Raw genomic sequence first — 57,671 nt, 5'->3', positions numbered from 1 at the left:
AGTCGCCAAGGTTGCCCTGCAGCAACTGCCCGGTCCATTTGACGAACTGCACCGGCAGCGGCCGGTCGAGCCCGAGGCTCGCGTGGATCCGCGCGATGTCCGCACTAGTGCCGTTGTCACCGACCAGCGCCGCAGCCGGATCGCCCGGCGTCAGGCGCAGAATCATGAACACGATAAGGGCGACAATGACCAGCACTGGCACGGTCGACAGTACGCGCCGGAAAAGAAAGAAAGCCATGTCGGTTACGCTCCAAAGCCGGTTGACCGATGGATGGGCTCGCGTTGCCCTGCGAGAAGGCGGGCAGCCGGCGAACAGCCAGCCGCCGACACGGGTTAGCTCTTGCGAATGTTCCAGAACACGTTGACCGGAGCCGGGACGACGCCGCTGACGACGCCCTTGCGGATCACCGAATAGAAATCGAAGTCGCCCAACGGCGCGAGGATCCCGCTCTGGTACGTTTCCAGCTGGATCGCCGCGGCGATCTTCTTGCGCTGCGCAGGATCGCTGGCGACAAGGTAATCGTTCTTGAGCTGCTCGATCTTGTCGTCAGTCGCCCAGCCGAACCAGCCCTTTTCCCCATTGCCCGTCAGCGGCGTGAAGAACAATGGATTCATCGTGTCGCCGGGCGCCCACCCGGTAATGAACAGGTTCCAGCCACCCTTGTCGGCCGGCGCCTTGCTGGTACGGCGCGTCACGAGCGTAGACCAGTCCATTGCCTGCAGGTCGACATTGAAGCCGGCCTGCTTCAACAGTTGTGCCATGACCGGCGGAAACTTGTTGAGTACTGCGTAATCAGACGGATACATCAATACCACCGGCTTGCCATCGTAGCCCGCTTCCTTCAGCAGATTGCGGGCCGCCGCGAACTGGGGCTTGCCAGTGAAATAGGCAGTCTCGGTCGACGCCAACGGCGAATCGCATGGGTAAATCGAGGAACACGTCCGGTACAGATCCTTGTTCACCAGTTGGGCGCGCATCAACGCTTCCTGGTTGATCGCCATGATCGCCGCCTGGGCAATCTTCGGGTTGTTGAACGGCGGCACGAGATGATTCAGGTGCAGGTCGAAGAGCCCGGCGGGAGTCGGCTTCACCAGCTCGAGCTTGGGATTGCTCTTGAACGCGGCGTACTGCTCGGCGGGCATCCATTCGATCATGTCCACTTCACCGTTCGCAATCGCATTGGCCTGCGTCTGTGCGTCCTTGAGCACGATCCATTCGACCCTGTCGACATAGACATGCTTACCGCCTGCGGTACCGGAAGCCGGCTCCGGTCGCGGCACATAGTTCGGGTTCTTGATGTACACAATCTTCGCGCCCGGGCGATACTCGTCCTGCTTGAAGATGTAGGGGCCGGACCCGGTGTAGTCCGAGATCTGCTGGTCCGCCGGCGTATCGGCGACCCGCTTCGGCATGATGAACGCGGCGCTGCCCGACGGCTTGCCGAGCGCGTCGAGGACCATCGGAAAGGGTTGTTTGAAGGTCATGCGGAAGGACTTGGCGTCGATCGCATCGAACGACTGCAGCGCCGTGAACATTCTTTCACCGAACACATCGCGCTTGCCCCAGCGCGTGATCGACGCGATAACGTCGGCTGAGGTGACCGGCTTGCCGTCGCTGAACGCAAGCCCCTTGCGCAGCGTGAACGTCCAGGTCTTGCCGTCCGGCGAGGTCGTATACGTGTCCACCATCTCCGGTTGCACCACGCCCTTGGCGTCCACGCCGAACAGCGTGTCGTAGATCATGTAGCCGTGGTCGCGCGTGATAAATGCCGTAGTCCAGATCGGATCGAGAATCTTCAGATCGGCTTGCGGCACGATTCGTAACACCTTGGATGCATCCTGCGCACACACCATCGTCGCAGCGCTGGCAATCAGCGCCCCAGCCACGCATCGAGCAAACATTCGCTTCAACATGCTGCACCTCATTAGAAATGACACAAAATGATTCCGGCTGCGCGCTTGCGTCGGATGAGCGGCCGTGTCCGTTCAGATGCTCCAATCCCGGATATGGCGCTTGAGACAGCTTGATCTCCGATTCAACCGTGCTACATTAATTGCAACTTGCAACAATTGAAATTTACGCATTTATAGGCACGAAGCATGCCATCATGCGGCAAATCCAGTAGGTATCGGCAAGTGGGCGTTTGTCACACCGACACGAGCACGCCGCAGTGCGCAGGACTTGTGCAAGTGAGCGCGAGGACGGTGCATCACGCAGTGCAAAATGGTTGTCGCACCGATTCCGGGCGCGGCAGCGGCGCTTCTCGTCGGGGCCCGAGTCTTTGCGCGTTATTTAAGCTACGGCTCAAGCTGATACTTTCCACACACTCGAAAGGAACACTTCGATGAACTATCCGAGGATCGCTGTCGGCGCATTAGGCGGCACGATATGCATGACCGCCGACAATGCCGACGCTGGCGCGTTGCCACGTCTTTCCGCGCAACAATTGGTGACTGCAGTCCCCGGTTTGGCTGATATCGCGCAGATTGACGCCGAGACGCTTTTGCAATTACCCAGCCCTTCGCTGAACCTTGCGCATGTGCTGGACAGTCTGGTGTGGGCAGAGCGCATGGTGGCTGCCGGCGCCGCCGGGATCGTCCTGACCCAGGGGACCGACACGCTCGAGGAAACCGCCTTCCTGCTGGATCTTCTGTGGACGCATCCGCAGCCGCTGGTGGTCACAGGCGCGATGCGCACGCCGCTGGCCGCGGGTGCGGATGGGCCCGCCAACATTCTTGCCGCAGTGGCCTGCGCAGCGTACGGCGCCAGTCGCGGGCGCGGTGTAGCCGTGGTCATGAACAACACGATCCACGAGGCGCGCTGGGTGCGCAAAGCGAACTCGATGTCGGTCGAAACCTTCGAGTCGCCGGTCGTAGGGCCGGCAGGCATGGTGCTCGAGGGGACGCCCCAGTACTTCCGTCCACCGTCCAAACGCTATTCGCAGCGGTTTGCAAAGCCCGACCTGTCGGTCCGGGTGGCACTCGTTGAAACCTGTCTGGGCGAGACGGGCGAGATGCTCGACGCGGTCGCCCAGGCGGGGTATCACGGGATCGTGATCGCGGCCTACGGCGCAGGACATGTTTCGGATGGCGAAGCACAGCGCATCGAGGCGCTGGTGCCGCGGCTGCCGATCGTCGTCTCCAGCCGCACAGGATCGGGATCGACGGCTGCGCGTACTTATGGCTTTTCTGGTTCCGAAATCGACCTGTCCCGCCGCGGCGCATTGTTTTCCGGGTGGCTCGGGCCGCGCAAGGCACGCCTGCTTCTCTGGCTGCTGCTCGCCACGGGCGCGCCGCGCAACGCGTGCGCCACCGCGTTCGAATTCTGGAAGCGCGTCGACGATTCCGACTAGACGGTGTGATGCAACCGCGTTGGTACGGCACCTCAATTCTGGAGGCGGCTCTCACACCGAGTCAGAATCCCACATATCTTGCAATGGCCTTTCGCCGTCGACCGCCCGCGCTTCGCCCCGCGGCGGTGCGTCGCCGATTTTGTTGTGCCTGATGCACCTTTCCTGCGCGTATCTGCACACTTCCCGACCATGGAAGTGAGCTCACTTCCACCTGGAAATACCCAATTCGCACTTGTACATAGGGTTTTCGCACGATGGCACGCTTTGTGCGAATCGAATCAATGTGGATATTTCAATTGTTGAATTTTGCAACTATATTTCGCCGGCGACCGACGAAACCAGCAACTGAGTGTCCCTAGTCAGGCGCTTCACAAACGTCAAGCAACCGTGTACCGCCGAAGCGCGGAGCGGGCACGTAAGCGAAGTGCGCAGTGATTCAAGTTCAGCACGAGGACCAGCATGCCAGTACAACTAGCGTTGCGAAACATTCGAAAATCATTTTCCAGCAAGCAGGGCTCGGTTGATGTGCTGGGCGGACTGTCGTTCGACATCAATGAACGGGATTTCGTCAGCATCATCGGCCCGTCGGGCTGCGGGAAGACGACCGTGTTCAACGTGATCGCCGGCCTCCTGGAACCCGACAGCGGCGAGATCGTCTATCGAGGTCAAGCGGTCACCGGCTTGCGCGGCAAAGTCGGTTACATGATGCAGCGTGACCTGCTGTTGCCGTGGCGTACCGTATTGCAGAACGTCCTGATCGGGCCCGAGTTGTCCCGCATGCCGGCTGCGCAAGCGCGCGAAATGGCGATGGAATACCTGAACACCTACGGCCTTGCGGGTTTCGAAAACGCCTATCCCCGCATGCTGTCCGGTGGCATGCGCCAGCGTGTCGCGCTGATCCGTACCTTGATCAACGATCCCGACATCATCCTGCTCGATGAGCCGTTTTCAGCGCTCGACTATCAGACCCGGCTGTATCTGGAAGGCGTGCTGATGGAAGCGGTCGAGACGTTCCACAAGACGGTCGTACTGGTCACGCACGACATCGACGAAGCAGTCGCGCTGTCGAAGCGTGTGGTCGTGCTAGGCGGCCGGCCTTCGCAAGTCAAAAAGGTCTATGACATCGAGATCGGCGCGCGTTCGCCAATCGGCGCACGCAGCGATCCGAACTTTTCCGGCTACTTTCACGCGCTGTGCGCGGAACTCGATATCCAGACCGAGGTAAAGGCAGCATGAACCAATCCGCATCCATCAATAACGCGAAAGTCGCTGCGACACGCAGTCAGACGCGTTCGGGCCCCGTGCTGAACACCGGCTGGGGTCGCACGGTCCTGCAACTCGTCGCGGTGATTGCCTTCTTTGCAATATGGGAAGGCGCTGCGCGGCTTGGCTGGGTATCGAACTTCCTGGTCGGCTCGCCGACAAAAATCTACGATGCTCTAGCTCGTTCCGCTGAATCAGGCGACCTTTTCGTCGATATCGGCTACACCATGTTCGAAGCCATGCTCGGCTTTCTGTTCGGCACGGCGGTCGGCTCGGTCTGCGGCCTCGCACTGTGGTATTCGCCGTTCGTCGCGCGACTGATCGAGCCGTTCATCGTCGCGATCAATAGCGTTCCGAAGATCGCTTTCGCGCCGATTGTGATTCTCTGGTTCGGCACCGGGCTCGTTTCGAAAGTTGCGCTGGCGATTTCGCTGACGGCGATCGTCGCGCTGATAGCCGCGTACGAGGCCGCGAAAGAGGCCGATCCTGATCTTCAGGCACTCCTCGTCACGCTTGGCGCGAACAAAAACGATGTGTTCCTGAAAGTCGTCATTCCGTTCACGCTGCCTTACGTGATCTCGACATTCCGCATCAACATCGGCTTTGGTCTGGTGGGCGCAGTAGTGGGTGAATTCATTTCGTCAGAGAAAGGGCTTGGCCACATGATCTTTACCGCCTCAAGTCTTTACGACCTGAACACCGTGTGGGCCGGCCTCTTCGTGCTGATGGCGATTGGCTTCGTGTTGTATTTCCTGATCGACCTGGTCGAACGCAAGCTGCTGCCGTGGCGACAGGTATCGAATGCACCGACGCTACGGGTTTGACGCCGTCGTCACGCAAGGTCGAATTGTTTGCTTTTCGCCCTTCAATCTAACCTTTCTCTGGATCTGAAAATGGCAATCCCTGCAAGAAAAATGCTGGCTGCTCTGACAACAGCAGTCGCTGTTTCGGCCGTTAGCATCGCAACGCCCGCCTTGGCCGCCAACAAAAAAGCGGTTATTTCGCAGGCTTTTCAGTCGATGCTGTATCTGCCACTTTACGTCGCTATCGACGGCGGCTTCTTCACCAAGGAAGGGCTGGATGTGACAAAGCAGACTGCCGGCAGTCCGAGCGCGGCGCTGTCGGCCGTGTTGTCCGGAAGTGCGGACTTCTCGCTGCACGGTCCCGAATGGACCGCGGTGGCCGCCGAAAAAGGCGCGGATGTCGATGTGATCGCCAACGTTGTAAACGGTGCTGCGGTGTGGATCGTCACGTCGCCGGACAGCAAATTCACCGGCATCAAGGACGTGAAGGGCCAGACGGTCGTGTCAGGTCAGATGCCCACTACCAGCACGTCGCTGTTCTTCAAGTTGCTAAAAGAGAACGGCATGTCGCCAGCCGACGTAAAACTATCCCAGGTACCGCTCGGCTCCGAGATCGGCCCACTGGTTGCCGGCCAGTCCAAAGTTGCGGTGATGTATGAACCCGGCCTTGATCAGGCCGTTGCCAGAGGCATGAAGGTGGTGCTCGGCTTTCCGAAGTTGTATGGAGAATACGCATTCTCATCGATCTCTGCGAAAAGGAGCGTGGACCCCGATGTAGCGGCACGGTTCGTGAAAGGTATGGAACAGGCACTCGTCTTCATGCAGAACGATCCCACGGAAACTCTGGCGATCGCCCGCCGCGAGTTTCCAAGCCTCGATCCGGAGATCGTGAACGCTGCGGTAAAACGCATGCTGAACGAAGGCGTGTATCCCAAGAACGTCGACATCACCCCCAAAGCGCTGACGGTTGCAATGGATACACAGATCTCGCTCGGCAACTTGAAGCAGCAGCCGAATTACAGCACCTTCATCGTGCAGAACTACATTCATCAAGCACTTGCCGCGAAATGAGCCATTCTTCCCCCTCCCCCACCATCCGCGAAATCCGCGACGCGATCCGCGCGGGAACGCGCACCATCGATCAGACTGTGCAACAGGCATTTGATGCGGCGCAACGACTGCAGCCTGAGTTGCAAGCGTTCATCCATCTGCCGGCGTCGCCGATAGTCAATCGTGCCGCTCCCCACGCGCCGCTCGCGGGCGTCCCTGTCGGCATCAAAGACCTGATCGACACAGCCGATATGCCCACCGCGTACGGGTCGCAAGCCTATGAAGGGCGCAGGCCCGACAAGGACGCATGGGTGGTCGCGCGTTTGCGCGAAGCCGGTGCCACGGTACTCGGTAAAACGGTCACCACCGAGTTCGCCTGGCGTCAGCCTGGCGCTACGACCAACCCGTGGAATAGCGATCACACGCCAGGCGGTTCATCGAGCGGCTCGGCTGCCGCCGTTGCGGCAGGCATCGTGCCGCTCGCGCTCGGCACGCAGACGTTCGGATCCGTCATCCGTCCCGCCGCGTATTGCGGTGTGGTCGGGGTAAAGCCCAGTTACGGCACGATTGCGCGGACCGGCGTCTTGCCGTTATCAGGGTCGCTCGATCACCTTGGCGTTTTCACCACCAATGTCGCTGATGCAGTTCATGCGCTGTCCATTCTGGCGGGTATCGATGCGAACGATCCACACACCTCGCACAGCGGTCGCCAAGGGAAATATCCAGCCAATGCGGAAAAGCGGCCGCCACGCATCGGCGTGTTGCGCGAGCAGATCGGTGGACCGATCGACAAAGCACAGCAACACGTTCTGAATCAACTTGCCTTACGTTTGCGTGCCGATGGCGCTGAAATCGTCGGCGCCGACTTGCCTGCCGAACTGGCCGACGCTGCACGGCATGCTTCGATCCTGGTCGCAGTTGAAGCAGCGCTGATACACGGCGAACTCTTAGACCGTTCGCCGGCTCTTGTCAGCGCACCGATCACGGCTCTGGTCGAGGAAGGCCGGGCTTTGTCCGCGACTGACTATGCGAAAGCAAAGGCATTGCAGGTACAGATGGCGCTGCGCTTCGACCGGTGGCTCACCGAAACAGCGGGACTGGACGCGCTGCTGGTAGCGCCCGCATCGGGCGAGGCGCCCCGCGGGCTCGACTATACGGGCGATGCGGCGTTCTGCACGCCCTGGACCTTCCTCGGCGTGCCGGCGGTGACGTTACCGGTTGGCTTCGGTCCGGAGGGGCTCCCGCTTGGCGCGCAACTGGTCGGCGCGAGTCAGCACGATGCCGCGTTGCTGTCGCTTGCCGAGTGGGTGGAAGGTAGAACCGGCTGGGACATCGCAGTGGCTTCTCGCTGATGCCGGCTTCGTTGTGTACAGGAAGTATCACGTGATCATGCGAACCCGTAGCGGCTCAGCGGGTAGCGATGGTCGATTGATGGTTTGAGGAAATATGTCAGCAGAATTTTTAAATCCTGTGCGGGGTATCCGCGGGATGGCGGTCACACCCCATGCGCTGGCGTCGCAAAGCGCGCTCGCAATCCTGCGCGACGGAGGCAATGCCGTCGAGGCGATGATTGCCGCCGCGGCGACCATCGCAGCGGTGTATCCGCATATGAACAGTATCGGCGGCGACGGCTTCTGGTTGATTTCGCGGCCGGGCGAAGAGCCAGTCGGCATCGAGGCGTGTGGAGCGGCGGCATCGGCGGCGACGATCGACGCTTATCGCGCACGCGGCCTGCAAACCATTCCGTTTCGCGGACCGCTGGCGGCGAATACGGTAGCCGGCACCGTGTCGGGTTGGGCGTTGGCGCATCGTTGGTCCACTGACAACCTCGGCGGCAAGCTCCCGGTCGCACGCCTGCTGGAAGATGCGATCGCCTACGCGGGGGGCGGTATTCCCGTCACGCGCAGTCAGTCCGAATGCGTCACGCTCAAGCGGCAGGAACTCGAATCGGTCGCGGGGTTCGCCAAGACGTTTCTGACGGGCGATAACCCGCTGGGCGTGCCCGCGGTCGGCGACCGTTTTGTGCAGCCCCGCCTCGCCGCGACGCTCGAGCGCCTCGCCCACGCGGGTCTCGACGACTTCTACCGGGGCGACCTCGCACGCAGCATCGCGGCCGATCTGCATGCCCTCGAAAGTCCGCTGTCGCTCGCCGACCTTGAACAGCATCGCGCAAGGCTGCGTACGCCGCTCGCGCTCACGCATTCGCTCGGCACGATCTACAACATGCCGCCGCCCACACAAGGGCTTGTATCGCTGCAGATTCTCGGTGTGCTTGACCGTGTCTTGCGCGACGATATGGATCCGCTCGGGCCGGAATACGTCCACGCGTGCGTGGAGGCGACCAAGCTCGCATTCGCCATCCGCGACAAGCACATCACCGACCCGGATTACATGGACATCGATCCGCAGACGCTGCTTGCGCCACCTGTGCTCGACGCGATGGCCGAGCAGATTTCGATGTCTGCGGCGGCTCCGTGGGGTCGCGGTCTCGGACCGGCCGACACAGTGTGGCTCGGCGTAATCGACGCCGATGGCGTGGCCGTCAGCTTCATCCAGAGCATTTACCACGAATTCGGCAGCGGCCTCGTGCTTGCAGATTCAGGCATCAACTGGCAAAACCGCGGCTGTAGCTTTTCGCTCGATCCCTCTGCGCGCAATCCACTTACGCCGGGACGACGGCCGTTTCACACGCTGAACCCGGCACTCGCGCGCTTCGCTGACGGACGCACGATGGTGTACGGGAACATGGGCGGCGACGGCCAGCCGCAATCGCAAAGCGCCGTGTTTTCGCGGATCGCGCACTTCGGCTGGAATCCCCAAGCCGCTATCGATGCGCCCCGCTGGCTGCTGGGCCGCACTTGGGGGCGATCCAATGAATCACTCAAGCTTGAGGCGCGGTTTCCCATCGGCACGTTCAATGCGCTGCGCCGTCTCGGCCATGACGTCGAACAGATGCTGCCATACGACGAAGCAATGGGCCACGCCGGCGCGATCGTCCGATACGGCAACGGATGTCTGGAGGCAGGCTATGACCCGCGCAGCGACGGGGCCGCGGCTGGCTGGTAGGCGCATCTGGTAAACAGCGGGCGGCCGCGCCGCCCGCACCCTTTTTAAAACAACGACCCGCGAGCGGTAGCGTCGACGGCAAGGACGGCGCACGTCTGTCCGTCTGTCAAGACGTCAAGCCAAAACGGAGAAACACATTGAACACCCCCACGCAATCACTGAAAGGCGCTGCCTCGCCCGCCGCGCAAACGGCCGCGTACACCCGCTGGATCCAGCTCGGACTCGGTCTTGTTTGCATGATGACGATTTCGAGTCCGCAATATGTATGGACGCTGATGACGAAGCCACTCATGGCCAAGTACGGCATCGCGCTGCCGGCGCTGCAGGTCACATTCTCGCTGCTCGTGCTACTACAGGCGTTTTTTTCGCCATTCCAGGGCGCGCTGATTGATCGTTTCGGGCCGCGCAGGCTGATCTCGATCGGTACGTTGCTGGCAGGCCTGAGCTGGGTGCTCGCTTCGTATGCGCATAGTACGTCGATGCTGTACCTCACGTATGGCTGCGTCGGGGGTCTCGGTACCGGGATCGTCTACGTCGGCGTGGTGGGATTCGTGGTTCGCTGGTTTCCCGATCGACGCGGCTTCGCCGCCGGTGTAGCGGCCGCAGGCTACGGCATGGGCGCAATTGTCACTACCTTTCCAATCTCGGCATCGCTCGCAACGCACGGCGTCGAATCCACGCTGTGGCTGTACGGCATCATCTTCGCAGTGGTCGGCCTTCTCGCCTCGCAAGGCCTGCGGGTACCGCCTGCGGCGGACGGTATCGCCTCGGCAGTTTCCCGGACAGCGGCCGCGATGCGCGACTACCGCCCGTCCGAGATGCTCAGGACACCACTGTTCTGGCTGATGTTCGTGATGATGACGATGATGTCTACTTCGGGCCTCATGGTCACGTCGCAAATGGCAAGCTTCGCCGCTGACTTCGGCGTCAGCAAGGTACTGGTCTTCGGGCTCGCCGCGTTGCCGCTGGCACTGACGATCGACCGTTTCACGAACGGTCTGACCCGTCCGCTGTTCGGCTGGATATCGGATCGGCTGGGGCGCGAAAACACGATGTGTTTCGCGTTCGCGCTGGAAGGTGTGGCGATGGCGCTCTGGTTGCTGACGCGCGATAACGCGGTTCTGTTCGTGCTGCTGTCCGGCGTGGTGTTCTTTGGCTGGGGCGAAATTTTTTCGCTGTTCCCTTCGACCCTGACCGACACGTTTGGTACCCGTTATGCCACCACGAATTACGGCTGGCTTTACATCTCGTTCGGGATTGGCTCGATCTTCGGCGGCCCGCTGGCCGCACTGCTGCATCAGCAAACCGGTAGCTGGGTGCCGGTGTTCGGCTGCGCGATTGCGCTCGATCTGAGCACCGCCGCGCTTGCCATGTTCATGTTGAAGCCGGCGCGCGCGCGTTTTGTCAGGGCACGCGGATAACAAGTCTATTTGCCCGCACGCATGATCAGCGATTTCTATCGATTGCCCGGGTCACTTTCGATTATCTCCACTCAGATCCACGCACCTATACTCAATTTCAACCAGCACGGAACAGGCGCCTGCGGCGTGGCAGATGACTGTTCATACAGCGAATCAGGAGAACAGGCATGAGCAGAGCACCTGCAGCAGTCGTGGCATACGCCCAGCCGAAGACATCGGTTCGCTGGAAGATTTTTCTCATCATGTTGCTGCTGGTCACGGTCAACTACATCGATCGTGCATCCCTGTCCGTCGCGATGCCGATGATCGCAAGCGAGTTCACGCTTACGCCGGTCATGCAAGGTCTCATTATGAGTTCCTTCTTCTGGTCGTACACGCTGATGCAGATTCCAGGCGGCATGGCAGTCGACCGCTTCAAGCCGCGGCTGGTCCTCGCGCTGTGCACTTTGCTCTGGGGCGCCTTCCAGGGCCTTGGCGCGTTGACGACCAATGCGATGTCCCTGCTCGCTACGAGACTCGGACTCGGCGTCGCAGAAGCGCCTGTTGCCTCGGCAGGAGGTGCGCTCAACGCAATGTGGCTCACGCAGCATGAGCGGGTGCGCGGCGCATCACTGATGGATGGTGGCTCGCCGCTCGGCGCGGCGCTCGGATCGGTACTGATCACCTGGCTGATCGTAGTCGCACACTCATGGCGCGCGGCGTTCGCGATCGCCGGCGTCGGCACGGTCTTGTGCGGCATAGGCGCCTGGTACTACATCAAGAATCAACCGCGCGAACATGCCGGGGTCAATGAAGCCGAAGCGGAACACATCGAGCAGGCCCGGCGCAAGGAAGATGAAAAGGAAGCGAAAAACCTGTCAGGCAATTCGTTCGATTTCTTCAGGTATCGCTCAGTGTTGCTGATGTTCGTCGGCTTCATGTGTTGCACGACGCTTTACTACGGCCTGTTGACCTGGATGCCCACTTATCTTCAGAAAGTGCAGGGCTTCAATATTCAACAGATGGGCGGCGCCAGCTTCGTGATCTTCTTTTCCGGCTTCATCGGCGAACTGTTCGGTGCCTACGTCGCCGACAAGTGGCTCGCCAGCGGCGCCGCACCGAACCGCGTCATGCGCACGATCTTCGGCATCGCCGGCGTGGTTGCCACGATTGCAGTGTTTTCAGTGGCACATGCAACGAGCCCCACGATGGTCGTGATCCTGCTGTCCATCACGCTCTTCTTTCTGCGCTGGGGCGGTCTGTACTGGTCGATCCCCGCGATGCTCGCCTCGCGCAACAAGGTAGGCACGCTCGGCGGGCTGCTCAACTTCGGCGGAAATATCGGCGGCATGGTGATCCCGATTGCGATCGGCGCGATCGTTCAGTTCACGGGCTCCTATTTCCTTGCGCTGATGTGTTTCGCCGCAATGGGCGTCGGCCTGCTGCTCTGTTCGATCGGAATCGATTATGAAACGAAGATTCCGGTCTGAGCGATCGTCGCGCCCCGCATGAACAACGTTGCTACTGAGATTGGAAAATGGGAATAGCAAAAGTCGAAGACATCATTGGGCAAACCGTCCGGCGCGACATTGGCCGCATGAAGCGGTTCGTTGAAGGTCAGCTGGAAGCGGCCGCTCGTTCGATCATGGGTACACCGAACGCCCACGTCGGTATCGTGACGGGGTTCTTCATACGCAATGCCGTCCCGCCCTCGCCGGAGACGGACGGTCTGGGCGGCATGGCCCATCTGGCCGCCGCACTGTCGAACTTCGGCATACCGGTGACGGTGATCTCGGACGCGCCATGCTGCAAGGCCGTCTGGGCAGTCACCACGGAATTGCCGAAAGACGTGGCGTTCGAGATCACCGCGGTGAGCACGGCATCGGTCAAGTCGCTGAGAGCGCGGCTAAGCGAGGCTGAACGTCCGATCACGCATCTGATCGCGATCGAGCGGGTGTCGCCCGCGAGCGACGGCAAGCCGCACCGCGAGTACGGCGCGGACATGTCTGACGATACTGCGCCGCTGCACCTTCTGTTCGAGGATCCAGAGTGGACGCGTCCGTGGGTCACGATCGGCATCGGCGACGGCGGCAATGAAATCGGCATGGGCGTGCTGCCTGAGGACATCGTCCACGACGACATTCCCAACGGCCCGTTGATCAGCGCAGCCATTCCCGCGGACTATCTGATTGTTTCCAGCGTCTCGAACTGGGGCGGCTGGGGATTGGTATCCGCGATGGCGATGGTCGCGCCCCGCGACGCAGCGGCGCGACTGCTCGCCGATTTCACGCCGGAGCGCGACCGGGCGTATCTCGCGGCGGCGGTCGACGTCGGGCAGGCGGTTGACGATAGCCGCATCGACCGTCCCGCGACGCCCAAGATGAGCGTCGACCGGCTGTCGTGGGAACAGCATGCGCAAGTGCTGAGCCAGCTCAGAGCGCACGTAGACGGATACCTCGCAGCGCCGTCGCACTCGTGAGCGCGACGCCCTTTTCCTCTCTTGACGCACCAACCATGTCCGACCTTTCGAGTACCACGCTCAGACGCGCGCCGTCGTGGGCCGTCAGCTTGCCAGAAGAATTGCAGACACCGTGTTTCATCGTATCCGAGCGCGGCATCGTCGATAACCTCTATGCAACCGCCCTTGCATGTGGAGGGGTGGAACGGCTCATGCCGCATGTCAAGACGCATCGCGCCGGATGGGTCGTCGAGAGGCTGATTCGCGAAGGCGTCACCGCGTTCAAGGCGGCTACCGTGGCGGAAGTGGCGATGGTGCTCAGGGCCGGCGCGAAACACGTCGTCTGGGCGTATCCGACCGTGAACCACGCTCATATTCGTACCTTGCTCGCGCTGGCGCACGCTCATCCGGACGCACGGGTCGAGGCGCTCGTCGACTCGGCGGCAGGCGCGGCCGCGTGGCGTCGCGCAACGAATGGGGCGCCGTTGACCAATCTCACGCTGCTCATCGATCTGGATGCCGGCATGGGCAGAACTGGCGCGCCGATCGTAGCGGCGACGCTGCAATTGGCCCGTGAGCTGGCCGCGCTCGGCTGCTTTGGAGGATGGCATGTCTACGACGGCCATATCCATGATCTCGACATTGCCACGCGCCGCACGCGGGTGGCCGCCATCGTGGAGAAAGTGACGGCATTGACGCGCGCAGCCGATGCAGACGGACTGCCGACGAGGCTCATCGCCGGGGGCAGCTATACGTTCAATCTGTGGCCGCGCACGCTCGCCCACTTCGTGTCCCCGGGCAGCTGGACCTATTCGAGCGCTCAACACGACCTGGAGTTGTCCGCACTCGGCTGGACGCCGAGCGCCTATGTCCTGGCAACGGTGATTTCACGCAACAGCACAACCGCCACACTCGATGCGGGGTCGAAGGCTATCTCGCCCGACAAGCCGCTCGCCGAGCGCTTTCGCTGGGACGGCAAGATCGTCATGATGAGCGAAGAACACGTCGTGGTCGAAAACACCGATCTGGCTGTCGGCGACCGGGTGATGTTATTGCCGCGTCACGCTTGCACGTCTGCTTATCTCTACCCCAGCGCGATGGTGCTTAACACCGAAGGGGCGTGGGAAGTGCGTGAGCAACTCGGGAGCCGTCGATAGGCCGGGCGCACGCTAGAAACCGTAAAGCCTTGCAGGATTTTCGACGAGGATTCGATGCCGCGTCGATTCATCCGGTATCCACAGCGTCAGATCGTCCAGCAAGCGGGCGGCGTCCGGCTTGTTGTCGGCCGCTTGCGTCGGATGAGGCCAGTCCGATCCCCACAGCATCCTGTCCGCGGCAAGCTGGGCAAACCTGAGCGCGACCATGCCGGCGTCGGCGTAGACCGGCGCCCCGCTGCGCGACACGAGATACGGTCCGCTCAATTTGACCCAGGTACGGCCGTTGGTCAGCAGCGCCTCGACCATCCGGAACGCGGCATGCTCCGCGCCGCCCGGTTGCGGGATCTGTCCCATATGATCGATCACGAGCGGCGATGACAGATTCGCCAGCAACTGCCGATGCGCGAGTAGCTGCGCAGCGGTGGCATTGACCTGAATGTGCCAGCCGAGCGGTGCGATCCGCTTCGAGAGCGGCTCCATCATCGATACCGTGACGCCGACCAGATATTCGAGGTTAAAGCGCAGCCCGCGTACGCCAATCTCGTGAAGACCGGCCAACTCACCATCCGTCACGCTGACGGGCACGGTCGCAATACCGCGCGCGCTCTTGCCGAACTGCGCCAGGGCATCGAGCAGGCAACGGTTGTCGGTTCCATACGTAGACGGTTGAACGACGACATGTCGCTCGACGCCCAGCTTCTGCTGCAGCGCGCGATAGTCGGCGACCGTTGCATCAGGCGGCTGCAATTGCGCTGACGGATCGACTGGATACCGCGCATCGTAGATGTGGTGATGACTATCGGTCGCCTTCGCCGGAACCGGGAAGTGCGGCTGCCCGATGCCGCCGGCGCGTGCCGGTTCCTCGGGAAAAGCAGCTTCGCCGGATGAGGCCGGCGTGGTCGCAAGGCGAGTCGTCCAGTTGCTGCGGCGCGGGTCTTTGCTGCCTTGGGGTATATAACGGTGGCCTTGCTTCTTTTGCTTCAAGCGGCATCTCCTTTAGCCGGCGGGTCAATTGGAGCTACGGACGGTCCTGCTGAAAAGTGCCCAACGACGCACTACGTTCCAGTGCAACGAAAGGAGGGATCAGTATACGAACGCAATTTTTCCGGGAGATAATCAAAGTTAGCGACGCCATCTGATAGAAACCTTCGATCATGCGCATTTCTCTTCAGCAAATTGAAACCTTTTATTGGGTGGCGCGGTTAGGCGGATTTCATGCGGCAGCGCGTCATCAGCATCTCACGCAACCGACCATTTCGGCACGCATCCAGGAGTTCGAAGAGCATCTCGGCGTGCAGCTCTTCACACGCAGCCGGAACCGCTCCGAACTCACGCTCGCAGGACGCGACGCGCTCACCAATGCGGAACAGGTGCTGAAGCTCGCCGAAAAGCTCGAACAGATTGCGAAGCGTACCGACCCCATGTACGGCCTTCTCCGTCTCGGCGCGATCGAGTCCATCGCCCACGCGGGGCTTGCAGATCTACTGACGCAACTCAAGACGCGATATCCGCACATGAAGATCGAGCTAACGATCGATCTGGGTGTCGCACTCGGACGCAAGCTCGGCGCGCACGAACTGGACATAGCGATACTGAACGATTCCACCGATGCGCCCCACGTGGTCGAGACCGCTATCGGCTACACTGATCTGCATTGGGTTGCGTCGCCGCAACTCGTGCCCAGCTGCAATGTCGCGCCTCACGATCTTGCGTCGGTACCGATCATCACCGTCTCGCAACCGTCATCGAACCATTCGCTTGTAATGAACTGGTTCCGCAGCGCCGGTTGCCATCCGGACAACATCAGCTCATGCAACTCCCTGTCGATGATGTCGCGGCTGGTCGCGGCCGGACATGCGGCGGCCGTGTTGTCGCCCGCGATCATGCGCGCGGAGATCGATGCCGGGCTGATTCACGTGCTGAACACTGAACGGCCGATCACTCAGCAAGGTTTTTTTGTCGCCTGTCAGGAAGAGTGTCTTGGTGGCGCGGATACCATCGTCGAGATAGCGAAAGAGGTGCTTACACGCAGTCGCGTGCTGATACCGGGGTAGTCGGCGCGAGGGCGCCGTGAAGGGTTCAACGCACCGGCAACCATGAATCAATCGGAGTACACAGCCATGAACGCATCACCGGTGGCAGTATCACGCACCTATGCGATGCCAGAGCGAAGCGATCGCCTCGATTTCTACATACGCGACCAGGCGTCGCGCCCCGCGATTGAAGAGCCGCACAAGCACGAATATTTTCAGATTCAGATCAACCTCGGCGGAGACACCGAACAGCACATCGGCGGAGTGCGCAGGCCATTTCCTGCGGGTGCGGTGGCCTTTATCCTGCCGCATCGCTTGCATCTGATACCGCACCCCGAGCATTCGCGCTTCATTGTCATCAATTTTACGCAAGCGTTTCTACACGCCAATACGGACGGAATCGCGGATCCCCTTGACCTCGAAGATGTGTCGATCACGCAGGCGCCCGAACTCGCCCCATTCAGGCTTCAGGAGTACATCGACTTCATTCTGGAGGACGCCGATCTCGCCGAAATCGAGCCAGTTTTGTCACGCATGCTGGAGGTCAATGAGACGCGGCGTTTCGGTTCGACCGCTCTTTTGCGCGGATACCTTCTGCAGCTTATCGGGACCGTATGCCAGCGGCACGCGGATCAGCTACTTCAGCTTTCCTCGCGTAACGTCCAAAGACTCGGCCGACGTGACGCTCTGGTCCGCGTGGACCGTCACGTCAATGCACATCTCGCGAGCGACGCACTGTCTCTGAGCTCTGCCGCCGCTGCTGCGTTTCTATCGCCGAACTATCTTACGCATCTGATCAAGAAAGAGACGGGCCGGACATTTGTCGAGTGGGTGACCGAGCGACGCATCGCACGTGCAAAGCATCTGTTGGCAAACGACAACCGGCGCATCAAGGACATTGCGTTTCTGGTCGGCTATCGCGACGAAGCCTATTTTTCGAGGCGGTTTCGTCAGTCAGTCGGTCAATCGCCGAGCGACTTTCGCGACATGCACCGGCGTGCGGCTCAACGAGACGGTGGCGCAACCACGCGCAAAGGGGCACCGTAAGATCGTCCTGGTGCTCAGCGGATTTGTCCTGCACAGCGCATTCGCAAGGCGATATCGTGGGTAGCCCAATACTACTCGCGAGTCTTACCATGACCGAATACTCAGTGACACCCCCCACGATCACCTCCGTTGCTGTCAGCGGCTCGACGAGCCGCTTTCCCGTGCGCCGCGTGTTCTGTGTCGGGCGCAACTACGCAGAGCATGCGCGCGAAATGGGTGCCAACCCGGACCGGGATCCGCCGTTCTTTTTTTCCAAGCCTGCCGATGCCGTGGTGCCGGCGACCGGCGTGCTTCCGTACCCGCCCCTTACCTCCGACTTGCACCATGAGATTGAACTCGTCATTGCGGTCGGCAAGGAAGGAAAGAACATCGCCCCTGAAAACGCACTCGATTTTGTCTGGGGTTATGGAGTCGGAGTCGATCTGACACGCCGGGACCTCCAGGCGACAGCGAAGAAACTGAGCCGCCCATGGGACTGGGCGAAAGGCTTTGACGCGTCTGCGCCGGTGAGCGAGATCAAGCCGGCGTCCGAGTCAGGGCATCCGTCCAGCGGACGGATATGGTTGTCCGTGAATGGCGAAGTCCGTCAACAAGGCGATCTCAGCGAGATGATCTGGCCTGTCGCAGACATCATCAGTTACGTGTCTCAGTCCGTGACTGTGAAGCCGGGAGACCTTATCTTCAGCGGAACACCCGCCGGCGTCGGCGCACTACGCCCAGGCGACAAGGTCACAGGTGGCGTGGATGGCGTTGCGAACTTTAGTTTCGAGGTGGGTCCGCTGGTCGGATGAACGAGGCGCGGAATTAGCCGCAAGATTTGCCCTGCGAACAAGTGTGACCGGCGCGAACCGGGAGGCACTTTTCGCAGGGCAGATCTTGCGTGGACGCGGATGTTCAACGTCCACCTGTTTCTTGTCACTGGGTCATGAAGGATGCGAATTCATGATCGCCTACTATCACGCGACGCAACCGTTCCGACGATGGACCGTCACACTCATTCGACCCGGAGCGGATCACCGTCGAATTCGACAAGGCAGCCGAAGCCGCCGTGAAACAGCGCTTCACGCGCATCTTCCGCCTTTCCCGATGCCGCGATCTCAGCCGCGTACAGTTCGGCATCGTCTTCCGGCACGAAGCCGAGATAGCGCACGTTGGCGTTGTCCCAGCGATTGCGCGCGTTATTGGATACGCCATACACGACCGCGAAGTGGAAGTCCGGATAGTCGATACAGCGGCGCGCCACCTGCACCATGTCGCGATGGCTGATCCATGTGAAAAGATGCCGCGGCGCGGTTGGCCGGTCGTCCGGACGGAATGAGCCGATCCGGATGCACGCAACCGACATGCCATGCTTGTCGGCGTACATCCGGCCAAGCGCCTCGCCAAACACCTTCGAGATGCCGTAGCGGCTATCAGGGCGCGGCTCGACGCTGTTGTCGATCATCCGGTCGCGACGATGAAAACCCACTGCATGGTTCGAACTCGCGAACACCACGCGCTTGACGCCCGCTTGCCGCGCCGCTTCGAACACGTTGTAGCATCCCTCGATGTTCATATCACGGATGCGCTCCCAGCGATCCTCGTCGGGAATGCCGGCGAGATGCACGACGACATCGACACCCTCCATGGCCGGCAGCAGATCCTCCAGCCGCGTGATATCCGCAGTCACGATTTCCTCACCTGCCTGCGCCTCAGCCTGCGGCGCAATATCGGCGAGGCGCAGTGCATAGTGGCCCTGGAAACCGGCGCGGAGCACACGTCCAATGTGACCGGCCGCGCCGGTAATCAGTACTCGAGTCATTGCTACCCTCTCTGTGATTCAGGTAAAAACGCTTAATCGGTTTCGCCCTTCTGTACGGCGTAGCCGACCGAGCGGCGATGATGCGCTTCAAGATACGCATCGCGCGATGGCACCAGGTGCTCCCGGCATAACTTGATCAACGATTCCCGGTCGCCGGTTCGGAGCGCCTCGATCATCCGGTGGTGATCGGCGCGAGCCTTCTCCAGATACTGAGGAAACACGATCGATACCGAACGGATGGCATGCGTACGGCGCTCGTACTCGTGAATCGCCTCGGTTAGTACCTGGCTTTCCGACAACCCAAAGAACGCATGGTGAAAGGCCATGTTCGCGCGGAACACACGCCGCAGATCGCCGGCGATGGCTGCTTCGTCGTGCTCTGCCTGAATTGCCGTTAATGCATCGAGCGCCTCGCTACTGACAGGAAAAACGATGCGCCTCGCCGCGTCTGCCTCCAGCAGTTCGCGCAGCGCATACAGCTCAGTGACCTCGCGCGGCGTAAACGACTTGACCAGCGCGCCCACATTCTTGCGACGCTCCACCAAGCCGCGCCGCTCCACCTCCGCCAGCACCAGGCGAGCGACGTGGCGCTTCAGGTTGAAGCGCTCGCACAGATCGTCTTCCACGAGCCGTTCGCGCGGATGCAGAACGCCAAGGACGATCTGCTCCTCGAGTTCGTCCGAGACGCTGCGCAGCGTCTCGTCGATATTGCGGTCGCGTTCGACCGTCTTCGCAATGGGTGCATCGGCGCGTTTGGGCTTGGCAGCGTTGCTCATAAAAGGGTCCGCAAAATGATCTAACCCGCGAGCCTATACGAAAACATGACCTTTAACCCTTGTTTCCGTTGCCGGGAACGGTCGCCGTAACCTGGGTAGCTTGCAAAAAGTCAAAGTCGCAGCCCTCGTCGGCCTGAGTGATCGTCGTCAGGAAGAGTTTGCGATAACCACGCTCCTCGGGATTGACCTCGCGCGCCGGCAACGCGGCGAGACGAGCGGCAATTTCCTCGTCGCTGAGGGCAAGTTCGATAGACCGTTCCGCCACGCTCAGGCGAATCCGGTCGCCCGTTTGTACGATCGCGAGCGGACCGCCGATAGCCGCTTCGGGTGTGACATGCAGGACCACCGTACCGGACGCCGTGCCGCTCATGCGTCCATCCGAAATGCGCACCATGTCTTTCACACCCAGGCGGCCGAGCTTGCGCGGGATCGGAATGTAGCCGGCTTCCGGCATCCCGGGTGCACCGACCGGACCGATCCGCTTGAGCACGAGTACGTCGTGCGCTTCCACGTCCAGCTCCGGATCGTCGATACGGCGCGCCAGATCCTCCGCGTCCTCGAAGACGACGGCGCGCCCTTCGTGCTCCATCAGGCTGGCGCTCGCCGCTGACTGCTTGATGATCGCGCCGCCCGGCGCGAGATTGCCACGCAACACCGCAATACCGCCTTGCGGGAAGATCGGGCGATTAAACGGGCGGACGACTTCTTGCGGGAAGCTCGCCGGGGCGAGATCCAGCTCCTCGCCGAGCGTACGGCCGGTCACCGTGAGCGCGTCGAGATGCAACAGGTCTTTTATCTCGCGCATGACCGTGGTCAGGCCGCCGGCGCGATGCAGGTCTTCCATGTAGTGCTGTCCAGACGGTTTCAAATCGACGAGCACCGGCGTCTCGCGCGCCATCCGGTCGAGTTGCTCAAGGTCGATGCGAATCCCGAGCCGGCCCGCAATTGCCGTGAGGTGAATGATGCCGTTGGTCGAGCCGCCGATTGCGAGCAGTACCCGCAACGCGTTTTCGATCGCCTTGGGCGTCAGGATGGTTGCCGGGCTCAGGTCCCGCCCGATCATCGCCACGGCCTGCGCGCCAGTGCGCTCCGCAATGCGGATGCGATCGGCAGTCACGGCAGGCGCAGACGCGCCGCCCGGCAGCATGATGCCCAAGGCTTCGGCGATACAGGCCATCGTGCTTGCCGTTCCCATCACCGAACAGGTCCCGACCGTCGCGACGAGCTGATTGTTGACCGCTTCGATCTCGGCTTCGTCGATCTGGTCGCCGCGAAAACTCGCCCAGAAACGGCGGCAGTCCGTACATGCCCCCACCCGTTCACCGCGATGCGAGCCCGTCAGCATGGCGCCCGTCACCAGTTGAATCGCGGGAACGCCCGCCGCCGCCGCACCCATCAACTGGGCCGGGACGGTTTTGTCGCAGCCGCCGATCAGCACCACCGCATCCATCGGCTGGGCCCGGATCATTTCCTCCGTGTCCATCGACATCAGGTTGCGCAGGTACATGCTGGTCGGATGCGAAAAGCTCTCGGCGATCGAAATCGTCGGGAATTCGACAGGCAGTCCGCCAGCCAGCATCACGCCGCGTTTTACCGCCTCGATCAACTGCGGCGCGTTGCCGTGGCATGGGTTGTAAGCGCTGCCCGTGTTCGCGATGGCCACGATCGGACGCGACAGTGCGTCGTCCGTATAGCCCGCGCCCTTGATGAACGCCTTGCGCAGAAAAAGCGAGAAACCTTCATCGCCGTAGTTCGTCAGGCCCTGCCGCAAGCCGGTTTTCTTCTCGCTCATTATCGCTCCTGGATTTCCGTCAAGATTATCAATAATCTTGACGAGAATCTTACCGATACTTATAGTCTGTCTGCAAGCGATTCTTTTGGGTTGCGGTCGATGCCGCATTTCAACGCTCTCTAACAGCATTCCGCCGAGGTTTTCATGAAGCATGTCGTGGCCTATCGTTCGTTGCCTCCTGCCGTGCTGGAGCTTCTTCGTACGCACTGTTCCGTCGAACTGGTCGACGTTTCCTCCGGCGATCTCGCGCCGTTCAGGCGCGCCCTGGGCACGGCTCATGGAATGATCGGCACCAATCTCAAGATAACGCCTGACATCCTCGATGCGGCGCCCTTGCTTGAGGTCGCGTCGACCATTTCGGCCGGCTTCGATGCGTTCGACGTCCCTGACCTCTCGCGGCGCGGCATTGTTCTGACGAATACGGCGGAAGAAGTCACCGAAACCACCGCCGACCTTGTGTTCAGCCTGATCCTCGCGACCGCCCGGCGCATTTCCGAACTCGCCGACTGGACGCGGCGCGGCCAGTGGACGCGTACTATCGGCGAGGCGCAATTCGGTGTCGACGTGCATCACAAAACGCTCGGAATCGTCGGGCTTGGGCGCATTGGCAGCGCCGTCGCCAAGCGCGCCGCCCTCGGCTTCGGCATGGACGTGATCTATTCCAATCGCTCCCGCAACCCTGAAGCCGAGGAGCGCTACGGCGCGCAATGGCGGCCGCTTCCCGAGCTGCTCGCGACTGCGGATTTCGTCTGCGTGCTGGTGCCGCTATCGCCCGCCACCGAACGCCTGATCGGCAGCGCCGAGCTCGGGACCATGAAGCCGTCGGCCATCCTCATCAACTGCGCTCGCGGACAGGTCGTCGACGAAGCCGCCCTCATCGCGCATCTCCGCGAAGGCCGCATTCTCGGCGCCGGTCTCGATGTGTTCGAACGCGAGCCGGTGTCGCCGGACTCGCCGCTACTCCAGTTACCGAACGTGGTAGCGGTGCCGCATATCGGTTCCGCTACGCAACAGACGCGCGAAAACATGGCCATGCGCGCAGTGCGCAATCTCATCGACGCACTCGACGGCCAGTTCTCGTCGACCTGTGTCAATCCCGAAGCGCTCCACGCCCGCTCGTCTGCGCAACAGATCGCCGACTGAATGGCGCGAAACACCCCCACCCCAAGCACAAGGAACACGCGATGACCTCAGTCAACCGGCCCCGCGGCGTCTACTCGCCCGTGGTCACGCCGTTCACAAACGACCTTCTCCCCGATCACGACCGCTATGTCCAGCATTGCCGATGGCTTATCGAACAGGACGTCGGACTCGCTGTTTTCGGCACCAACTCGGAAGCGAATTCGCTCGCAGTCAGCGAGAAAATGAAGCTGCTCGAAACGTTGGTTGGCGCGGACATTCCGGTCGATCGCCTGATGCCGGGCACCGGCTGCTCGGCACTCACCGACACAGTCGAACTGACACGCCATGCGCTTTCGCTGGGCGTGAACAATGTGCTGACGCTGCCGCCGTTCTTCTACAAGGGCGTGACCGACGAAGGCTTGTTCCGCAGCTATGCGCAGATCATCGAGCGCGTGGGTTCGGACGCACTGCGCATTTACCTGTATCACATCCCGCCCGTGTCCCAGGTGCCGCTCAGCCTCGCGCTCATCGAGCGGCTGCTCGCTGCTTTCCCGGGTGTGATCGCCGGCGTGAAGGACAGCTCGGGCGACTGGAGCAACACACAGGCCATGCTCGAGCGCTTCCAGCCGCACGGCTTCGATGTGTTCGCCGGCAACGAAAACTTCCTGCTGGCCACCATGCGTGCCGGCGGCGTCGGCTGCATCACGGCAACCGGAAACGTGAATCCGGCGGCTATTGTGCAGTTGTATCGTCACTGGCAATCGACTGACGCCGATGCCCAGCAGGCAGCGCTGGATGCCACGCGCGCGGTGTTCGCCAGGTTCCCGATGATCCCTGCGCTCAAGGCAGCAATCGGCGTCTATTCGAACGATCCCGACTGGGGCATCGTACGTCCTCCTCTCGTCGATCTGACGCCGGTGCAGCGCGATGCGCTCGCCACCGCACTCCGCGAAATCGGCTTCTCCATGCCGGGACTCAAGGTCCCCGCCTGATGCCGTGAAGAAACACCCGCCGGTTGCATGCGCAACCGGCGGGTGTTTCATAGCCGTAGAATCGACTCGAAAGAACGAACGATGCTCACGGGACCGATCCTGCGCCGGCGTGCACTGTCGCAGACGGGCGGCTCTGGATAAAGAACAGCATGGCCAGCACACCGGCAAAATCAATCAGCGATCCGAACAGAAAAGCGCTGTGATAACCGCCGAAATACTGGATCAGAAAGCCGGTCAAAGCGGGGCCTATTATTCCGGAGAGGTTGCTCAGAAAATGGATGAACCCGCCTACGCCGCCCTGACGGCGCAATGGAATGATCTCGTGCTGGATTGCCCAGATTGACTGGCATGACGCAGTCAGAAACAGCAGCGCGCCGGCGATCAGTGCGACCGCCACCGGCAGCGTGCCGGCCGACGTGATGCTCGCTACCGCGACACCTGACAATGCAAGCGGCAAGGTCGCGACGATCTTGCGCGCCTTGACCGGATCATCCATGCGCTTGTAAATGAAGTCACCTGCGAGGCCACCGCCGAAGTAACCGATCGCGCCGCAGATCCACGGAATCGACATGACCACGCTCATCTGGCGCAATCCCAGATGCAATTCGCTGGTGAGGTAACTGGGCAGCCAGGAGATAAACACGTACTGCGTGTAGTTGACGGCAAACAGGCCCGCACCCAGCGCAAGCGTGCTTGGCCGGCGCAGATAGGAAGCGAGGGTCGTGCCGTCGTCTTCGACGTTGCGCACTTCCGCGGCCTTGCGGCTTTCGTCGATCAGCTGCGTCTCATGCAGGCCGACGCGGTGGCTCTGATGCGGCTTGTCCGTCACAAGGATGCGCCAGCACACAAGCCACAAGAAACCGAGCACGCCGATCACCACAAACGACACACGCCAGCCGAACATCACGGCCGTCAGGCCAACTACCGGTCCCGCAATCGCGTTGCCGAGCGTCTGGCCCGAAAACGTGAAGCCGATTATGGTGGCCGTTTCGTGGCGGGGGAACCAGTTGGAGATGGTGCGATTGGTGTTCGAACTCATCGGTCCTTCGCCAATGCCAAAGAACACCCGGCACACCAGCAGCGAAACGAATCCCGTGGCGGCGGCGGTCAGCCCGCAAAATAGCGACCAGATACCCATGGCCCACGAGAAAACGCGCATCGTTCCGAATTTGTCGGAAAAATAGCCGCCGAGGAACGAAAAAATAGAGTAGCCGACAAAGAAGCTGCTAAACACGATCCCCAATTGCGATGGAGACAGGTCGAGCGTCTTGCCGACGATCGGCGCCACAACGCCGAGCGCCGCGCGATCCATATAATTGATCGCGCCTGCTGCGAACAGCAGGCCGGCGACTACGTAACGGTATTTACCATTCATGGCACGGACTCCTTGCGTGGCAGGACAGGCCGCTTAGGCGGCGGTGGTATGCGTTTCAACTGTCTCGCCTGCGGCGCGCCGGCCGATGACCAGCAGCATGGCCAGCACGCCGACCAGATCGACCGCTGCGCCGAGCATGAAGCCGCTGCTGTAACCGCCAAAGTACTGAACCGCCAGACCCATCATGGTCGGACCGACGATGCCCGAAATGTTGCTGATCAGGTGAACAAAGCCGCTTACGCCCCCAAGATGCCTGCCCGGCACAAGCTCGTGCATGATGGCCCAGCACGCTTGCGACGAAGCTGTCAGGAACAGCACGGCGAACGCGACAAGCAGTACCGCGGGCGTCACGGAATCGACCATGCTCACGCCCACCAGGGCGAGACCCGACAGCGCGAGCGGCACGATCGCCGCGACCTTGCGCGCCAGCAGCTTGTTGCTCATGCGCTTGAAACACGCATCGGCGAGCAGGCCGCCGCCGAAGTATCCGATCCCGCCGCATGCCCATGGCACTGCGCTCAGAATGCTCATGTGCTTCATGTCCAGATGCAGCGCGTTGGTGAAATAGCTCGGCATCCAGGAGATGAACACGAACAACGTGTAGTTCACCGCGAAAAGGCCGACGCCAAGCGCGAGCGTGCTCGGACGAAACAGGTAGCTGCGCAAGGGCGTGCTTTCGTCGCCGCCTTCCGCCGGATGCGCCGCGCTACGGCTCGCTTCGACCATTTCGCGTTCGGCCTCGCCGACCCGTGCGCTTTGCGCCGGCCTGTCGGTCGCGAACATGCGCCAGGCGACGATCCACACCAGCCCGAGCGCCGCGATAATCACAAACGACGTGCGCCAGCCGTAAGCAATGGCAATCAGTCCGACCACCGGCCCAGCGATCGCACTGCCTACCGTCTGGCCCGAAAACGTAAAGCCGACCATGGTCGCGGTTTCATGCCGGGGAAACCAGTTGGTGATGGTCCGGTTGGTCGTCGAATTCATCGGGCCTTCACCGAAGCCAAACAGCGCCCGGGAAACGAGCAGCGTGCCGAATCCAGTCGCAGCCGCGGTCAGGCCACAGAGAATGGACCACGTCCCCATCGCCCAGGAGAAAACCCGGCGCGGTCCGTACTTGTCGGCGAGTTGGCCACCGACGAAGGCGAAGATGGAATAACCGAAGAAAAAGCTGCTGAACACCACGCCGAGTTGCGACGGTGAAAGACTCAGCTCCTTGTTGAGGATAGGCGCGACCACGCCAAGCGCCGCGCGGTCCATGTAATTGATCGCGCCCGCAATAAACAGCAGCAACGCGACAACGTAACGATACTTCCCAGTCTTCATGTTGCCTCTATTCCATTTAAATAAGGATACCGAACGTTATTATCTGGCGCTTCTCTCGAGCGCCATGTAGGTACTACTTGTTGACAAGCCTGGCGGGAAGCTGCGTCAAGATGAGACATGCGGACACGATCAGCGACCCCGCGATCAGGAACAGGCTCGAATCAAGTGAATGCGTGACCGTCTTCAGCCACCCGACCAGCGCAGGGCTTACGAATCCTGCGAGATTGCCCGTCGAATTGATCAATGCAATGCCGGCGGCGGCGCCGGTGCCACCGAGAAAAGACGTGGGCAACGCCCAGAACATGGGTAAGGCCGTAATCACGCCCGAAGCGGCAAGCGTCAGGCCAAGCAACGCAATATAGGTATTGTTGCCCGCGTAGGCGCACATCACGAAACCCGCGGCCGCCATGCATTGCGGCAGCACGACGTGCCAGCGGCGTTCACGCGTGCGGTCCGCATGGCGGCCGACCACAATCATCAAAATCAAGGCGGCCAGATAAGGCACGACGGTGAGCAGGCCAATGGTGAAGGCGTCCGTGATTCCCGAACTCTTTATGATGGTCGGCTGCCAGAAGCCAACCGCATAAGAGCCCATCACGATACCGAAGAGAATCGTGCACAAGGTCCAGACTTTGAGCGACGTGAAGACCTCGCGCACGGAACCGTGGCTTTTGGTGCGGGCTTCCGCATCGATTTCCGCTGCAATGAAGTCGCGCTCCTCAACCGACAACCACTTTGCGTCCTTTACCCGGTCGTCGAGGAACCAGAAAATGATGGCTGCGAGGATCAGCGCGGGGATGGCTTCCAGAATGAACAGCCACTGCCAGCCGGCAAGCCCCGCGTTGCCCGCCAGGCGCTGCATGATGAAGCCCGATACCGGGCCGCCGACAATGCCCGCCACCGGATTGCCCGCCATCAGGAAAGCGATCATCTTGCCGCGCCGGTGCGATGGATACCAGTAGGTGAGATACAGCACCAGCCCTGGGAAAAAGCCCGCTTCGGCCACGCCCAGAAAGAAGCGCAATACGTAGAACATCGTGGGTGTGGAAACCCACGCGGTCGCGGCCGAGAGCACGGCCCACGTGAGCATGATCCGGGCGATCCAGCGGCGCGCGCCGAGCCGGTGCAGCAGCAAGTTGCTCGGCACTTCGAAGAAGAAATACCCGATGAAAAAGATACCGGCGCCGAAGCCGTACATCGCCTCGCTGAAGTTCAGATCGCTGAGCATCTGGAGCTTGGCGAAGCCCACGTTGACCCGATCCAGATAGGCCACCACGTAGCAGATGAACAGCAAGGGCATGAAGCGCCAGGTCACTCGCGTGTAGATCGAGTTGCTTTCTGCGCTGTCAGGTATTTGTATTGCCGGGGTTTGGGTACTCAAGGGCTGTCTCCGCTACTTTGTTCGACTAGCTACAGGGCGGCGGTTTTACTTATGGATGTAAATGACCGTTCGCCCTCGCGATGCGCTGGGCCACTGCGGACTCAACTCATAATGCCGATCTGCCACGGCACGAATTCGTGGTCACCTAGCCCGAGCATTTCGCTCTTGGTGCGCTCGCCCGACGCGGCTGCGAGAATAGCGTCAAAGATTTTCTGACCCGTGCTCTGGATCGACGCAATGCCATCCAGGATCCCGCCGCAATTCAGATCCATGTCTTCGGTCAGACGGGTGTACATCGGCGTGTTGGTGGCGAGCTTCAGCGATGGCACCGGCTTCGCGCCGAACATCGAACCGCGCCCTGTGGTGAAGGCAATCAGATTCGCGCCGCCCGCAATCTGACCCGTCGCGGAGACGGGGTCGAAACCAGGTGTGTCCATGAATACGAGTCCCGATTGCTTCACCCACTCGGCGTATCGATACACTTCCATCAGCGGCCCAGTGCCGCCTTTCATTGCTGATCCAATCGACTTTTCGAAGATGTTCGCCAGTCCGCCCACCTGATTGCCAGGGCTGACCTGGCCGTTGATCTGAACGTCGCGACCGACCGAATACTCGTCTTTCCACCAGCGGATCCGCTCAACGAGTTTCTCGCCGACTTCGCGGCTGACCGCACGCCGCGTGAGCGTATGTTCCACGCCGTAGATTTCGGGTGTTTCGGAGAGGATGGCCGTGCCGCCATGACGGACCAGCAAGTCCATCGCCGCGCCAAGCGAAGGATTTGCGGTGATCGACGAAAAGCCGTCCGAACCGCCGCATTGCAGACCGATCTTCAGGTGGCTTGCCGGAACCGTCGTGCGCTTCACGCGATTGGCGTCGGGTAGCAGCGCCTGTACCGCAGCAACGCCCGCCTCGATGGTCCGGCGGGTGCCGCCGTTCTCCTGCATGATGAACGTGTGCAGCCGCGAATCAGCCTTCAGACCTTCCTGATCCATCAGTCCGGCCAACTGGTTGCGCTCGCATCCCAGCCCGACAATCAGCGCCGCGGCGAGATTGGGATGGCGCGCGTAACCCGCCATTGTTCGGCGCAGCAGTGCCATCGGCTCACCGCTCATCTCCATACCGCAACCGATCGAATGAGTGAACGCGACCACGCCATCTACATTGGGGTAGTCCGCCAGCCGTTCCGGCGTGAACCATTCGGCGATCCTGTGTGCGACCGTGGCCGAACAATTGACTGTCGACAACACGCCGATGTAGTTGCGCGTGGCAACCTCGCCGTTGTCCCGCACGATGCCCTGGAACGTGGCGCGCTCGGCTTCGGGCACCATCTCGACGGGCCGGTAGTCCGCGCCGAATGCGTAGTCCCGGTCAAACTCGCGGAACTCGAGGTTATGGCTATGCACCATCGTGCCTGGCGCAATATCCGTCGCGGCGAAACCGATCACCACGTTGTATTTGCGAACCGCCTCGCCTTTTTTGATGGGCATCGCGGCGATCTTATAACCTGCGGCCACCTGGCTGCGGCAAACAAAATCTTCCGATGGAACCGGCGTTCCGATTGCGACGTCGATGCGCGCAATCACCACATTGTCAGCGGGATGCAACCGAATCACTGGTCCGGTTACGTTCTTGCTCGTCATCTCAGTCATCAGGCATTGCCCTTCTAAAAATTTTGCGCCGGGCGGTCAAAAAAAGAGGGCGAGAGTAACCGCTTTCTTACATAACCGATACGGCCGATGCGCCACTACTTGAACCCCAACGATTTCAAGCATCTTATGGCACTTCGATTGCGAATTCAAGAGAAAGCGCTTACTTGATTTCCTTTATACTAGCGGTCGTGCCGCCGCATGGGCGCAAATGCCGGGTACCCGAACAGGAGATTGAGATGTGGCAACAAGCTGAGCGATACCCCGATCCCCGGGTGATTTCGCTAGACCCTTCCTTCGATAAATTCCGCGTGGCCTTTTCGGCTGTCGAACGGCTGGCTACCGGCTACCGGTGGACCGAAGGTCCGGTCTGGTTCGGCGATGGGCGTTACCTGCTCTGGAGCGACATTCCTAACAACCAGATGCTGAAATGGGAGGAGGAAACGGGCGTGGTCAGCGTGTTCCGGAAACCTTCCAACTACGCGAACGGCAACACCCGCGACAGGCAGGGGCGGCTCGTTACGTGCGAGCACGGCCGCCGCGTCACCCGTACCGAGTACGACGGCAGCATCACCGTCCTTCTCGACTCCTTTGAAGGCAAGCCGCTGAATTCCCCCAACGACTTGGTAGTGAAGTCGGACGGCTCCATCTGGTTCACCGATCCGCCGATGGGCATTTCTGGGCACTACGAAGGAATCAAGGCGGAGCAGGAACTCCCGCACTCCGTATATCGGATCGATGGCGTGACGGGCGAAGCGTCCGTGGTCACTCGCGACTTGAAAGGGCCGAACGGCTTGTGCTTTTCACCCGACGAGAAGTTGCTCTACATCATCGAATCGCGCGGTGTGCCCAACCGGATGATTCACGTTTATGAAATGGACGCGGACGGTCGCGGAATCGGTAGAGGACGGGTGTTCTACGACGCGGGCGTCGGCACGATCGACGGAATGCGCGCGGACATCGACGGCAATTTGTGGTGCGGCTGGGGCATGGGCAATGACGAACTCGATGGCGTCATGGTCATTTCGCCACAAGGAAAAATGATTGGCCGGATCGCCCTGCCCGAGCGCTGCGCGAATTTGTGCTTTGGCGGACGCGCACGTAACCGGCTGTTCATGGCGTCGTCGCAGTCCATTTATGCGGTGCACGTCAACACGCAGGGCGCGCTGGGTGGATAACCCGGTTCGCCGCGAAACGTATCCTGGCCACCGGCCCGCGCCGGTGGCGACACTTCACTTCGAAACACACACTTGATAACCCTGACATGCAAAGCAAACCCGTATTGACCGTTGTAGAAGCGACCCGAATTCTCGAAGCCGCGCGCGCGGAAGCAGAGAAAAACCAGTGGGCAGTCACCATTGCCGTTGCGGATGACGGAGGCCACCTGCTGGCCCTGCTCCGCCTCGACGGCTGTGCGCCGATCGGCGCTTACATCGCGACGGAAAAGGCGCGTACCTCAGCGCTCGGCCGACGTGAATCGAAGCAGTACGAAGACATGATCAACGGCGGCCGGACCGCATTCCTGAGCGCACCGCTGGCCGGCGCACTGGAAGGCGGCGTCCCTGTCGTGGTCGACGGGCACGTTGTGGGCGCAGTCGGCGTGTCCGGGGTCAAGCCGGATCAGGATTCGCAAGTGGCCAGAACCGCAGCAAACAGCCTCAACGGCTGATTGATTGATATTTGAAACTGTTGGAGCACATGATGGGTGAAATGATCGAGCGAAACGGGCTGCGTGTTGCGGCTGTTCTCAGCAAATTTGTCGACAATGAGGCGTTGAGCGGGACCAGCATCGATAGCGAGGCGTTCTGGAAAGGCTTCGCTGCCCTCGTCCACGACCTCGCGCCGAAGAACCGCGCGTTGCTCGCAGAACGCGATCGTCTGCAGACGGAGCTGGACCGGTGGCACCGCGCAAATCCGGGGCCGGTGCGCGATCTGAAGGCATACCGCGCATTTCTCGAGGGCATCGGCTATATCGTGCCGGCGAGCGCAGCCGTTAAGGCGACGACTCAGAACGTCGACACCGAAATCGCCGCGCAAGCCGGCCCGCAACTCGTCGTGCCGCTCTCGAACCAGCGCTACGCACTCAACGCCGCGAATGCGCGCTGGGGCAGCCTGTACGACGCGCTTTACGGCACCGACGCCATCCCCGAAACCGACGGCGCGGTGCGCACCGCTTACTTCAACGTAGTCCGCGGCGCGCGCGTGATCGCGCGTGCCCGTGCCTTCCTCGACGAAGCCGCGCCGCTCGCCAACGGCTCGCACGTCGACGCCATCGCGTACCGCGTGGAATGCGGCAAGCTCGCCGTCACGCTCAAGAACGGCTCGTCGGCACTGAAGGTTCCCGCGCAGTTCATCGGCTATCAGGGCGACGCTGGCTCCCCTTCCGCCGTCCTGCTCAAGCATCACGGCCTGCACTTCGAGATCCAGATCGACGCAACGGACTCGATCGGCAAGACCGACGCCGCGCGCGTGAAAGACGTACTGATGGAAGCGGCCGTCTCGACGATTATCGATTGCGAAGACTCGGTTGCCGCCGTCGATGCCGCCGACAAGGTCCAGCTTTACCGCAACTGGACCCGCCTCTCGAAAGGCGATCTGACCGAGCAAGTCACGAAAAACGGCAAGACCTTCACGCGCCGCCTGAACGCCGATCGCAACTACACCGCGCCCGATGGCTCGACCGTGAAGCTGCATGGCCGCTCGCTGCTGTTCATCCGCAACGTGGGGCATTTGATGACGAATCCGGCGATCGTCGACCGCGACGGTCATGAAATTCCCGAAGGCATTCTGGATGCCGTGATGACATCGCTGGGCGCGATGCACGATCTGCAAAACAAGCTCAATTCGCGGACCGGATCGATTTACATCGTCAAGCCGAAGATGCACGGCCCAGCCGAAGTCGCGTTCGCCAATGAGCTGTTCGGCCGCGTCGAAGATCTGCTGGGGCTGCCGCGCCATACCATCAAGATGGGCATCATGGACGAGGAGCGCCGCACGAGCGTCAACCTGCAGGCGTGCATTGCGGCGGCTTCGGCGCGCGTGGCGTTCATTAATACGGGCTTCCTGGATCGCACTGGCGACGAGATGCACAGCGTAATGGAAGCGGGTCCGATGATGCGTAAGGGCGATATGAAATCGTCGGCGTGGATCGCGGCATACGAGCGTAATAACGTGCTGGCGGGCTTAAGCTCGGGATTGCGCGGACGCGCGCAGATCGGCAAGGGCATGTGGGCGATGCCCGACCTGATGCACGCGATGCTCGAACAGAAGATCGCGCATCCGAAAGCGGGCGCGAACACGGCTTGGGTGCCGTCGCCAACTGCCGCTACGCTGCACGCGCTGCACTACCATCAAGTTGACGTTCAGGCCGTGCAGCAGGAGCTGGAAACGACGGGCTACGACAGCGTTCGCGATGAACTGCTCGATGGCTTGCTGACGATTCCTGTCGTCGAAAAGGCGCAGTGGTCGGAGGAGGAAATCCGCGAGGAAATCGAGAACAACGCGCAAGGGATTCTGGGTTACGTGGTGCGCTGGATCGATCAGGGCGTCGGATGTTCGAAGGTGCCGGATATTCACGATATCGGTCTGATGGAAGACCGCGCGACGCTGCGCATTTCGAGCCAGCACATTGCGAACTGGCTGTATCACGGGGTGGTGTCGGAAGCGCAGGTGAACGAAACGTTCAAGCGCATGGCGAAGGTGGTGGACGAGCAGAACGCCAACGATCCTCAGTACCAGCCAATGACCGGTCACCTGGACACATCGCTCGCGTTCAAGGCGGCGAAGGCGCTGGTTTTTGAAGGACGGTCGCAGCCTGGCGGGTATACGGAACCATTGCTGCACAAGTTCCGACTTGGCGCGAAGGGCTAGGCGCAGATCGCAGTCGAAACCGTGGGCCGATTCCCGTATGCATCACGGCCCGCCACCGTCGTCCCGCGCACCCGTGCGTTTGGCAACTGGCGGCGGGAGTTCGTGTTTCCTTAAGGCGCCACGCCGTGCGCCGCCGACCTAGATGTTGCGAGGACGCGCCGTCGTGCCGCGCACGATCAGGTCGGTCGGCACGATGTACTGCGAACTCACCGGCCGCCCTTCGATCCGGGCAAGCAGATACTCGGCGCTGCGCGCGCCGATTTCATCGGCCGCGAGCCGCATGGTTGTCAGCGGCGGCGACGTGAAGCTGGAAAACTCAATGTCGTTGATGCCCGCAATCGACAGGTCGCCCGGCACGTCGATACCCGACTCGCGCGCCTCAGCCAGCGCACCGATTGCAAGCAGATCGGTGCCGCAAATTACGGCCGTTGGACGCTCGGAGCCGTTCATCAGCGCCTTCATCGCCATCTGGCCTTCAATGATCTTATGCGGCATCTCGATCAGATGTTCGTGGCGCAACTGCAGCCCGCGCAACTGTAGCGCCGCGCGCACGCCGCTGATGCGATCAGCCGCGCGATCGCTGTGCTGCGTCATTTGCGTAATCATGCCGAAGCGCGTGTGCCCGAGATCGAGCAGATAGTCGGCAAGGCGACGGCCGACCGCCACGTTGTCGAAGCCGACATACGGATGATCGTGATCGACTGTCCAGCCATTGACGAGCGGAATCTGTTCCTTTTCGATCAGTTCATAGAGCGCGGGCGAGTGGCTGCGGCCCACCAGCATCAGCCCGGCGATGCCGTCCGCGATGAGGGCGCGGACCTGCTTCAGCTCGTCTTCCTGGTCGTAATACGAGCATCCCAGCAGCAATGTATAGCCGGCCTCGCCGATGCGCTTTTGCAGCGCGAACACGCCGATCGCGAAGTTCTGGTTTTCCAGCGATGGGATCACCGCCCCGATCGTTTTCGAGCGCTGCGATGCCAGCGCGCGCGCCGCAGCGTGGGGTGTGTAGCCGAGTTCCCGCGCGATGTCGCGCACGCGGTTCTGCAGGTCAGCCGCTACCTTTGCGTTGCCGTTCAATACGCGCGAAACGGTCGCGGTCGATACCCCTGCCGCGCGCGCGACATCCGCCACGGAAATCGCATTCGATTTGCGACGCGGCGCTCTCTTCTTTGTTTCTTTGGTCAACTTGCATCCTGCCCGGTGTCGAGGCGCACCATCGCGCCTTTCCTGTGCGGCATACTATAACGCGGCACCTTGTGGAATGGCCACCGTCGGGCGCGGGCCTTCGATCAGTTGCACCATGTTGCAATGACTGAGCCACGTGAAGAGGTGGCGCGGCACCGAACACCTTCAATCCGCTATAGCGGCTGTCCAATTGCGGCGCGACGACATTGCCGATCATGCGTTCGCATCGATGAAAATCCTACCGCGTGATTCAAGCTCGCGAACATCACGCGTTTGACCCCGGCCCTGCCGCGATGCTTCGACGAAGTGATGGTGACGTTCGATGTTCATGTCGCAAAGCTCCAAGTCACAGGCACGCGCCGGCCGGTGTTCGCTCAAGTACGCAAGTTAAGTAATCGCTTTCTCTTCACTTGAGGTTTCCGGGCATCGCTTAGTCAAAGCGCGAAGATCTCGACGCTGTTTAGGGGAAATTTAGGGGAAAACCTGAGCGAATTCAAGAGAAAGCGCTTACTCAGCTGCCCCACAATTGCCCTATACTGTGACTTCGCGAAACGTCTTCCCCCTCAACACGGCCCAGATTCGGCCAGGCGGGCACCCGGCGCCAGCACCATGTACACAGTGGAAGCGAGACTCAGGCATGACATTCACCATCGTACCGATCCGCTGCGGCGATATCGTCAATCATGAGCGATCGTGCTTTTTGTACCGCAAGAACTGCGGTTCCGCGCGCCTGCATGCGCCGTGTATCGCGTGGCTGCTGCGCAGCGCTCATCATACGATCGTCGTCGATGCCGGGCCGGGCTCCCGCTCACGCGCACCGCAGTGCTACATCGAGACGGATGCCGGAATCGACGACCTGTTGCAGTACGGCCTGGCGCGCGAAGGCGTCGACCCCGCTTCCGTCGAACTGGTCATTCTCACCCACCTGCATAACGACCACGTCGGCGGCGCGCGGTCGTTCACGAACGCGCGCTTTCACGTTCAGGAAGCGGAGTTGAAAGAGGCGGTCTGGCCGGTGCCGTTCCAGCGTCCGATCTACGAAACCAATCAGCGCGGCCGCACGCCACCGTGGGTGGACATTCTCGACCGAATGGACGTGGCGTTCGGCGACGCCGATGTGGTGCCGGGCATTCGCGTGTTGCGCTTGCCGGGACATACGGCAGGCTCACAGGGTGTGCTGGTCGATACGCAGGCAGGACCGTATCTCATTGCGGGCGACCTGATTCCGCTCTACGAGAACTGGCCGGAGGACGGCAGCGACCCGGTTCCGAACGGCAACCACACCGACCTGCGCGCATACGACGAAAGTTTCCGCCGCATCGCCGCGCTTGGAGCAACAGTGCTGCCGGCCCATGAGCCACGGGTTTTCGAGCGCAAGATGTATCCCCCACAGTCGAGCCGCTAAGCGGTCGGCTCTCCTGGCGCTCCCTCTTCAGGTGAAACAAAACACCCCGTGAAGCCTTAGCGCTTCACGGGGTGTTTTGTTTTCGGGCTGTCCAGCAAAGGCAAAAAAGTCTACCGGGCTTTGCCCGCCCCACCCCAATTAAAACCAGAACCCAACTGCATCGCCGGCGCCCACTTCGCGCACGCCTGAAAACTCAACGCAGCACCGCCGACGGCAAACAGAACCGGAATCAGAAAGTCATGACTCACTCGGGTAAATTCAAAGACGAGAACCACAGCCGTTATCGGCATCTGCATCGACGCAGCCAGAAACGCCGTCGCACCGACAACAGCAAACCCGCCTAGAGAAGCCCCCGGCCAAAACAGACTCCAGGCTCCGCCGAGCACGATCGCCAACAATGCGCCATTCGCAAGCCCTGGCGTCAACAGACCGCCTTCAGCACCCGCACGCAAACTACTCGCGGTAATCACCACCTTCAGCACCAGCAACATCGCCGCGAGCGTGATGGTCAGGTTGCCGTCGAACGCCAGTCCCGCAGGCCCTTTGCCATTGCCGAGCAGTTGTGGAAAGTGCATCGCCAGCACGCCGATGATCGCGAAGTTCAACAGCGACAACACCGGCAAACGCCAATCCTTTGGCGCGTCTGCACGCGCGCGCTTCGTCAGTTCTGTAAAACCCCACGCCGCAGCACCGAAAATCGGCCCGCATACCACGGACCAGACCACCAGCGATGTGCTCAACGTCAACGACGGCACCAGATACTGATGTTCGTTACCCAGACCGGATTGCGCGACCAGCGCCCCCACCGCCGAGGTGACGACCGCCGGCACCAGCGCCTTCCAGCCGAATGTGCCCAACAAGACTTCGAGCACAAACACCGCGCCGCCGAGCGGCACGTTATAAACAGCAGCCAGGCCCGCTCCCGCACCGCACGCAACCATGATCCGGCTCTGCTCGACCGATAGGCCCGCGCGATGCGACAGCCAGCCGGCCAATGCCGAACCGATCTCGCGCGGCGCGACTTCGCGCCCTAGCGGCGAGCCGAGTGCAACGGTCACAATCTGCAGCAACGCATGCGCGATGGTGCTCAGTACCGGCATGCGCGGATCGTCGGATTTGACGGCCTGTCGAATGCTCACGAGCGGCCGCCCGAAGCGATATACCGACCACCAGCCGAGCCCGGCCACCAGTCCGCACATCGTCAGGATGACCAGGCGACGCTCAGGCGCCGCGTCGGTGACACCTTCCAGAAAGCTCTCGCTGCTGATGACATGCGTCACGCTGTAACCGTATGCGAGGTGCTGAATGCCGTGCAGCAGTAAAGCGAGCAACATGCCGCCGAGACCAGCGCCAATGCCGGTCAGCAACGTGACCGCGGCCAACACCGCAAGGGGCTTTTGCCCGCGCCGCACAGGCGCTGAAGTAAGTGATTTGAATGACATGGTGCGTCGAGACCGGCGACATTAACGGGATGGCAATCATCTTATTCCGCGTCGCAACATGAATCCAATTGATTTTTCTGCTCGACTGATGCGTTACCCGCATATATCGCAGCCACCGGCTTCGTTCGGCCGAAACGCAAGGGCTTGAACCCGTCCGGATCGTGGGAACCGACGGCGCGCGCGTCCGTCGGCATCGCCCCACTCTGCGCCTTACCTCAGTTCACTGACACGAAAAACATCGCCACCACACACGCGACACCGACGAACCACACGAGCGAGCGCAACGACGCCAGATTCGCCACATACAGCACGCCATGCAGCACGCGCGTGACGACAAAAGTAATCGCCAGCCAGTTGATCCACGGACTCGAACCGCCTGCCTGCCCCGCGACGACGATCGCCGCAGTGAACATCGCCAGTGCTTCCCACGCGTTCTGATGCGCAGCGTGAGCACGCGCTCGCCAGCCTTCGAGGCTCGCGAGATAAGCGCGCGGCGCGCCATTGTCGTAGCGCTTGCTGACCTTCGCCAGCATGGTCCACGGAAACGGCAGCGCCACCACGATGAGCAGGCATAGATGCGGAATCGTCATTCGTCAGTCTCCTTGTATGCGCGGCGCGAATGCCGCGAGCCGCTGTTATACCCGCAGGCATCCGGCACCGCCAACCTGAATCCCACGAGTGCCGCCTCTACCGGCACTCGAAATCCCGCAGTCAGATTGACCGGATTGCCGCTCGAAGACGCGACTAAACATTACAAATAACAAACGAAGCATCACACACGATTAATACAATAATTACATTTACCAAACATTCCGCATGCAGTGAGATTCAGCACGAAATTCGCCCAGGTATTAATACGGATAAACGCGGGTTCAATCATGCAAGCGTTTAACGCTCGGCGTACACTCCCTCGAAGCCCACAGCACAGGGCGCACGGGGCTGCAGAGCCGCCCGTCGTCAAACACGGGTTATTAGCGACTCAGGAGAACAATCAATGAGCTGGACACGGGAACAGAGAAACGTCACGATCGCCGCCTATCTAGGCTGGACTCTGGACGCATTCGATTTCTTTCTAATGGTATTCGTATTGAAAGATATCGCGGCGGAGTTCAATACAAAAATCCCCGCGGTTGCCTTCGGCATTATGCTGACCCTGGTCATGCGTCCAGTCGGCGCATTGATTTTCGGCTGGCTCGCCGACAAATACGGCCGTCGTCCCACGCTGATGGTCAACATCGCGTGCTTCTCTCTGCTGGAATTGCTGTCCGGCTTTTCGCCCAACCTGACCACCCTGCTCGTGTTGCGCGCGTTGTTCGGCATCGCGATGGGCGGCGAATGGGGCGTGGGCGGCGCACTGACGATGGAAACCGTGCCGCCGAAATCGCGCGGCATCGTCTCGGGTCTGCTGCAGGCCGGCTATCCGAGCGGCTATCTGCTCGCCTCGGTTGTGTTCGGCGTCTTCTATCAATACATCGGCTGGCGCGGCATGTTCTTCGTCGGCGTGCTGCCGGCGCTGCTCGTGCTGTATGTGCGTGCGCACGTGCCGGAGTCGCCCGCCTTCAAGACGCTCGAGAAGAAAACGCGTCCGGGTCTCGTCGCCACATTGAAGCAGAACCTCGGGCTGTCGCTCTACTCGATCGTGCTGATGACCGCGTTCAACTTCTTCTCGCATGGTTCGCAGGATCTTTATCCGACCTTCCTGCGCGTGCAGCATGGGTTCGACGCGCATACCGTATCGTTGATCACGATCACGCTGAACATCGGCGCGATCTGCGGCGGTCTGTTCTTCGGCTTCATCTCCGAGAAGATCGGCCGCAAGCGCGCGATCTTCATCGCCGCCTTGATCGCGTTGCCGGTGTTGCCGTTGTGGGCGTTCTCGTCCACGCCGGTGCTGCTCGCCGTCGGCGCGTTCCTGATGCAGATCTCCGTGCAAGGCGCATGGGGTGTGATTCCGGTGCACCTGAACGAAATCTCGCCCGATGAAATTCGCGCGACGTTCCCGGGCCTCGTCTATCAGCTCGGCAATCTGATCGCGTCGGTGAACGGCCCGCTGCAAGCGAGCGCCGCCGAAGCGCACGGCAACAACTACGCGCTGATCATGGCAGTCGTGATCGGTATTGTGGCGGTGGTGATCGCGGCGCTGATTCCGTTCAGCCGCGAACGCCGCGGCATCGACATGACGCAGTCGGCGAAACAGGTCGCAGCAAGCGTCTAAGGAAGTCCCCCGCCCCGAAGGAAGTCCCCTTGCGGGATTGGGGGATGGGGGCATCGGGAGACAGCTTTAAGCGTTCGAACTAAACAGCTATTTCGCCGGCGCGTTATCGGGCACAATAGCTGCAAAGGCGGCTCGAACCGCCACGAGCAACGCAAACGCCAGTAAGCGCAAAGCTGGCGTCAGAAAACAAACGCAAGGCCAAACACAGGTAGCAAGCAATACGAGGCCGTTCCGATTTCGATCGGAACGGCCTTTTTTATTTCCGCGCGGTTTGACGGGCCCGCGCGCAATGGAAAGACGGACCTTCGTCAGGTCTTCTAGAGGAGTTAGTCCACATAGGGCCCTTGATCGCATTCCCCATCCTTCTTTATCCTGAAAAAAAACGGCTGTTTCAAATAGTCATTTGAATCGCTTGTTTGCGGGCCGGATGCCCGGCAACTGGGAGACGCAAAATGGCAGTTCGCACAACAGGCCGGCATGCCGGCGACACGAAGTCCCGCATCCTCGACGCCGCCGAAACACTCTTTATCGATTGCGGCTATGAGGCCATGTCCCTGCGCCAGATTACTTCGCGTGCCGAAGTGAATCTCGCGGCAGTCAACTATCACTTCGGCAGCAAGGAATCGCTGATTCACTCGATGCTGTCGCGCCGCCTCGACCGGCTCAATCAGGAGCGGCTCAAGCTGCTCGACCGCTTCGACGACATGCTCGGCGAGCGTCTGACCTGTGAGCACGTGCTCGGCGCCATGTTCATTCCCGCGCTGCGGCTGTCGCGCGATCCGCGCATCGGCGGCAAGGCGTTTCTGCGCTTGCTGGGCCGCGCTTATACGGATCCGTCAGCGTTCATTCGGGACTTTCTGAATGCGCACTACGAGTCGGTGGCGGTGCGCTTTTTCGATGCCTTCCAGCGTGCCCTGCCGCATCTGCCGCGTGAAGAGCTCGGCTGGCGTCTGCACTTCGCAATCGGCGCACTGTCCGGGGTGCTCGCCGGCACCGATACCGACAGCCTGATTTCGGAGTTCTCGCAAGGCAAGTCGATGAACGATCTGCAACTGATTGCGCGTCTCGCTTCGCTGATGGTGGCCGCGCTGAAAGCGCCCTTGCCCGACGGCTCGCAACTGGCCACGTTCGCCGCCGTGCTGGGCGACGCCACCGAAGGCGGCCCGGAAGGCCAGGTGGAAGGCGCAAACCCGGTTGCGGGCACGCCGCAGGCGTCGGGCGGATTTGAACCGTCAGGGCCGGACACTTCGGACGGTGAACGCCGCGGTGGCAACGTAGAGGCGAGTTCGTTTCAGCCCGCGTTGCACGGCACGGCTTGAATCGGACGGCGCGGGCGGCGCTGCCATAGGCCGTCCGCGTGCAAACAAAACATCATGAATACCGCACATCCGAGCAACACGTCTAAGTCCCGCACCTAAGCAACGTCACGCTGTCGAACTGCAGACACGACACGGAAAACGAAGCAGGCGCGACTCGAAAGCCGCTCATGAGCGCCTGTAGCGGCTAAAAAGCTCATAAAGGCGACGTGAAAGCGCCCCGAGCGCGCAGCGTAGCAGCAACACCGCCAGTTAGAAGATCAACAGAACGCGAGCCGTCCGCGACCCGTGGATGCGTTCGCACGCACCATCGAAACAGGAGGAAACGTCATGCCGTGGTTCATCCTAGTGCTCGTCATTGCCGCTCTCGCGCTCGTCTACGTTCAGGCGCGCGCCTCATGGTGGCTTGCCTTCATGATCGTCTGGGTGGCTGCCGCGCATGTCAGCGGAGCAGCGGGTCCGGTGGCGACGACATTGCTCGCGATCGTCTTCGTCCTCCCCGCCCTCATCCTCACGATCAAACCGCTGCGCCGTGCGTGGCTCACGAAGCCGGTGCTCGACATTTTCCGCAAGATCCTGCCGGAGATGTCGCCGACCGAGCGCGACGCGATCGAAGCCGGCACCGTCTGGTGGGACGCCCAACTGTTCTCCGGACGCCCGCACTGGGACACGCTGCTCGGCTACGGACCCGCAACGCTCTCCGCCGAAGAACAGTCGTTTCTCGATGTCGAATGCGAGCGTCTGTGCGATCTTGCGAATGACTGGGAAACCACCATGGTGTGGCAGGACCTGTCGCCGCAAACCTGGCAATACATCAAGGAACGCGGCTTTCTCGGCATGATCATTCCGAAGCAGTACGGCGGCAAGCAGTTCTCCGCTTACGCGCATTCGCAGGTCATCATGAAGCTCTCCACGCGCTGCTCGGCCGCCGCCGTTTCGGTGATGGTGCCGAACTCGCTCGGCCCCGCTGAGCTGCTGATGCATTACGGCACCGAAGAGCAGAAGAACCACTATCTGCCACGCCTTGCGCGCGGCGACGATATCCCCTGCTTCGCGTTGACGAGCCCCTACGCGGGTTCCGATGCAGCAGCGATTCCCGACGTCGGCATCGTCTGCAAGGGCACGTTTGAAGGCCGCGAAACGCTGGGTTTTCGCGTCACGTGGGACAAGCGCTATATCACGCTCGGACCGATCGCGACCGTGCTCGGCCTCGCGTTCCGCGCGCTCGATCCCGACCATCTGCTCGGCTCGAATGAAGAACCCGGCATCACGTGTGCGCTGATTCCGACCGATCATCCGGGCGTCAATATCGGCCGCCGTCATTGGCCGCTGAACGCGGTGTTCCAGAACGGTCCGAACTCGGGCAAAGACGTCTTCATTCCACTCGACTGGGTGATCGGCGGACGCGCCCAAGTCGGCAACGGCTGGCGCATGCTGATGGAGTGTCTCGCGGCGGGCCGCGCGATTTCACTGCCGTCGTCGAATGTGGGGATGGCGAAGATCGCTGTGCGCGGCACCGGTGCCTATGCTGCGATTCGCCGCCAGTTCCGCACGCCCGTGGGCAAGTTCGAGGGTGTGCAGGAAGCGCTCGGCCGCATGGGCGGCAATCTCTACGTGATGGACGCCGCGCGCCGCCTGTCCGCGCATGCGGTGGACCTCGGCGAGAAGCCGTCGGTGATTTCGGCGATCGCGAAGTATCACATCACCGAACGCGCCCGCATGGTCATCAACGACGGCATGGACGTCACCGCCGGCAAGGGCATCTGCATGGGGCCGTCGAACTTTCTCGCGCGCGCCTATCAGCAGGTGCCGATTGCGATCACCGTGGAAGGCGCGAACATTCTCACGCGTTGCCTGATCATCTTCGGCCAGGGTGCGATTCGCTGTCATCCGTATGTGCTGAAGGAAATGACCGCGACGCGCGAAACGGATCGCTCCAAGGCGCTGCGCGATTTCGATGCAGCCTTCTTCGGCCACGTCAGCTTCACGCTCTCCAACGTGGTGCGCAGTTTCGTTTATGGCATTACGGGCGGCGCGTTCATCACCAGGCCACGCATGGCGTACGAGCCGTTGCTGTCGTACTACCGTGCAGCGACCCGCCTCTCGACGGCTTTCGCGTTGCTCGCCGACGTCTCAATGTTTGTCCTCGGCGGCGATCTGAAACGGCGTGAACGCATTTCGGGGCGTCTGGGCGATGTGCTCTCGCAGCTCTACCTGATCTCCGCGACGCTCAAGCGTTTCGAAGACGAAGGCCGTCAGGAAGAAGATCTGCCGCTGGTGCGCTGGGGCGTCGAAGACTCGCTGTACAAGGCGCAACACGCGCTCGACGGCGTGCTCGCGAACTACCCGAACCGTCTCGCCGCGGGTCTCGTGCGCGCGCTGGCATACCCATTCAGCCTGCCGTATCGCGAGCCGTCCGATCGCCTCGGCACCCAGATTGCTGAGCTGATGCAAACGCCAGGCGCAGCGCGCAACCGCCTCGTGTCCGACTCGTACGTGCCGCATCCGGATGTCGATGCGCTCGGCTATGGCGAGCTCGTGTTCGAACTGAACCCGCGCTTCACGCAGATCGACCAGAAACTGCGCGAAGCGGTCAAGCAAGGCCTGCTCGAACCGATGCCGCAGAGCCTGCCGCAACTGGCCGCGTGGACCGAAGCGGCACAGCTAAAAGGCCTGATCGACGCCGACGATCGCCGCGTGCTCGACGACTATGCACGGTATGGCGCAGAAGTCGTGAAGGTCGACGACTTCCCGGCCGACTTCGACATGCTCGCCAACTTGCAAAAGCGCAAGGACGCGTTCGAAAAAGCGCTGGAGCTCGCGGCCTGAGCGCCTTAAAAAAACATCCAGGCGGGGCTCCCCCAGATGCCCCAAACTGGGTGCACACTGACACACGTCCGACGTCCCCCGTGGGGACTTCCTGCGGGCGTGGCCAGCGGAGCAACGAACAATATGAACGACTCTTATCTGAACTTCGTCAATTCTCCGTTCGGCGCGCGCCTCGCGCGCTCGCTAGGCTTACCGAAGCCTGAGGTACTGCGACGCTATCGCGCGGACCAGCCCGAGTTCGACGGCCTGATCGCGATCGGCGCGGGCCGCGAACCGCATCTGCTCGACGCGCTCGCGAATCTCGTGACAAGCATCGGCGTGACCAGCGTTGCGCACGAAAGCGCGGGGCTATGGGTGCCGCTCGCGAATCGCCATGGTTTGATGACGGGCCGTTTCGAACCGGCGGAGTCCGGTTCGCACGGCAAGCTCACCGCCCTGCTGTTCGATGCGAGCGGTATCGAAGACAGCAGCCAGCTCGAACCGCTGCACGGATTCTTCCACGATACGTTGCGCTCGCTCGGCAAGTGCGGCCGCATCATCGTGCTAGGGCGGCCGCCGGAAGCTTGCGCGACGCCACGCCAATGGACCGCGCAGCGCGCGCTCGAAGGCCTCACGCGTTCACTCGGCAAGGAAGCGCGGCGCGGCATTACCGCGAATCTCGTCTACGTGGAGCAAGGCGCCGAGAATGGCATCGAAGCAACGTTGCGATTCTTTCTATCACCGCGCTCCGCGTATGTGTCGGGCCAGGTGGTGCGCATCGGCGTGCGCGACGGCGCCGATGCCTTGCCGGCGTTCGACTGGAATCAGGCACTCGCGGGCCGGCGTGCCGTGGTCACCGGCGCCGCGCGCGGCATCGGCGCGTCGATTGCGAGCGTGCTTGCCGCGCAAGGCGCGCACGTCATCGGCATCGACATCCCGTCGGCGCGCGACGCGCTCGACTCGACGATGCGCCAGTTGAACGGCACCGCCCTCGCGTTCGACATCGCCGCGCCCGAAGCACCCGCGCAGATCGCCGCGGCGCTTGACGAACAGGGCGTGGATATCGTCGTGCACAACGCGGGCATCACCAAGGACAAAACCATCGCGAAGATGACCGACGCCGCGTGGCAAAGCGTGATCGACATCAACCTGTCCGCGCAGGAACGGATCGACGACGCCCTGCTCGCGGCCGGCATCTTGCGCGACGGCGGCCGCATCGTCGCCGTGTCGTCGATCAGCGGCATTGCCGGCAATCTCGGGCAGACCAATTACGCCACCTCGAAAGCCGGCGTCATCGGCCGGGTGCAAAGCATGGCGCCGCATCTGCGTGCACGCGGCATCACCATCAACGCGGTCGCGCCCGGCTTTATCGAAACGCAGATGACCGCGAAGATTCCGCTGACCATCCGCGAGGCCGGCCGCCGGATGAATTCGATGAGCCAGGGCGGCCAGCCGGTGGATGTCGCACAGACCATCGCGTGGCTCGCGCATCCGGGATCGGCAGGCGTGAGCGGCCAGATCGTGCGCGTGTGCGGACAAAGCCTGATTGGAGCGTGAGCATGGGTGAGCCGGGTGAGCCGTTCCGGGGTGGTCACGCAGCGAGCGCGCCCCGTCCGAAGACCGTCGTCATCGAGCAGTTGCCCGCGCCGGCGAAGCTGTACGCGCGCGCGTTGTCCGGCATCGTCAAACGCGGGCGCGACGCGCACTTGCCGGCACTGCGCCTCGTGCGCCCTGCCGTGGCGCTCGAGCCCGGGCCGATCTGGCGTTATTCCCGAGTATGCGGTTTCATTCCCGAGCATGGCGTGCCGCTCACGTATCCTCATCTGCTCGCCTTCCCGCTACATCTGCTGATGCTGACCGACCCGGCGTTTCCCTGGCCGGCGCTCGGCCTCGTGCATCTGGCGAATCATGTGCGCCTGCGTCGGCCGCTCGCTTACAAGGACATGTTGCGCGTCGAGGTGGAATTCGGCGCGCTGCTGCGTCACGACAAAGGCCAGGCGTTCGTGCTGCATACCCGCATGTACCGCCGCGGCGAAGCGGTATGGGACGGCGACAGCGTCTATCTGAAACGTGGCGTGCCGGCGAGCGGCAGTCCGCTCGACCCGCTGGAACTCGGGCACGACGCGCTGGAACGCATCTCGCGCTGGCAACTGGCGTCGCAACTGGGCCGCGACTACGCGAGTGTGTCCGGCGACTACAACCCGATTCACCTCACCGCGCTGTCCGCGAAGGCATTCGGTTTTCCGCGCGCCATTGCGCATGGCATGTGGACGCTGGCGCGTGCCGCCTCCGCGCTGCAACCGCCGAAACAGCTCGCCGAGGCCACGCTCTCCGCCGAATTCAAGCTGCCGATGCTGTTGCCAGGAGAGGCGTCGCTGTGGAGCGCGTCGCCCTCACTGATCGAACGTGACATCGAGGTACGCGACATTGCGGGCGAAAAACCGCATTTGCGCGGCCGTATGCAGTGGAAGCTGCTGTGACGCACCCACAGCCACCCGCAGGCACCCGCATGTTTTCGTCACCGCATGGAATTGAAGCCGCTTGCAAATCGTTGTTGAGCTTGCAGACACCCCAACGCAAAGAAGCCTTACTCACCATTCGCACCGTTCGCACCGTTCGCACCGTTCGCACCATGCGCATCATTCGCACCGTTCAATAACCAGGGAACGACCCAAAGGAGCCGAGCATGTCCAACCCGCAGCCCGCCGTGCGCCGCGTCGCCATTATCGGCGGCAACCGCATTCCGTTTGCCCGCTCAAACACCGCCTACGCGACCGCGTCGAATCAGGACATGCTGACGTTCACGCTGCAAGGCCTGATCGACCGCTATAACCTGCACGGCGAACGTCTGGGCGAAGTAGCGGCCGGCGCCGTCATCAAGCATTCGCGCGATTTCAACCTGACGCGTGAAGCCGTGCTCTCAACCACGCTCGCGAAAGAAACGCCCGCCTACGACGTGCAACAGGCCTGCGGCACCGGGCTGGAAGCGGCCATTCTCGTCGCCAACAAGATCGCCCTCGGGCAGATCGAGGTGGGCATCGCGGGCGGTGTCGATACGACATCCGACGCACCGATCGGCGTCAACGAGCGCATGCGCAAGATTCTGCTCGAAGCGAATCGCGGCAAGAGCACCGGCCAACGCGTTGGTGCGCTGGCCAAACTGCGGCCGGGCATGTTTTTCAAACCGCTTTTGCCGCGCAACGGCGAGCCGCGCACAGGGCTTTCGATGGGCGAGCATTGCGAGCTGATGGCCAAGCGCTGGAACATCTCGCGCGAAGCGCAGGACGTGCTCGCTTACGACAGCCACCGCAAGCTCACCGAGGCGTATGCGCGCGGCTTCGTCAACGATCTGATGACGCCGTACCGTGGCCTTGCACGCGACAACAATCTGCGTTCCGACCTGACGCTCGAGAAACTCTCCGGTCTGAAGCCGGTGTTCGATCGCGACGCCGGCACGCTAACCGCAGGCAATTCGACACCGCTGACAGACGGCGCTTCCGTCGTGCTGCTCGCTAGCGAAGAATGGGCGACCAAACATGGCCTGCCCGTGCTGGCGTATCTGAGCTGGTCCGAAACCGCCGCCGTCGACTTTTTCGACAAAAAGGAAGGCCTGCTGATGGCGCCCGCCTACGCGGTGCCGCGCATGCTGGCGCGCGCCGGGCTTACGTTGCAGGACTTCGATCTGTATGAGATACACGAAGCCTTCGCCGCGCAGGTGTTGTGCACGCTCGCGGCGTGGCAGGATGACGAGTATTGCCGCACGCAGCTTGGCTTGCCGGGGCCGCTCGGCGCGATCGATCGGGCAAAATTGAATGTGAACGGCAGCTCGCTCGCCACCGGCCATCCGTTTGCCGCCACGGGTGGCCGCATCGTCGCCGGACTCGCGAAAATGCTCGCGCAACTCGACAAGCCGGCCGGCACCTCACGCGGGCTGATCTCGATCTGCGCGGCGGGCGGCCAAGGGGTAGTGGCGATTCTGGAACGCTGAGTGTCGCAGTTGGCTCAGCACGTGCTTCAATGAATGCCTTGTTTCGAAGGCTGCTGCCATGACTGCTTTGATTGCTGCTTTGATCACCGCTTCGATGACCGCTTTGACAACGTCAATGACTGGCTGCAAGACCAGCACACAAACAGATGAAGCCACGGCTTCAGGAGACGACCGATGACCCAGCCCACGCAAGCCCCGCTCCCGTCCGCCGCCGGATCCGCACCGCTCGCCAATGCCGCGGACCGGGTGCCCAGTCAGGCGGCGAATCACGCGCCCAACACCGACGGCATCTGGTACGCGTCGTATCCGGCAGACGTGCCGCATGAGATCGACGTCAACCAGTACGAATCGCTCGTGCAGTTCTTCGACGAATGCATTGCGCAGTTTCGCGAGCGGGTCGCGTATGTGAGTGTCGGCGCAAACATGACGTATGGCGAGCTCGGCCGCAAGGCGACCGCATTCGCCGCGTATCTGCAAAGCATCGGCGTGAAGTCCGGCGAGCGCGTCGCAATCATGCTGCCGAACACGTTCCAGTATCCGGTGTCGCTGTTCGGCGTGCTCAAGGCGGGCGGCGTGGTGGTCAACGTCAATCCGCTCTACACGGTGCGCGAGCTCGCGCATCAGCTCAAGGACAGCGGCGCGCAAACCATCATCGTGTTCGAGAACTTCGCGAAGACCGTTGAAGACGCGCTACCGGGCACCAAGGTGCAGAACGTCATCGTGACGGGCCTCGGCGATCTGCTCGCCGACGGTTTGAATCTGAAGGGACGTCTGCTCAATTTCATGCTGCGCCATGTGAAGAAGATGGTGCCGAAGTACAACTTGCCGAAAGCGGTGCCGCTGCTCGACGCACTCTCGATCGGCTACACGCGGCCACTGACGCCCGTGCGCCCCACTCACAATGACATCGCCTTCCTGCAATACACCGGCGGCACCACTGGCGTGGCCAAAGGCGCGATGCTCACGCACAGGAACATCATCGCCAACCTGTTGCAGGCGAAAGCGTGGTCCGAAGGCCAATTGAGCGGCGACATCGAAACGGTGCTCACGCCGCTGCCGCTTTATCACATCTATTCGCTCACCGTGAACGCACTGATCTTCATGGGACTCGGCGGGCGCAATATTCTGATCGCCAATCCGCGCGACATGAAGCGCGTGATGATGATCATCCGTCACGAGAAATTCACCGGCATGACGGCGGTGAACACGCTCTACAACGCGTTCCTCGACAACGAGGAGTTCTGCAAGCGCGACTTCTCGAACCTGAAGCTCGCGATGGCAGGTGGCATGGCCACGCAGAAGTCGGTCGCCGATCGCTTCAAGGCGGTCACCGGCAAGCCGATCATCGAAGGTTATGGGCTGACCGAATGCTCGCCGATCGTCTCGATGAATCCGGTGGACCTGACCAATCTGCGCGACTTCGAAGGCTCGATTGGTTTGCCCGCGCCGTCCACGCAAGTGCGCTTCAAGAAAGACGACGGTACGTGGGCGAACATCGGCGAAGCCGGCGAACTGTGCGTGAAAGGGCCACAGGTAATGAAAGGCTACTGGAATCGCCCCGAAGAAACCGCCAAGGTGATCGACGACGATGGCTGGCTCGCCACCGGCGACATCGGCGTGATGGATTCACGCGGCTTTATCCGCCTGATCGACCGCAAGAAGGACATGATTCTGGTGTCCGGCTTCAACGTCTATCCGAACGAAGTCGAGGACGTGATCGCGACGCTCCCGGACGTGCGCGAAGTCGCTGCAATCGGCGTGCCTGACGCGGCGCAAGGCGAACGTGTGAAGGTATTCATCGTCAAGCGCAACCCGTCGCTGACTGCGGAACAGGTGATCGCCCACTGCCGCAAGAACCTCACGGGATATAAGGTGCCGAAGCTCGTCGAGTTTCGCGACGAGCTGCCGCAAACCAACGTCGGCAAGATTCTGCGCCGCGCGCTGCGCGACGAGGAACTCGCGAAGCAAAAACCTGCCTGACAGGCAAGGCGCTCGATACGGCGCGTTGCCAACTTTCGGAGAGATTCATGAAGCACAGCCTGTCCGCACGCTCGCGCCGTTTGCTTCATTCATCGGCCTTCATGCGCCTCGCCCGTTTTTCGTCGGAGACCGTAACGTTGAGCGCGTCCCTGACTGCTGCGTTCCGTGCGGTTTCATCACGGAGACTCCTGATCGGCGCGTTGGTGGCCAGCGCGGCTGCAATCGCGTCGCCGGCGTTCGCGCAGAACGACGACACGCCGCCCGCGCTCGACACCGCCAGCGCCGTCAAGCCGCCCACCACGCCGTCCTCGCAGGTCGGCAAGCTCACACTCGATCAGCAGGTCAAATGGCTGCGCGGCGCGCAACAAAGCGGCGCAATGGAGAAGCTGGACGACGCGCAACTGGTCGCCCTGTTCCAGTCGCTCGATCCGCTTGCGTTGCCGCGTTACATCAAGGAAGGGCCGAACGGTTATCCGTCATACGAGTTCATCATGTCACGCTCGGAACGCATTCACGGCCAGTGGCCCGACAAGGCCGATCACATGCTGGTGCGCATCGCCCACGATCCACTGCGGATCTACGCGAAGTGGCTGCCCGACGGCGCGCACGCCGGCCAGGAAATCATCTACGACGAATCCAAACGCACCGACGAAATGTATGGCCACCTCGGCGGCATCATGAACGTGATGCCGCTGTGGACCTCGCTGACCGGCGCCCTCGCCCGTGCGCAGTCGAACCACCAGGTGCGCGATCTCGGCACCGAGTACATTGCCGACCGGTACCTCGTCGAAGGCAAGAAATACATCGAGGCCGGCTTGCCGCGCTCGACCCAGGTGGAAGTGAAAACGATCGACGGCGTGCGCGTGGTGGCCTTCACCTTCGAAACGGCCGCCGGCCAGCCGCAGTTCTATGCGAAGAAAGAAACGCTCGGGCTGGATCTGCGGCATCCGTATTTCCGCACTGTCGAGTCCTATAACAACGACGGCAATATCTTCGAGAAGATCGTCTTCGAAAGCATCACGCCGAAAAGCTTCGACGACTCGACCTTCGATCCGAAGAACAAGGCTTATAAGTTCTAGCGGAGAAGGCGCGGCGTCAGCGCGAAGGCGACATGCGCGCTGGGCCCCGCGCCCTGCTCGTAGCTGTGCTCGACCATGCGGCCTACGCGGGTGGCGAGTTCCTTGAGCACGAAGTAATCGGATGCGCGTGTGAGGCCGATCAGCGAAACCGGTGATTGCGTGGGCGTTTGCCTGAGACGCGGCGCGAGTGTGGTGTACCAGAGCACGCCGATGTCGTCGCCGGCTTCGAAGGCAGGCAGCTTCATGTGTGCGACGTAGTCGGCAAATGCGGGTCCGCCCGCAAGGGTGGAATCGATCACGGCGAGCGTGTCGTGGCGAGCGGCCGCATGCGCGAGCCACGGCCACGCACCACCTCTCGCGGTCGAAAGCCATGCGCCGGTCATCATGAAAGCGCGTCGGTCCATGGTCTGGTCACGCCATCAGGTTACGAATGTCACCCACGGCATTCGCCTTGCTCACACATCACGTGCGTCACATACGTCATGTACCTTGCCGCTCCACACACGTCGTTCGTCTCGCTCACGTGCCTCACGTATAACCCCGCCGGTCGCGCCACGCCGCCGGCCAGATCCCCTGCTTGCCCGGCGCGAGAATGCCGTTCGGGTCGAGTGCATCCTTGATCGTTTCCGAGAGCCGCAGCAACGCGCCGTCATTGAAGCTGTACTGCGCCGCGGCGAAATCCATATACGCGAGATGCGCGCGATATTCGCCGTAACCGGCGGCGCACGCGTCGCTCATCAGCGAACGCAGTAAGGCACCGGCCTGCTCGACCTGGTTCGCGTCGTCGCGGTCGAAAATCGCCGCGAAGATGTGATGTAAATGACGCACGCCGGCCGTAAAGCCGCCGTAGTAATCGAAACCGTATTCCGCAGCGCGCGTCTTGACCATCGTGTATTGGCGCAGCGCATCGCGCCCGGTTGCCGGGCACACCGGTGCGAAGTCCACATGTGCGCCCGCGCCGCCGCGCCAGTCGAGCATGCGGAACGCGCTCATCGCGGGGATGCCGGCCAGGTTGCGATCGCCGCCCGCGGTGGGTTGCGCATCGCCCGCATAGCGAGTGGCTAAAAGTTTCGCCTGCGGCACGCGCGCGAACGCGCGCTGCACAATCGCATAGCGCGCGTCGATCAATTCAGGCGTGCCGTACAGCGCGAAATGCAGATTCCAGCGGCCCACATTCAGCTTGTCGAGCATCGCCGCCACCGCGTTCTCGGGCATCGCGCCTTTGCCTTCGTACCACTGCTGACGTGCCGACAGTCCCGCGGCCCGGCGCAAACCGCCTTCGATCACCGCGTTATTGCGGATCGTTTCATCGAGCCGCAACGGCCGCAAGCGTTCGACGATCGTTTCGAGATCCGCTTCGTGCCGGAACTGGATTTCGCCGAGCAGATACGCGGGCGGCGCAGGCATCAACCAGACACCGAGCTTGGTGACGATGCCGTAGTTCGACTGCATGAACATCGCGTCGAAGGAAGGGCCATAGCCCGGTTGATACAGTTGCCACGCGGTGCCGATTTCGATTCCGCCCATCCCGGTGCGCAGCACGTCGCCGTTGGCGAGCACGACTTCCATGCCGCACTGCGCCGCCGCGTGATCGCCGTACGCGGTATAGCCGAAGCCGCGCTCGAGCGTATTGCCGACCACGCTGCCCCACCCCGCCGCGGGTGGATCGACCCAGAGCTTGTAGCCTTTCTGGCGCAGATGCGCGTAGAGATCGAAATAGCTGACGCCCGGTTCGACCAGCGCGTAGGCGAGCGTCTCGTTCACTTCGATGATGCGGTTCATCCGCTGCAGATCGAGCACCACCGAACCCGCCAGTCTCGGCGCGGCGCCACCGTACGCGAAATTGCGTCCGGTCGAGACCGTCCACAACGGAATACGAAATTGATTGGCAATCCGCAACACTGCGCGAATCTCGTCGACAGATGCGAGCAGCAGCGCGGCGGACGCGGAGAACGCTTCGCGCTCGCCGGGCGCGAACGGATCGAGATACGCGGCGAGCCCGGCGGCCGAGGTGACCACCTGCGCCTCACCGACGATCGAGCGCCAACCGGCGAGTGCGCGGTCGAACTGGGCAGCGGAAACTTTCGGCGGCAAGCTGCGCGTCAAGGTGTCTCCTTTGCAGCCGCACGCGTGGGCGACGGCAAGCTAGCGGTGCATCCCACCGCCGCCGACGCCGTGCGACATGCCGCTCCATACGTGCGTCGACGCGCCGCCACGCCAGTTTCCGTGCGCACCCATTCCATATGATCCGTGTCCATAACGCACGTGGTCCATGTGATGAAAATGATGGAAGCGGTCGACGAAAACGAACGACACACCCGCGGCGAATACCACCGGCGGCCCCCACCAGTACCATGGATCGTAGTAATACACCGGAGCCGGGCCTAAGGCCAGCGCGGCGGGATCGTCTTCGACGACTTGCCAGCTGCCGTCCGGCTGCAGGCAAGCGCGGCCACTGACCTGCTGCATGACGCCGTCGATTTCCGCCTGTCCCACGACGAAGCGGCACGTCGAAGCGTCGTTCAACGGCGCATTCGCGTCCGATTGCGCCGCGACCGGCGCCGCGCAAGCGGCGCACAGGCACAGACAGGCTACGCCGGAACACAGCCCCGTGCCGAACTGAAGAGAAGTAAGCATGATTTTGCTGCCTCGACGCGCCGGCGTAGCGACTCGCAAAAAGCGTGTCGACACCGTAAAGACCCCGTCGGTTCGCCTCGCACGAGACCGTGCCGTCCCGGCGCGTATGCCAGGCGGAACAGCATGATCTTGCAGTGAGTAAACGAAACGCCGCGCGGCGCTATTCCGACAGCGCGCGCGTGCGCAAGGCATTTCTGTTACCGCGTGTTGCAATGAGATCCGGTGGCCGGCGTTTTGCCTGGGTCCAGGTGCTTACCGTGCTTTGCGCGCTACTGCCAGGCCTCCGGTTTGCCGCCGAGCGCGCTGCACACCTCGATAGCAATCGAGCGAAGCTTGTCTTCCGCAATCGGCCCGGACAACGCGTAGCCCATGCGGTCACTGACCCAGTAGAAGGTCCGGCGGTCACCGTCGCGGAACAGGCGGAACGCGGTTTCGTCGCGAGAAATACCCGTGACGTACAGCGTGAGGCGCGCGCCGCTACGATTCTCGTACATGAACTGCGCGGCGGGTCCCGCTTCGCCGGGCAACAAACGCCCACCCACCAGCGAGTAACCGTACTCCTGCAACGACGGCACCGACAGCGGCCGGTTCAGGCGCTTGGACAGCCAGTTGATCAGATGCTCTTCCTCGTTCGCGGCGACTTCGACGGGATGACGCTTCTCGGGCGTGTACACCGCGTAGGCGATGTCGGCGCGCTCCGCAAAGCTCGGCGGCTGGCCGCCCAGGCCGTTCCACGCGCCGCCCGTCAGACGCGGTGCGAGCGGCCCCAAGGCGAGCGCGAGACCCGCGCCGGCCGCGAGCCAGCACGCCGCGAGGCCGACGCGTTGCCACCACGGCGTCGGCCGCCGCACCACGATGAAGGCCGGCTCGTCGGCGTCGCTCTGCCCCATATTCCCGACGCTCCCGCTCTGCTCGCCGTGCTCGCCGCGGCGCTCTGACGCACCGCACAGCACCTGCAGCGCCGCTTTCTGCGCGCGCCACGCGGCCACTCTCGCGGCAGCCTGCGGCTGCTGCCCCAGTTGCGCCTCGATCGCGGCGCGCTCCACAGGCGGCAACTCGCCGTCGACAAACGCCGACAACGCTCGCAAATCGAGTTCCTCAGGCACGCTGGAATCGTGGTCGTTATTCATCACGGATTTCTCACTACTTTTAGCGGCGGGACTTTACGCGCCAACCCCACAGCGCCCCCTTCGACCGGCCCCTCCGTCATCAGCACGCGCATGTGTTCCCGCGCGCGCGAAAGCCGCGACATCACCGTGCCGATCGGCACGCCGAGCGCCTTCGACGCCTCCTGATAAGACAGTTCCTCCACGCAAACAAGCAGCAGCACTTCCCGTTGCTCGACCGGCAGGCAATACAGCGCACGCTGCAGATCGCGCAACACCAGACCGTCGACTTCGCCATGCGGCGCTTCGAGATTGCGCCACGGCGCGCTTTCGTCGTCGATGGCAATCTCGCGACGCCCCCGCAGCTGATCGATGTAAAGATGCCGCAGGATCGTCAGGAGCCACGCACGCAGGTTGCTGTTCGGACGGAACGCCGCCCAGCGCGCGAGCGCGCGCTCCGCCGTATCCTGCACGAGGTCGTCGGCCCAGGCGCGGTCGCCCGTCAGTGCGCGCGCATAGCGGCGCAACTGCGGGAGCCACGAAATCACTTCCGCTTCGAAATTCACCCGGCGTGGCAACGCTCAGTAACCGCCGCCGCTGCCTGAGTTACCACTGGTGCCCGACGCGCTGCTGTCAGTCGCGGAGGTGCAGGCGCTCGTTGCGAGCGAGCCTAGCGCGAGCGCCAGCAGCACGAAGACGGCGGAAAGAGTCCGGGATACATTCATGGTGAGTCTCCTGATGAGTACCCGGCCGGTGCCTGCGAGCCGGGGATCCGATCGGCCACGTGCAATATGCAGCGCCGCCATGTCTGAATTAACGTGAGCGGGCTGCGATTTATTCCACATGCGGCAGCGGCAGGCACCCTCTTTTTCCGCCATCCTCATCGGGCGCGCTCGAACGTGGCCGAAGAAGACGCTATTCGTACGCAGATTCGTAACTCAACGTTACAGCTAAAAGTTATCAGATGCTTATGTGCGCGCAAGCCGTTATAGTGGACGCAGTTCGGCCGCCGACGCGTTCCGCCCCCACACAGGGTAGAATCGCGGCGAACCACCGTCTTACTAACCTGAATTGTCCATGGCTTCCGCAGAATCGCATCCGCAAAACGACTTCATGAACGCTGCGCGCAAAGAACGAAAGCGCGTTGAGATTTACCTTGTCAACGGCATTCGCCTGACAGGGTGCATCGAGTCGTTCGATCAGTATCTGGTGATGCTGCGCACGCCTGTCGGCCTGCAAGGTATCTACAAACGCGCGATCTCGACGATCCAGCTCGACACCGGCACGCGTCCGGCGCCGCGCGCCGGACGGCCTTCGCACGGTGAGCACACCACGCGTGGCCCGCACGGCTCGCGTGAGCCGCGCGACCATCGCGAACCGCGCGAGCCGCGTGAACCACGCGAGTCGTACGGCGCGCCGGCCTCGGATCGCCCTGCGTCCGATCGTAGCAGCAGCACGTCCGACGGTCCGGTGGTCGTAACACGCCGCCGGCGTCTGTTCGGCACGGGCGGCGGCGACGGTGGCAACCATGGCGGTGGCAACCATGGCGGTGGCAGTCATGGCGGCGGCAACCACGGTGGCAACGGTGGCAACGGTGGCAACGGTGGCACCAGCGGCGGCAACGTATAAACCGCCGCCGCAGCGGCAGGCTACTCCGATGGATAGCCGAGCCGCTGCAAAATCTTCTCCAGTCGGATCACCTGCAAGTCCGTCAGTTCGAATCCGCCTTTGACCGCCAGCACGCGGCGGCGCCAGTACATGGCGTCCAGCATGTGCAGCGCCGGTTGCCGTGTCGCCCAATCCAGATGTTCCAGTTCGGCTTCCACCACGTGTGATGCGTTGAAGCGCTGCGCGCGCGCAGGGTTTTTTCGGTCCATGTCGTTCGCTGCCTTGTTGTTCGCTGCTTTTGTTTGCGCCCCTCCCGAGCTGGACGTTGCCCGTTCACGGTATGCCGTGCGGTTTTTTGCCGGTCAGTGCGGTCGGTGGATGGTTTTTGTTGTCAGGCGACACACGGAAAACGACTTGATGCGGGGTGGTTTTAAGTTTTGGTTTTTTGCCCGGTGTTTTCTGATCTGGGTTTGGGGTTTGGGCTCTGATGGAAACGCTTACGGCGCGAGAGGCCGGGGCGGTCGGCTGATGCTCGTGCGAGCCCGCTTTGCGCTATGCTGAATTGTCGGCTTTCTTCTCTAATGGAGCACGTCATGACCAAGCAGAAGCAACATGCACCCCAGCCCAAGGAAGCAGTGCAGCCCGCTGAGTCCGCAGAGAACCGGCTCGATGAGGCACTCGAGGAGAGCTTTCCTGCCAGTGATCCAATCGCCGTCGATATGGGTGAGCCGCGTCACTCGCCAGTGGAAGAGGCCCCTTCGGAGGGGAAGAAACGGCATTAGAGAGGTGGTGTTTTTTTTGCCTTGCGCAGCGCTTGTTTGGTGGGGCGCCTGCGGGGGTGCCTTCTCTTGATTTGCTTTTGGTTTATTAGCGTTCGCCCCTGTGCGGGGCAGGCACTTACTTTCTTTGCCGCCGCCCCTCCATGTCAGGCTAGTTGTCGCCTCACCCGAACCGATTGATGTAAAGATGGGGGGCGGACAGCGAATGGGAAATGAAACGCTATTCAGCGGAAACCCGGGAATGGGCAATCCAGCAGATGATGCCGCCGTTCAATCGTGCGGTCATCGAGTTGTCAGGAGCGACGGGCATCACGACGGTGACGCTACGGACCTGGCGGCAAAGTGCAAGACAGACAGGGAAATTCATGCCGGGCAATGGCAAAACCAGCGATCGATGGTCAAGCGCCGACAA

49 protein-coding genes and 1 pseudogene (1 of these 50 running past the window's edge) are annotated in these 57,671 nt (G+C 61.8%); 30 read left to right on the top strand and 20 right to left on the bottom strand.

Features of this window, described 5'->3' with window-relative positions; genetic code table 11:
- Both HHL24_RS27465 and HHL24_RS27460 read right to left on the bottom strand, forming a co-directional pair.
- Positions 1-238: the start of an ABC transporter permease gene (locus HHL24_RS27465; protein WP_169488496.1), read on the bottom strand. The gene continues 704 nt to the left of window position 1, outside the view; only the first 238 of its 942 coding nucleotides appear in the window; the start codon lies at positions 236-238; its stop codon lies off the left edge, out of view.
- Between the two features lie 95 nt (positions 239-333).
- Positions 334-1,914: an ABC transporter substrate-binding protein gene (locus tag HHL24_RS27460; protein WP_169488495.1), complete on the bottom strand. Its 1,581-nt coding sequence runs from the start codon at positions 1,912-1,914 to the stop codon at positions 334-336.
- Positions 1,915-2,345: 431 nt separating this feature from the next.
- Between HHL24_RS27460 and HHL24_RS27455 the strand changes: the two genes are divergently transcribed.
- The 10 genes from HHL24_RS27455 (at position 2,346) to HHL24_RS27410 (ending at position 14,550) form a co-directional block, all read left to right on the top strand.
- Positions 2,346-3,353 (top strand): asparaginase, encoded by a 1,008-nt coding sequence (locus HHL24_RS27455; RefSeq protein WP_169488494.1) that lies wholly within the window; start codon positions 2,346-2,348, stop codon positions 3,351-3,353.
- Positions 3,354-3,812: 459 nt separating this feature from the next.
- Positions 3,813-4,589 carry an ABC transporter ATP-binding protein gene (locus HHL24_RS27450; RefSeq protein ID WP_169488493.1) on the top strand — a complete coding sequence of 259 codons (777 nt, stop codon included), beginning with the start codon at positions 3,813-3,815 and terminating at the stop codon, positions 4,587-4,589.
- On the top strand, positions 4,586-5,440 hold the full coding sequence (locus HHL24_RS27445) for an ABC transporter permease (RefSeq protein WP_169488492.1): 855 nt from the start codon (positions 4,586-4,588) through the stop codon (positions 5,438-5,440). The genes HHL24_RS27450 and HHL24_RS27445 overlap by 4 nt, the downstream gene beginning before the upstream one ends.
- 69 nt (positions 5,441-5,509) lie before the next feature.
- Positions 5,510-6,490 carry an ABC transporter substrate-binding protein gene (locus HHL24_RS27440; protein WP_169488491.1) on the top strand — a complete coding sequence of 327 codons (981 nt, stop codon included), beginning with the start codon at positions 5,510-5,512 and terminating at the stop codon, positions 6,488-6,490.
- Positions 6,487-7,821 carry an amidase gene (locus HHL24_RS27435; protein ID WP_169488490.1) on the top strand — a complete coding sequence of 445 codons (1,335 nt, stop codon included), beginning with the start codon at positions 6,487-6,489 and terminating at the stop codon, positions 7,819-7,821. The genes HHL24_RS27440 and HHL24_RS27435 overlap by 4 nt, the downstream gene beginning before the upstream one ends.
- A gap of 94 nt (positions 7,822-7,915) precedes the next feature.
- Positions 7,916-9,535, top strand: coding sequence for a gamma-glutamyltransferase family protein (locus HHL24_RS27430; RefSeq protein ID WP_169488489.1), 1,620 nt, complete (start codon positions 7,916-7,918; stop codon positions 9,533-9,535).
- Between the two features lie 137 nt (positions 9,536-9,672).
- On the top strand, positions 9,673-10,956 hold the full coding sequence (oxlT, locus tag HHL24_RS27425; RefSeq protein WP_169488488.1) for an oxalate/formate MFS antiporter: 1,284 nt from the start codon (positions 9,673-9,675) through the stop codon (positions 10,954-10,956).
- A 167-nt stretch (positions 10,957-11,123) separates the two neighbouring features.
- A complete protein-coding gene (locus HHL24_RS27420; protein WP_169488487.1) occupies positions 11,124-12,425 on the top strand; it encodes an MFS transporter in 1,302 nt (433 codons plus the stop codon).
- 47 nt (positions 12,426-12,472) lie between these two features.
- Entirely contained in the window at positions 12,473-13,414 is a 942-nt protein-coding gene (locus HHL24_RS27415; protein WP_169488486.1) for a glutamate cyclase domain-containing protein, read from the top strand.
- A 35-nt stretch (positions 13,415-13,449) separates the two neighbouring features.
- Positions 13,450-14,550 carry an alanine racemase gene (locus HHL24_RS27410; protein ID WP_169488485.1) on the top strand — a complete coding sequence of 367 codons (1,101 nt, stop codon included), beginning with the start codon at positions 13,450-13,452 and terminating at the stop codon, positions 14,548-14,550.
- 12 nt (positions 14,551-14,562) lie between these two features.
- Here the strand turns inward: HHL24_RS27410 and HHL24_RS27405 are convergent, their stop codons facing one another.
- Positions 14,563-15,390, bottom strand: coding sequence for an amidohydrolase family protein (locus tag HHL24_RS27405; RefSeq protein ID WP_169488560.1), 828 nt, complete (start codon positions 15,388-15,390; stop codon positions 14,563-14,565).
- Between the two features lie 314 nt (positions 15,391-15,704).
- Between HHL24_RS27405 and HHL24_RS27400 the strand changes: the two genes are divergently transcribed.
- The 3 genes from HHL24_RS27400 to HHL24_RS27390 all read left to right on the top strand — a co-directional run bounded on the left by HHL24_RS27400 (position 15,705) and on the right by HHL24_RS27390 (position 18,421).
- Positions 15,705-16,604: a LysR family transcriptional regulator gene (locus tag HHL24_RS27400; protein ID WP_169488484.1), complete on the top strand. Its 900-nt coding sequence runs from the start codon at positions 15,705-15,707 to the stop codon at positions 16,602-16,604.
- Between the two features lie 66 nt (positions 16,605-16,670).
- Positions 16,671-17,630 (top strand): AraC family transcriptional regulator, encoded by a 960-nt coding sequence (locus HHL24_RS27395; RefSeq protein ID WP_169488483.1) that lies wholly within the window; start codon positions 16,671-16,673, stop codon positions 17,628-17,630.
- A gap of 89 nt (positions 17,631-17,719) precedes the next feature.
- On the top strand, positions 17,720-18,421 hold the full coding sequence (locus HHL24_RS27390; RefSeq protein WP_169488482.1) for a fumarylacetoacetate hydrolase family protein: 702 nt from the start codon (positions 17,720-17,722) through the stop codon (positions 18,419-18,421).
- A 203-nt stretch (positions 18,422-18,624) separates the two neighbouring features.
- Here HHL24_RS27390 and HHL24_RS27385 read toward each other — a convergent pair whose 3' ends face one another.
- From HHL24_RS27385 to HHL24_RS27375, 3 genes are read right to left on the bottom strand one after another with little or no spacing between them, the layout of a single operon-like run.
- Complete coding sequence (locus HHL24_RS27385) at positions 18,625-19,431, bottom strand: NAD-dependent epimerase/dehydratase family protein (RefSeq protein ID WP_169488481.1); 807 nt, start codon at positions 19,429-19,431, stop codon at positions 18,625-18,627.
- Positions 19,432-19,463: 32 nt separating this feature from the next.
- Complete coding sequence (locus tag HHL24_RS27380) at positions 19,464-20,207, bottom strand: GntR family transcriptional regulator (RefSeq protein ID WP_169488480.1); 744 nt, start codon at positions 20,205-20,207, stop codon at positions 19,464-19,466.
- A gap of 52 nt (positions 20,208-20,259) precedes the next feature.
- Positions 20,260-21,999, bottom strand: a complete 1,740-nt coding sequence (locus tag HHL24_RS27375) for an IlvD/Edd family dehydratase (protein WP_169488479.1) — start codon at positions 21,997-21,999, stop codon at positions 20,260-20,262.
- 144 nt (positions 22,000-22,143) lie between these two features.
- Here HHL24_RS27375 and HHL24_RS27370 point away from each other — a divergent pair, with 144 nt between their 5' ends.
- Both HHL24_RS27370 and HHL24_RS27365 read left to right on the top strand, forming a co-directional pair.
- Positions 22,144-23,142 (top strand): 2-hydroxyacid dehydrogenase, encoded by a 999-nt coding sequence (locus HHL24_RS27370; RefSeq protein ID WP_169488478.1) that lies wholly within the window; start codon positions 22,144-22,146, stop codon positions 23,140-23,142.
- 41 nt (positions 23,143-23,183) lie between these two features.
- A complete protein-coding gene (locus HHL24_RS27365; RefSeq protein ID WP_169488477.1) occupies positions 23,184-24,113 on the top strand; it encodes a dihydrodipicolinate synthase family protein in 930 nt (309 codons plus the stop codon).
- Positions 24,114-24,198: 85 nt separating this feature from the next.
- On the opposite strand, the gene HHL24_RS27360 is transcribed toward HHL24_RS27365, so the two are convergent.
- The 4 genes from HHL24_RS27360 to HHL24_RS27345 all read right to left on the bottom strand — a co-directional run bounded on the left by HHL24_RS27360 (position 24,199) and on the right by HHL24_RS27345 (position 29,844).
- The gene (locus tag HHL24_RS27360; protein ID WP_169488476.1) at positions 24,199-25,488 is read right to left on the bottom strand and encodes an MFS transporter; all 1,290 of its coding nucleotides are present in this window, start codon (positions 25,486-25,488) and stop codon (positions 24,199-24,201) included.
- A 33-nt stretch (positions 25,489-25,521) separates the two neighbouring features.
- Positions 25,522-26,814: an MFS transporter gene (locus HHL24_RS27355; RefSeq protein ID WP_169488475.1), complete on the bottom strand. Its 1,293-nt coding sequence runs from the start codon at positions 26,812-26,814 to the stop codon at positions 25,522-25,524.
- 73 nt (positions 26,815-26,887) lie between these two features.
- Entirely contained in the window at positions 26,888-28,195 is a 1,308-nt protein-coding gene (locus tag HHL24_RS27350) for an MFS transporter (RefSeq protein WP_230417588.1), read from the bottom strand.
- A gap of 101 nt (positions 28,196-28,296) precedes the next feature.
- Positions 28,297-29,844, bottom strand: coding sequence for a UxaA family hydrolase (locus HHL24_RS27345; RefSeq protein WP_169488474.1), 1,548 nt, complete (start codon positions 29,842-29,844; stop codon positions 28,297-28,299).
- A gap of 236 nt (positions 29,845-30,080) precedes the next feature.
- On the opposite strand from HHL24_RS27345, the gene HHL24_RS27340 reads away from it, so the two are divergent.
- The 3 genes from HHL24_RS27340 to HHL24_RS27330 all read left to right on the top strand — a co-directional run bounded on the left by HHL24_RS27340 (position 30,081) and on the right by HHL24_RS27330 (position 33,711).
- Positions 30,081-31,019 (top strand): SMP-30/gluconolactonase/LRE family protein, encoded by a 939-nt coding sequence (locus HHL24_RS27340; RefSeq protein ID WP_169488473.1) that lies wholly within the window; start codon positions 30,081-30,083, stop codon positions 31,017-31,019.
- Positions 31,020-31,105: 86 nt separating this feature from the next.
- On the top strand, positions 31,106-31,510 hold the full coding sequence (locus HHL24_RS27335) for a heme-binding protein (protein ID WP_169488472.1): 405 nt from the start codon (positions 31,106-31,108) through the stop codon (positions 31,508-31,510).
- A gap of 41 nt (positions 31,511-31,551) precedes the next feature.
- Complete coding sequence (locus HHL24_RS27330; RefSeq protein WP_407947529.1) at positions 31,552-33,711, top strand: malate synthase G; 2,160 nt, start codon at positions 31,552-31,554, stop codon at positions 33,709-33,711.
- A gap of 138 nt (positions 33,712-33,849) precedes the next feature.
- On the opposite strand, the gene HHL24_RS27325 is transcribed toward HHL24_RS27330, so the two are convergent.
- The gene (locus HHL24_RS27325; protein ID WP_169488471.1) at positions 33,850-34,896 is read right to left on the bottom strand and encodes a LacI family DNA-binding transcriptional regulator; all 1,047 of its coding nucleotides are present in this window, start codon (positions 34,894-34,896) and stop codon (positions 33,850-33,852) included.
- Between the two features lie 637 nt (positions 34,897-35,533).
- Here HHL24_RS27325 and HHL24_RS27320 point away from each other — a divergent pair.
- Positions 35,534-36,301 carry an N-acyl homoserine lactonase family protein gene (locus HHL24_RS27320; protein ID WP_169488470.1) on the top strand — a complete coding sequence of 256 codons (768 nt, stop codon included), beginning with the start codon at positions 35,534-35,536 and terminating at the stop codon, positions 36,299-36,301.
- A gap of 110 nt (positions 36,302-36,411) precedes the next feature.
- Here HHL24_RS27320 and HHL24_RS27315 read toward each other — a convergent pair whose 3' ends face one another.
- Both HHL24_RS27315 and HHL24_RS27310 read right to left on the bottom strand, forming a co-directional pair.
- Positions 36,412-37,743, bottom strand: a complete 1,332-nt coding sequence (locus tag HHL24_RS27315; RefSeq protein WP_169488469.1) for a chloride channel protein — start codon at positions 37,741-37,743, stop codon at positions 36,412-36,414.
- Between the two features lie 215 nt (positions 37,744-37,958).
- Positions 37,959-38,333 carry an MAPEG family protein gene (locus tag HHL24_RS27310; RefSeq protein WP_169488468.1) on the bottom strand — a complete coding sequence of 125 codons (375 nt, stop codon included), beginning with the start codon at positions 38,331-38,333 and terminating at the stop codon, positions 37,959-37,961.
- Between the two features lie 404 nt (positions 38,334-38,737).
- Between HHL24_RS27310 and HHL24_RS27305 the strand changes: the two genes are divergently transcribed.
- The 8 genes from HHL24_RS27305 to HHL24_RS27270 all read left to right on the top strand — a co-directional run bounded on the left by HHL24_RS27305 (position 38,738) and on the right by HHL24_RS27270 (position 51,129).
- The gene (locus HHL24_RS27305; RefSeq protein ID WP_169488467.1) at positions 38,738-39,958 is read left to right on the top strand and encodes an MFS transporter; all 1,221 of its coding nucleotides are present in this window, start codon (positions 38,738-38,740) and stop codon (positions 39,956-39,958) included.
- 452 nt (positions 39,959-40,410) lie between these two features.
- Positions 40,411-41,277: a TetR/AcrR family transcriptional regulator gene (locus HHL24_RS27300; RefSeq protein WP_169488466.1), complete on the top strand. Its 867-nt coding sequence runs from the start codon at positions 40,411-40,413 to the stop codon at positions 41,275-41,277.
- Between the two features lie 327 nt (positions 41,278-41,604).
- Positions 41,605-44,103, top strand: coding sequence for an acyl-CoA dehydrogenase (locus tag HHL24_RS27295; RefSeq protein ID WP_169488465.1), 2,499 nt, complete (start codon positions 41,605-41,607; stop codon positions 44,101-44,103).
- A 123-nt stretch (positions 44,104-44,226) separates the two neighbouring features.
- Positions 44,227-45,639: a 3-oxoacyl-ACP reductase gene (locus HHL24_RS27290; protein WP_169488464.1), complete on the top strand. Its 1,413-nt coding sequence runs from the start codon at positions 44,227-44,229 to the stop codon at positions 45,637-45,639.
- A 2-nt stretch (positions 45,640-45,641) separates the two neighbouring features.
- Positions 45,642-46,562, top strand: a complete 921-nt coding sequence (locus tag HHL24_RS27285; protein ID WP_169488463.1) for a MaoC/PaaZ C-terminal domain-containing protein — start codon at positions 45,642-45,644, stop codon at positions 46,560-46,562.
- 206 nt (positions 46,563-46,768) lie between these two features.
- On the top strand, positions 46,769-48,070 hold the full coding sequence (locus HHL24_RS27280; protein ID WP_169488462.1) for an acetyl-CoA C-acetyltransferase: 1,302 nt from the start codon (positions 46,769-46,771) through the stop codon (positions 48,068-48,070).
- A 174-nt stretch (positions 48,071-48,244) separates the two neighbouring features.
- The gene (locus tag HHL24_RS27275; protein ID WP_169488461.1) at positions 48,245-50,050 is read left to right on the top strand and encodes an AMP-binding protein; all 1,806 of its coding nucleotides are present in this window, start codon (positions 48,245-48,247) and stop codon (positions 50,048-50,050) included.
- A gap of 47 nt (positions 50,051-50,097) precedes the next feature.
- Positions 50,098-51,129: a DUF1571 domain-containing protein gene (locus HHL24_RS27270; RefSeq protein ID WP_206003044.1), complete on the top strand. Its 1,032-nt coding sequence runs from the start codon at positions 50,098-50,100 to the stop codon at positions 51,127-51,129.
- Here the strand turns inward: HHL24_RS27270 and HHL24_RS27265 are convergent.
- The 6 genes from HHL24_RS27265 to HHL24_RS27240 all read right to left on the bottom strand — a co-directional run bounded on the left by HHL24_RS27265 (position 51,126) and on the right by HHL24_RS27240 (position 55,597).
- Positions 51,126-51,533 (bottom strand): hypothetical protein, encoded by a 408-nt coding sequence (locus HHL24_RS27265; RefSeq protein WP_169488460.1) that lies wholly within the window; start codon positions 51,531-51,533, stop codon positions 51,126-51,128. The genes HHL24_RS27270 and HHL24_RS27265 overlap by 4 nt on opposite strands.
- A 124-nt stretch (positions 51,534-51,657) precedes the next feature.
- Positions 51,658-53,235: an FAD-binding protein gene (locus tag HHL24_RS27260; RefSeq protein WP_169488459.1), complete on the bottom strand. Its 1,578-nt coding sequence runs from the start codon at positions 53,233-53,235 to the stop codon at positions 51,658-51,660.
- Positions 53,236-53,274: 39 nt separating this feature from the next.
- A complete protein-coding gene (locus HHL24_RS27255; protein WP_169488458.1) occupies positions 53,275-53,766 on the bottom strand; it encodes a hypothetical protein in 492 nt (163 codons plus the stop codon).
- Between the two features lie 269 nt (positions 53,767-54,035).
- Entirely contained in the window at positions 54,036-54,896 is an 861-nt protein-coding gene (locus tag HHL24_RS27250) for an anti-sigma factor (protein WP_169488457.1), read from the bottom strand.
- On the bottom strand, positions 54,896-55,438 hold the full coding sequence (locus tag HHL24_RS27245) for an RNA polymerase sigma factor (protein WP_169488456.1): 543 nt from the start codon (positions 55,436-55,438) through the stop codon (positions 54,896-54,898). The genes HHL24_RS27250 and HHL24_RS27245 overlap by 1 nt, the downstream gene beginning before the upstream one ends.
- A gap of 15 nt (positions 55,439-55,453) precedes the next feature.
- Complete coding sequence (locus tag HHL24_RS27240; RefSeq protein WP_169488455.1) at positions 55,454-55,597, bottom strand: hypothetical protein; 144 nt, start codon at positions 55,595-55,597, stop codon at positions 55,454-55,456.
- A 352-nt stretch (positions 55,598-55,949) separates the two neighbouring features.
- Here HHL24_RS27240 and hfq point away from each other — a divergent pair, with 352 nt between their 5' ends.
- The gene (gene hfq / locus HHL24_RS27235) at positions 55,950-56,501 is read left to right on the top strand and encodes an RNA chaperone Hfq (RefSeq protein WP_169488454.1); all 552 of its coding nucleotides are present in this window, start codon (positions 55,950-55,952) and stop codon (positions 56,499-56,501) included.
- A gap of 20 nt (positions 56,502-56,521) precedes the next feature.
- Here the strand turns inward: hfq and HHL24_RS27230 are convergent, their stop codons facing one another.
- Entirely contained in the window at positions 56,522-56,749 is a 228-nt protein-coding gene (locus tag HHL24_RS27230) for a hypothetical protein (protein ID WP_169488453.1), read from the bottom strand.
- A 324-nt stretch (positions 56,750-57,073) separates the two neighbouring features.
- Here HHL24_RS27230 and HHL24_RS27225 point away from each other — a divergent pair, with 324 nt between their 5' ends.
- Both HHL24_RS27225 and HHL24_RS43660 read left to right on the top strand, forming a co-directional pair.
- Positions 57,074-57,262: a hypothetical protein gene (locus HHL24_RS27225; protein WP_169488452.1), complete on the top strand. Its 189-nt coding sequence runs from the start codon at positions 57,074-57,076 to the stop codon at positions 57,260-57,262.
- 209 nt (positions 57,263-57,471) lie between these two features.
- A pseudogene (locus tag HHL24_RS43660) lies at positions 57,472-57,671 on the top strand (IS3 family transposase); the annotation flags it as partial.

Origin of the sequence: Paraburkholderia polaris (assembly GCF_012927345.1) — a bacterium.
Classification (GTDB): Bacteria; Pseudomonadota; Gammaproteobacteria; order Burkholderiales; family Burkholderiaceae; genus Paraburkholderia; species Paraburkholderia polaris.
This window is presented reverse-complemented; position numbering and strand designations above follow the sequence as displayed.

Excerpts from the sequence above, each read along its gene's own strand:
- HHL24_RS27460 (WP_169488495.1), bottom strand. The coding sequence starts at position 1,914 with ATGTTGAAGCGAATGTTTGCTCGATGCGTGGCTGGGGCGCTGATTGCC.
- HHL24_RS27455 (WP_169488494.1), top strand. The coding sequence starts at position 2,346 with ATGAACTATCCGAGGATCGCTGTCGGCGCATTAGGCGGCACGATATGC.
- HHL24_RS27450 (WP_169488493.1), top strand. The coding sequence starts at position 3,813 with ATGCCAGTACAACTAGCGTTGCGAAACATTCGAAAATCATTTTCCAGC.
- HHL24_RS27445 (WP_169488492.1), top strand. The coding sequence starts at position 4,586 with ATGAACCAATCCGCATCCATCAATAACGCGAAAGTCGCTGCGACACGC.
- HHL24_RS27440 (WP_169488491.1), top strand. The coding sequence starts at position 5,510 with ATGGCAATCCCTGCAAGAAAAATGCTGGCTGCTCTGACAACAGCAGTC.
- HHL24_RS27435 (WP_169488490.1), top strand. The coding sequence starts at position 6,487 with ATGAGCCATTCTTCCCCCTCCCCCACCATCCGCGAAATCCGCGACGCG.
- HHL24_RS27430 (WP_169488489.1), top strand. The coding sequence starts at position 7,916 with ATGTCAGCAGAATTTTTAAATCCTGTGCGGGGTATCCGCGGGATGGCG.
- HHL24_RS27420 (WP_169488487.1), top strand. The coding sequence starts at position 11,124 with ATGAGCAGAGCACCTGCAGCAGTCGTGGCATACGCCCAGCCGAAGACA.
- HHL24_RS27415 (WP_169488486.1), top strand. The coding sequence starts at position 12,473 with ATGGGAATAGCAAAAGTCGAAGACATCATTGGGCAAACCGTCCGGCGC.
- HHL24_RS27410 (WP_169488485.1), top strand. The coding sequence starts at position 13,450 with ATGTCCGACCTTTCGAGTACCACGCTCAGACGCGCGCCGTCGTGGGCC.
- HHL24_RS27400 (WP_169488484.1), top strand. The coding sequence starts at position 15,705 with ATGCGCATTTCTCTTCAGCAAATTGAAACCTTTTATTGGGTGGCGCGG.
- HHL24_RS27395 (WP_169488483.1), top strand. The coding sequence starts at position 16,671 with ATGAACGCATCACCGGTGGCAGTATCACGCACCTATGCGATGCCAGAG.
- HHL24_RS27390 (WP_169488482.1), top strand. The coding sequence starts at position 17,720 with ATGACCGAATACTCAGTGACACCCCCCACGATCACCTCCGTTGCTGTC.
- HHL24_RS27385 (WP_169488481.1), bottom strand. The coding sequence starts at position 19,431 with ATGACTCGAGTACTGATTACCGGCGCGGCCGGTCACATTGGACGTGTG.
- HHL24_RS27380 (WP_169488480.1), bottom strand. The coding sequence starts at position 20,207 with ATGAGCAACGCTGCCAAGCCCAAACGCGCCGATGCACCCATTGCGAAG.
- HHL24_RS27375 (WP_169488479.1), bottom strand. The coding sequence starts at position 21,999 with ATGAGCGAGAAGAAAACCGGCTTGCGGCAGGGCCTGACGAACTACGGC.
- HHL24_RS27370 (WP_169488478.1), top strand. The coding sequence starts at position 22,144 with ATGAAGCATGTCGTGGCCTATCGTTCGTTGCCTCCTGCCGTGCTGGAG.
- HHL24_RS27365 (WP_169488477.1), top strand. The coding sequence starts at position 23,184 with ATGACCTCAGTCAACCGGCCCCGCGGCGTCTACTCGCCCGTGGTCACG.
- HHL24_RS27360 (WP_169488476.1), bottom strand. The coding sequence starts at position 25,488 with ATGAATGGTAAATACCGTTACGTAGTCGCCGGCCTGCTGTTCGCAGCA.
- HHL24_RS27355 (WP_169488475.1), bottom strand. The coding sequence starts at position 26,814 with ATGAAGACTGGGAAGTATCGTTACGTTGTCGCGTTGCTGCTGTTTATT.
- HHL24_RS27345 (WP_169488474.1), bottom strand. The coding sequence starts at position 29,844 with ATGACTGAGATGACGAGCAAGAACGTAACCGGACCAGTGATTCGGTTG.
- HHL24_RS27340 (WP_169488473.1), top strand. The coding sequence starts at position 30,081 with ATGTGGCAACAAGCTGAGCGATACCCCGATCCCCGGGTGATTTCGCTA.
- HHL24_RS27335 (WP_169488472.1), top strand. The coding sequence starts at position 31,106 with ATGCAAAGCAAACCCGTATTGACCGTTGTAGAAGCGACCCGAATTCTC.
- HHL24_RS27330 (WP_407947529.1), top strand. The coding sequence starts at position 31,552 with ATGATCGAGCGAAACGGGCTGCGTGTTGCGGCTGTTCTCAGCAAATTT.
- HHL24_RS27320 (WP_169488470.1), top strand. The coding sequence starts at position 35,534 with ATGACATTCACCATCGTACCGATCCGCTGCGGCGATATCGTCAATCAT.
- HHL24_RS27315 (WP_169488469.1), bottom strand. The coding sequence starts at position 37,743 with ATGTCATTCAAATCACTTACTTCAGCGCCTGTGCGGCGCGGGCAAAAG.
- HHL24_RS27310 (WP_169488468.1), bottom strand. The coding sequence starts at position 38,333 with ATGACGATTCCGCATCTATGCCTGCTCATCGTGGTGGCGCTGCCGTTT.
- HHL24_RS27305 (WP_169488467.1), top strand. The coding sequence starts at position 38,738 with ATGAGCTGGACACGGGAACAGAGAAACGTCACGATCGCCGCCTATCTA.
- HHL24_RS27300 (WP_169488466.1), top strand. The coding sequence starts at position 40,411 with ATGGCAGTTCGCACAACAGGCCGGCATGCCGGCGACACGAAGTCCCGC.
- HHL24_RS27295 (WP_169488465.1), top strand. The coding sequence starts at position 41,605 with ATGCCGTGGTTCATCCTAGTGCTCGTCATTGCCGCTCTCGCGCTCGTC.
- HHL24_RS27290 (WP_169488464.1), top strand. The coding sequence starts at position 44,227 with ATGAACGACTCTTATCTGAACTTCGTCAATTCTCCGTTCGGCGCGCGC.
- HHL24_RS27285 (WP_169488463.1), top strand. The coding sequence starts at position 45,642 with ATGGGTGAGCCGGGTGAGCCGTTCCGGGGTGGTCACGCAGCGAGCGCG.
- HHL24_RS27280 (WP_169488462.1), top strand. The coding sequence starts at position 46,769 with ATGTCCAACCCGCAGCCCGCCGTGCGCCGCGTCGCCATTATCGGCGGC.
- HHL24_RS27275 (WP_169488461.1), top strand. The coding sequence starts at position 48,245 with ATGACCCAGCCCACGCAAGCCCCGCTCCCGTCCGCCGCCGGATCCGCA.
- HHL24_RS27270 (WP_206003044.1), top strand. The coding sequence starts at position 50,098 with ATGAAGCACAGCCTGTCCGCACGCTCGCGCCGTTTGCTTCATTCATCG.
- HHL24_RS27265 (WP_169488460.1), bottom strand. The coding sequence starts at position 51,533 with ATGGACCGACGCGCTTTCATGATGACCGGCGCATGGCTTTCGACCGCG.
- HHL24_RS27255 (WP_169488458.1), bottom strand. The coding sequence starts at position 53,766 with ATGCTTACTTCTCTTCAGTTCGGCACGGGGCTGTGTTCCGGCGTAGCC.
- HHL24_RS27250 (WP_169488457.1), bottom strand. The coding sequence starts at position 54,896 with ATGAATAACGACCACGATTCCAGCGTGCCTGAGGAACTCGATTTGCGA.
- HHL24_RS27240 (WP_169488455.1), bottom strand. The coding sequence starts at position 55,597 with ATGAATGTATCCCGGACTCTTTCCGCCGTCTTCGTGCTGCTGGCGCTC.
- hfq (WP_169488454.1), top strand. The coding sequence starts at position 55,950 with ATGGCTTCCGCAGAATCGCATCCGCAAAACGACTTCATGAACGCTGCG.
- HHL24_RS27230 (WP_169488453.1), bottom strand. The coding sequence starts at position 56,749 with ATGGACCGAAAAAACCCTGCGCGCGCGCAGCGCTTCAACGCATCACAC.
- HHL24_RS27225 (WP_169488452.1), top strand. The coding sequence starts at position 57,074 with ATGACCAAGCAGAAGCAACATGCACCCCAGCCCAAGGAAGCAGTGCAG.